This is a genomic window from Bradyrhizobium lablabi (genome assembly GCF_900141755.1).
Classification (GTDB): Bacteria; Pseudomonadota; Alphaproteobacteria; order Rhizobiales; family Xanthobacteraceae; genus Bradyrhizobium; species Bradyrhizobium lablabi_A.
On sequence record NZ_LT670844.1, the window covers coordinates 1 to 57,671 of the forward strand.

Annotated in this window: 49 protein-coding genes and 2 pseudogenes (1 of these 51 running past the window's edge); 27 read left to right on the plus strand and 24 right to left on the minus strand. The window is 59.8% G+C overall.

The features are described 5' to 3' along the window. Positions 1-591: 591 nt before the first annotated feature. On the plus strand, positions 592-972 hold the full coding sequence (locus tag B5526_RS37210; RefSeq protein ID WP_154071033.1) for a hypothetical protein: 381 nt from the start codon (positions 592-594) through the stop codon (positions 970-972). After that, positions 956-2,566: a class I SAM-dependent methyltransferase gene (locus B5526_RS00005; protein ID WP_172841929.1), complete on the plus strand. Its 1,611-nt coding sequence runs from the start codon at positions 956-958 to the stop codon at positions 2,564-2,566. The genes B5526_RS37210 and B5526_RS00005 overlap by 17 nt, the downstream gene beginning before the upstream one ends. A gap of 102 nt (positions 2,567-2,668) precedes the next feature. On the opposite strand, the gene B5526_RS37215 is transcribed toward B5526_RS00005, so the two are convergent. From B5526_RS37215 to B5526_RS00015, 4 genes and pseudogenes are all read right to left on the minus strand, one after another. Then, positions 2,669-2,842, minus strand: a complete 174-nt coding sequence (locus tag B5526_RS37215; protein ID WP_154071035.1) for a hypothetical protein — start codon at positions 2,840-2,842, stop codon at positions 2,669-2,671. Positions 2,843-2,935: 93 nt separating this feature from the next. Beyond that, positions 2,936-3,994 carry a polysaccharide deacetylase family protein gene (locus B5526_RS38715; RefSeq protein ID WP_244562428.1) on the minus strand — a complete coding sequence of 353 codons (1,059 nt, stop codon included), beginning with the start codon at positions 3,992-3,994 and terminating at the stop codon, positions 2,936-2,938. Positions 3,995-4,138: 144 nt separating this feature from the next. Continuing rightward, positions 4,139-5,128: pseudogene (locus tag B5526_RS38720) on the minus strand (glycosyltransferase family 4 protein); the annotation flags it as partial. 136 nt (positions 5,129-5,264) lie between these two features. Next, positions 5,265-6,707 (minus strand): undecaprenyl-phosphate glucose phosphotransferase, encoded by a 1,443-nt coding sequence (locus tag B5526_RS00015; RefSeq protein WP_172841930.1) that lies wholly within the window; start codon positions 6,705-6,707, stop codon positions 5,265-5,267. 832 nt (positions 6,708-7,539) lie between these two features. On the opposite strand from B5526_RS00015, the gene B5526_RS00020 reads away from it, so the two are divergent. The 5 genes from B5526_RS00020 (at position 7,540) to B5526_RS00040 (ending at position 14,149) form a co-directional block, all read left to right on the plus strand. Continuing rightward, positions 7,540-8,814, plus strand: coding sequence for a polysaccharide biosynthesis/export family protein (locus B5526_RS00020; RefSeq protein ID WP_079544572.1), 1,275 nt, complete (start codon positions 7,540-7,542; stop codon positions 8,812-8,814). Between the two features lie 143 nt (positions 8,815-8,957). Beyond that, positions 8,958-10,835 carry an AAA family ATPase gene (locus B5526_RS00025; RefSeq protein WP_079535924.1) on the plus strand — a complete coding sequence of 626 codons (1,878 nt, stop codon included), beginning with the start codon at positions 8,958-8,960 and terminating at the stop codon, positions 10,833-10,835. Positions 10,836-10,961: 126 nt separating this feature from the next. Then, a complete protein-coding gene (locus B5526_RS00030) occupies positions 10,962-12,287 on the plus strand; it encodes an O-antigen ligase family protein (protein ID WP_172841931.1) in 1,326 nt (441 codons plus the stop codon). A 253-nt stretch (positions 12,288-12,540) separates the two neighbouring features. After that, complete coding sequence (locus B5526_RS00035) at positions 12,541-13,317, plus strand: class I SAM-dependent methyltransferase (RefSeq protein WP_079535927.1); 777 nt, start codon at positions 12,541-12,543, stop codon at positions 13,315-13,317. A gap of 403 nt (positions 13,318-13,720) precedes the next feature. Beyond that, on the plus strand, positions 13,721-14,149 hold the full coding sequence (locus B5526_RS00040; RefSeq protein WP_079535928.1) for a hypothetical protein: 429 nt from the start codon (positions 13,721-13,723) through the stop codon (positions 14,147-14,149). A gap of 171 nt (positions 14,150-14,320) precedes the next feature. Here B5526_RS00040 and B5526_RS00045 read toward each other — a convergent pair. Next, positions 14,321-14,722, minus strand: a pseudogene (locus B5526_RS00045) (UDP binding domain-containing protein); the annotation flags it as partial. A gap of 194 nt (positions 14,723-14,916) precedes the next feature. Here B5526_RS00045 and B5526_RS00050 point away from each other — a divergent pair. The 6 genes from B5526_RS00050 to B5526_RS00080 all read left to right on the plus strand — a co-directional run bounded on the left by B5526_RS00050 (position 14,917) and on the right by B5526_RS00080 (position 21,453). Continuing rightward, positions 14,917-15,894 carry a Bug family tripartite tricarboxylate transporter substrate binding protein gene (locus B5526_RS00050; RefSeq protein WP_079535932.1) on the plus strand — a complete coding sequence of 326 codons (978 nt, stop codon included), beginning with the start codon at positions 14,917-14,919 and terminating at the stop codon, positions 15,892-15,894. Between the two features lie 151 nt (positions 15,895-16,045). After that, positions 16,046-17,206 carry an IS30 family transposase gene (locus B5526_RS00055; protein ID WP_079544573.1) on the plus strand — a complete coding sequence of 387 codons (1,161 nt, stop codon included), beginning with the start codon at positions 16,046-16,048 and terminating at the stop codon, positions 17,204-17,206. Between the two features lie 412 nt (positions 17,207-17,618). Beyond that, positions 17,619-18,161, plus strand: a complete 543-nt coding sequence (locus B5526_RS00060) for a phosphate-starvation-inducible PsiE family protein (protein ID WP_197688401.1) — start codon at positions 17,619-17,621, stop codon at positions 18,159-18,161. 967 nt (positions 18,162-19,128) lie between these two features. Then, entirely contained in the window at positions 19,129-19,734 is a 606-nt protein-coding gene (locus B5526_RS00070; protein WP_154071036.1) for a hypothetical protein, read from the plus strand. 377 nt (positions 19,735-20,111) lie between these two features. Further along, positions 20,112-20,726, plus strand: coding sequence for a tetratricopeptide repeat protein (locus B5526_RS00075; protein WP_079535937.1), 615 nt, complete (start codon positions 20,112-20,114; stop codon positions 20,724-20,726). 466 nt (positions 20,727-21,192) lie between these two features. Beyond that, the gene (locus tag B5526_RS00080; RefSeq protein WP_172841932.1) at positions 21,193-21,453 is read left to right on the plus strand and encodes a helix-turn-helix domain-containing protein; all 261 of its coding nucleotides are present in this window, start codon (positions 21,193-21,195) and stop codon (positions 21,451-21,453) included. 78 nt (positions 21,454-21,531) lie between these two features. On the opposite strand, the gene B5526_RS00085 is transcribed toward B5526_RS00080, so the two are convergent. After that, complete coding sequence (locus B5526_RS00085) at positions 21,532-21,858, minus strand: septal ring lytic transglycosylase RlpA family protein (protein ID WP_079535940.1); 327 nt, start codon at positions 21,856-21,858, stop codon at positions 21,532-21,534. Between the two features lie 110 nt (positions 21,859-21,968). After that, positions 21,969-22,163 (minus strand): hypothetical protein, encoded by a 195-nt coding sequence (locus tag B5526_RS00090; RefSeq protein WP_079535942.1) that lies wholly within the window; start codon positions 22,161-22,163, stop codon positions 21,969-21,971. 1,712 nt (positions 22,164-23,875) lie between these two features. Here B5526_RS00090 and B5526_RS00100 point away from each other — a divergent pair. Next, positions 23,876-24,928 (plus strand): AI-2E family transporter, encoded by a 1,053-nt coding sequence (locus B5526_RS00100; RefSeq protein ID WP_244562155.1) that lies wholly within the window; start codon positions 23,876-23,878, stop codon positions 24,926-24,928. Positions 24,929-25,227: 299 nt separating this feature from the next. After that, positions 25,228-26,208: an ABC transporter substrate-binding protein gene (locus tag B5526_RS00105; protein WP_079535946.1), complete on the plus strand. Its 981-nt coding sequence runs from the start codon at positions 25,228-25,230 to the stop codon at positions 26,206-26,208. 146 nt (positions 26,209-26,354) lie between these two features. Here B5526_RS00105 and B5526_RS00110 read toward each other — a convergent pair whose 3' ends face one another. The 6 genes from B5526_RS00110 to B5526_RS00135 all read right to left on the minus strand — a co-directional run bounded on the left by B5526_RS00110 (position 26,355) and on the right by B5526_RS00135 (position 33,308). Then, complete coding sequence (locus B5526_RS00110; protein WP_172841933.1) at positions 26,355-27,197, minus strand: aldo/keto reductase; 843 nt, start codon at positions 27,195-27,197, stop codon at positions 26,355-26,357. A 53-nt stretch (positions 27,198-27,250) separates the two neighbouring features. After that, positions 27,251-28,537 (minus strand): NTP/NDP exchange transporter, encoded by a 1,287-nt coding sequence (locus B5526_RS00115; RefSeq protein WP_079535950.1) that lies wholly within the window; start codon positions 28,535-28,537, stop codon positions 27,251-27,253. Beyond that, a complete protein-coding gene (locus B5526_RS00120; RefSeq protein WP_079535952.1) occupies positions 28,534-29,283 on the minus strand; it encodes an NADPH-dependent F420 reductase in 750 nt (249 codons plus the stop codon). Before B5526_RS00120 ends, B5526_RS00115 begins: the two co-directional genes overlap by 4 nt. A 755-nt stretch (positions 29,284-30,038) precedes the next feature. After that, positions 30,039-30,359 (minus strand): hypothetical protein, encoded by a 321-nt coding sequence (locus B5526_RS37220; protein ID WP_154071037.1) that lies wholly within the window; start codon positions 30,357-30,359, stop codon positions 30,039-30,041. 271 nt (positions 30,360-30,630) lie between these two features. Beyond that, complete coding sequence (locus tag B5526_RS00125; RefSeq protein WP_079535953.1) at positions 30,631-31,485, minus strand: alpha/beta fold hydrolase; 855 nt, start codon at positions 31,483-31,485, stop codon at positions 30,631-30,633. Positions 31,486-32,243: 758 nt separating this feature from the next. Further along, positions 32,244-33,308, minus strand: coding sequence for an IS110 family transposase (locus B5526_RS00135; protein WP_079544574.1), 1,065 nt, complete (start codon positions 33,306-33,308; stop codon positions 32,244-32,246). A gap of 465 nt (positions 33,309-33,773) precedes the next feature. Between B5526_RS00135 and B5526_RS00140 the strand changes: the two genes are divergently transcribed. Continuing rightward, on the plus strand, positions 33,774-34,808 hold the full coding sequence (locus B5526_RS00140; protein ID WP_079535957.1) for an SAM-dependent methyltransferase: 1,035 nt from the start codon (positions 33,774-33,776) through the stop codon (positions 34,806-34,808). A gap of 13 nt (positions 34,809-34,821) precedes the next feature. Here B5526_RS00140 and B5526_RS37225 read toward each other — a convergent pair whose 3' ends face one another. The 4 genes from B5526_RS37225 to B5526_RS00165 all read right to left on the minus strand — a co-directional run bounded on the left by B5526_RS37225 (position 34,822) and on the right by B5526_RS00165 (position 39,214). Then, positions 34,822-35,034, minus strand: coding sequence for a hypothetical protein (locus B5526_RS37225; RefSeq protein WP_154071038.1), 213 nt, complete (start codon positions 35,032-35,034; stop codon positions 34,822-34,824). 1,394 nt (positions 35,035-36,428) lie between these two features. Continuing rightward, the gene (locus B5526_RS00150) at positions 36,429-36,812 is read right to left on the minus strand and encodes an NUDIX hydrolase (RefSeq protein ID WP_079535960.1); all 384 of its coding nucleotides are present in this window, start codon (positions 36,810-36,812) and stop codon (positions 36,429-36,431) included. A 1,050-nt stretch (positions 36,813-37,862) separates the two neighbouring features. After that, positions 37,863-38,432: a hypothetical protein gene (locus B5526_RS00155; RefSeq protein WP_154071039.1), complete on the minus strand. Its 570-nt coding sequence runs from the start codon at positions 38,430-38,432 to the stop codon at positions 37,863-37,865. Positions 38,433-38,731: 299 nt separating this feature from the next. After that, positions 38,732-39,214, minus strand: a complete 483-nt coding sequence (locus B5526_RS00165; RefSeq protein WP_154071040.1) for a hypothetical protein — start codon at positions 39,212-39,214, stop codon at positions 38,732-38,734. A gap of 494 nt (positions 39,215-39,708) precedes the next feature. Between B5526_RS00165 and B5526_RS39555 the strand changes: the two genes are divergently transcribed. The 3 genes from B5526_RS39555 to B5526_RS00175 all read left to right on the plus strand — a co-directional run bounded on the left by B5526_RS39555 (position 39,709) and on the right by B5526_RS00175 (position 41,619). Beyond that, entirely contained in the window at positions 39,709-40,134 is a 426-nt protein-coding gene (locus tag B5526_RS39555) for a hypothetical protein (protein ID WP_154071041.1), read from the plus strand. A gap of 53 nt (positions 40,135-40,187) precedes the next feature. Next, positions 40,188-40,442 carry a hypothetical protein gene (locus tag B5526_RS38285; RefSeq protein ID WP_172841934.1) on the plus strand — a complete coding sequence of 85 codons (255 nt, stop codon included), beginning with the start codon at positions 40,188-40,190 and terminating at the stop codon, positions 40,440-40,442. Positions 40,443-41,427: 985 nt separating this feature from the next. After that, on the plus strand, positions 41,428-41,619 hold the full coding sequence (locus B5526_RS00175) for a hypothetical protein (RefSeq protein ID WP_079535968.1): 192 nt from the start codon (positions 41,428-41,430) through the stop codon (positions 41,617-41,619). Between the two features lie 322 nt (positions 41,620-41,941). Here B5526_RS00175 and B5526_RS00180 read toward each other — a convergent pair whose 3' ends face one another. Together B5526_RS00180 and B5526_RS39560 are read right to left on the minus strand one after the other, a co-directional pair. Then, a complete protein-coding gene (locus B5526_RS00180; RefSeq protein ID WP_079535970.1) occupies positions 41,942-42,736 on the minus strand; it encodes a hypothetical protein in 795 nt (264 codons plus the stop codon). A gap of 85 nt (positions 42,737-42,821) precedes the next feature. Next, the gene (locus B5526_RS39560) at positions 42,822-43,142 is read right to left on the minus strand and encodes a hypothetical protein (protein ID WP_349642758.1); all 321 of its coding nucleotides are present in this window, start codon (positions 43,140-43,142) and stop codon (positions 42,822-42,824) included. Between B5526_RS39560 and B5526_RS00190 the strand changes: the two genes are divergently transcribed. Beyond that, positions 43,141-43,419, plus strand: a complete 279-nt coding sequence (locus B5526_RS00190; RefSeq protein ID WP_079535971.1) for a hypothetical protein — start codon at positions 43,141-43,143, stop codon at positions 43,417-43,419. The genes B5526_RS39560 and B5526_RS00190 overlap by 2 nt on opposite strands. Positions 43,420-44,663: 1,244 nt before the next feature. Further along, positions 44,664-45,617 carry a septal ring lytic transglycosylase RlpA family protein gene (locus B5526_RS00195; protein ID WP_079535973.1) on the plus strand — a complete coding sequence of 318 codons (954 nt, stop codon included), beginning with the start codon at positions 44,664-44,666 and terminating at the stop codon, positions 45,615-45,617. Here B5526_RS00195 and B5526_RS00200 read toward each other — a convergent pair. Continuing rightward, positions 45,611-46,558, minus strand: a complete 948-nt coding sequence (locus B5526_RS00200; RefSeq protein WP_079544575.1) for an alpha/beta fold hydrolase — start codon at positions 46,556-46,558, stop codon at positions 45,611-45,613. The two genes, B5526_RS00195 and B5526_RS00200, sit on opposite strands and share 7 nt — an antisense overlap. 161 nt (positions 46,559-46,719) lie before the next feature. Between B5526_RS00200 and B5526_RS00205 the strand changes: the two genes are divergently transcribed. From B5526_RS00205 to B5526_RS00230, 6 genes are all read left to right on the plus strand, one after another. After that, positions 46,720-47,976: a D-alanyl-D-alanine carboxypeptidase family protein gene (locus B5526_RS00205; protein WP_079544576.1), complete on the plus strand. Its 1,257-nt coding sequence runs from the start codon at positions 46,720-46,722 to the stop codon at positions 47,974-47,976. A gap of 1 nt (position 47,977) precedes the next feature. Continuing rightward, entirely contained in the window at positions 47,978-48,670 is a 693-nt protein-coding gene (tmk, locus tag B5526_RS00210) for a dTMP kinase (protein ID WP_079535975.1), read from the plus strand. Continuing rightward, on the plus strand, positions 48,667-49,707 hold the full coding sequence (locus tag B5526_RS00215) for a DNA polymerase III subunit delta' (RefSeq protein ID WP_079535976.1): 1,041 nt from the start codon (positions 48,667-48,669) through the stop codon (positions 49,705-49,707). Before tmk ends, B5526_RS00215 begins: the two co-directional genes overlap by 4 nt. Before the next feature lie 66 nt (positions 49,708-49,773). Beyond that, complete coding sequence (gene metG, locus B5526_RS00220; protein ID WP_079535978.1) at positions 49,774-51,339, plus strand: methionine--tRNA ligase; 1,566 nt, start codon at positions 49,774-49,776, stop codon at positions 51,337-51,339. A gap of 14 nt (positions 51,340-51,353) precedes the next feature. Beyond that, a complete protein-coding gene (locus B5526_RS00225) occupies positions 51,354-52,133 on the plus strand; it encodes a TatD family hydrolase (RefSeq protein WP_079544577.1) in 780 nt (259 codons plus the stop codon). Further along, entirely contained in the window at positions 52,130-52,936 is an 807-nt protein-coding gene (locus B5526_RS00230) for an MBL fold metallo-hydrolase (RefSeq protein WP_079535980.1), read from the plus strand. The genes B5526_RS00225 and B5526_RS00230 overlap by 4 nt, the downstream gene beginning before the upstream one ends. A 10-nt stretch (positions 52,937-52,946) precedes the next feature. Here B5526_RS00230 and B5526_RS00235 read toward each other — a convergent pair whose 3' ends face one another. The 4 genes in view from B5526_RS00235 to B5526_RS00250 are tightly spaced (at most 41 nt apart) and all read right to left on the minus strand, a layout consistent with a single transcriptional unit that may run on beyond the window. Then, positions 52,947-53,444 (minus strand): cupin domain-containing protein, encoded by a 498-nt coding sequence (locus B5526_RS00235; protein WP_079535982.1) that lies wholly within the window; start codon positions 53,442-53,444, stop codon positions 52,947-52,949. 41 nt (positions 53,445-53,485) lie between these two features. Beyond that, positions 53,486-55,135 (minus strand): acyl-CoA synthetase, encoded by a 1,650-nt coding sequence (locus tag B5526_RS00240; RefSeq protein WP_079535983.1) that lies wholly within the window; start codon positions 55,133-55,135, stop codon positions 53,486-53,488. 25 nt (positions 55,136-55,160) lie between these two features. Then, positions 55,161-57,041: a TRAP transporter large permease gene (locus tag B5526_RS00245; protein WP_079535985.1), complete on the minus strand. Its 1,881-nt coding sequence runs from the start codon at positions 57,039-57,041 to the stop codon at positions 55,161-55,163. Positions 57,042-57,074: 33 nt separating this feature from the next. Next, a protein-coding gene (locus B5526_RS00250) for a TRAP transporter substrate-binding protein (RefSeq protein ID WP_079535987.1) crosses the window boundary here: on the minus strand, positions 57,075-57,671 show its 3' portion. The gene runs 423 nt beyond the window's last position; the window shows 597 of its 1,020 coding nt (coding positions 424-1,020); the start codon falls outside the window, past its right edge; it ends in the stop codon at positions 57,075-57,077.

The following is a 57,671-nucleotide window of genomic DNA, read 5'->3' on the forward strand; positions in this document are numbered from 1 at the left end:
TCTGGCTCACCTTAGCGACGGACGCTTCTTGACCGGAGCGCGGCTACTTCTCACGGCGCTGAGGGAAGATCCGTTCGCTACACTACGCGTGAGCACGATACGAGCCTTTGCGCGCCTCCCGGTGTCAAGCGGATTTGGCGAGCTCGCGAGAGCGAAGCTCCATAGCAGCGACGGGGGTGGAGTGCTCGGTCGCAAATTCCTTGAGATTGAACCGACTGCTTTTTGCGGACGCCCAAGAACGACCTGGAGCCGCAGGAGACTCGCTTACATCACTGAGCTCCCCGTGGAGCGCCGCGCCGCAATCCTGCGCACGACTGTCTCAGCCTAGGTCCTTTCGCAAGGGCCTCAGTGCGCATTTCGACGCGCGCTGTGCAATCGGGCAGGCAGTACCGGATCCAGGAATGGTTGCCATTCGGTACCGTGCTTCGGCGCGGCCAACTCTATTACCGGCGACCGAGCTCTCTCAACGACCGTTACGAAGGGATAGAAGTGGACTGAATCGACGGCCGACTGAAACGGCGTCGTTTTGCAGGATACGCGACCTTCACCGCCGCAGACATCCGACTCGGCGCCTTTGTAGGCGTTGAGCTGGTGCACCATGCCAGGCAGCAGTTCCTCAAGGCTGACGATCTGTTGTTCGGGCTCGTGTCCGCCGTCATCGCGGCCGCCGCCGCTCGCGTCATAGCAGCAAGGCTTTCCAGTTTCACAGGATTAGACGCTCTGCTGGCCTCGCAACGCTGCGGTCACACTTACCAGTCGTCTGACACGTTCCCGATCGGCATGAGCCGCGCATGGCCAATCTCTGGAACAATTCGCCCTCGCGCCATAAGGCACACCAGCGGTAGACTTGGTGACTTGAAGCGCTCGCGCAGAATACCGTTGATGATCCTGCATTTCGATTCTGACAGCGTAGGCGGTGGAACGCTCGATCGTTTGCTTCGTTTGGGAAGCGATGATGACATCGGTAATTGAACGGATCCGGCAGCTCCTTGCCCATGACACGAGAGACCTGATCTGGCTGGCCTACGTGGTGGGCATTGCCCCGTGGATGCATCGCGCAGCCGGACCGATGCACCTGATGTGGCGATGGCAGGTCCGTCGTCGCCGACAGCGGGATTTCGACCAGCGGATGGCGCAACTGCGCGCCCGCATCGGGCAAGGATGTCTTGCGCGGGGCGGCAACCGAGTCGCGTTGGCGCAACTATGCCCGGAATTGGACGAGACCTGCCGCGCGATAAGGCGCCCCAACGAGGAGATCACTCTCGCCAGCATCGACCAGGATGGTCTCCTCCTCGCACGATTCGAAGAGCTCTGGCCGGCGCCTCGCGTGGTGGCGGCGGACGCGTTTCTGCCGCGGAGCCGGTTCGAGCTTGTGGTCGTGGACCGGGACGGCTGGATCGGAGTGCGCAAAGACTTCCGCGGAAACAGAATCGCCTTCGTGAACGAACTGGAGGCGGCTCTCGACCTCGCGGCAGCTGGCTGCCACGTCCCGGCGATCTTGGGCGTAGATTTCGACCGGCCCTCGATCACTTTTTCTTACATCAATGGGGCTGTCGTACGCGAGGCACTGGCCCAAGCGGGAGCCCCAATGCGGGATAGGGACGTGCGGCCAGACCGCGCTGCCCTTGGCGACCGCAGGATTCAGCGAGAGCGACGAGAAGCCGGAAGGGGGCTGGTTGATAAGGTCTTGGAACCCGAGACCATCGCGCGCATCGGCCAAACCCTGCTCGCCATCCATCGTGCTGGCTACACGGTGGAGGACGTAAAGTATGGCAACGTCATCGTCGAAGTGACCAAAACGCCATACTTCGTCGACTGGGAGCGGGCGCTGCCGTTGCGTCAGTTCTCCCGCACGACTGCGATCTATCTCCGCGATCGCGACGCCGACCAGCTCAACCAGCTTTTTGGTACGGACCTACTAACAGCGAAGGTGCTGCGAAAGTTCCGGCTGCCTGCCGACACTGCTATTTACTCGCCGTTCTATGCGGGTGCCGGAATCTGGTGGGGGACAATTTGGAATCCGGATTTCGGAATTCTCCGTTGGCGCCATATCCTGGCCGACCACCTGCCGGTTCCACGAGGCGGACGAATCCTCGATCTTGGGGCGAACAACGGCTTTAACGCCTTGCAGATGCTTCGCGCAGGCGCGAATGAGGTTATTGGGGTGGAGATCGATACTGGCGCCATCGAGCAGGGCTTGTTCGTGAAGCGCGTTTTCGAGTGGGCGGACAACACCGAGTACCGTTTCTCGTACATTCACGGCTCGCACGCCGACATCGGCTCGATGAACCTCGGTCGATTCGATCTGGTTACCGCATTCTGCACGCTGTACTATTTGAACAGCGCGGCAATGAGCAAGACCGTTTCCGACTTGGCACAGCTCACCGATGTCCTGGTTCTGCAATGCAATGATGAGCGCTCAATCGAACGCAGTGATCCCGAGACCTACAGGAAGGCATCACTTTCGTTCAACGTCGAGCTGGTGCGCAACAATGGCTTCCCGAACGTCACGGTGATCGAACGGCGTGGGTCGAACCGTCCGCTGGTAATCGCGCGAACCCGATAGCGGCAGCGCGCTGCCTTGGGGTGCCACAGATGCAAAGCTCCCCTCTTGTCACTCGGGCGGTGAATTGACCTTCATTCGAGCCTCACCCGTTCAGACATCTCGTCACGGGAGGTTGTCGTGGCGTGTCGCCGCCAGTCCGCCGACCGCCGGCCCAATCACAGGGCCGCGAGGCCCGCGAAACGGCGCGGCCAAAAATGTACTGCAGGCGCCGTAAGGCCAGAGCGCAAAGAAGATCGCGCCAGCACCAACAATGCCGGACAGCACAATGAACAGCATCGGTATGCTCGGACTTAGCGTAGGTCAAATTCTACCGGCGCTTTGTGTCAGCAACGCGACTCACAGTATCGACCTACCATCAAACTCCTCTGCTTAACATTCGATTTTCAGGATACGGCGGCGGTTCCAGATCAAGAATGGAACGCCTGAGAATTGCGCGCGCAACGCCCTCGTGTTCTGGAACAATCCGTTGACGGAGGTGCGCGGCAATGCGTGCGGGTGGGCGGCGTGGTCGGGAAAGACGTGCGCCGGCCGCGAAGTTATGGCGGTCACATACCCGGCTTGACGGGCAAGGCGGAACTCGCGTGGGCCGACTGCGCTTGCATCGCCGAACGGATAGGCCAGATGGCGGACCGGTCGTCCGAGACGCCGCTCAAGCAGCTCCTTGCTCTCGGCGATCTCGCGCATGGCGGTGGTTCCGTCGCACTTCGCCAAGATTGGGTGGGAAAGGGTATGCGCACCAATCAAAACGTCTGGCTCGCGCACCAGAGTTTGAAGCTCGTCCCAACCGAGGCAGAGGTTCGCGGTCAGCCGGCGCGTGTCCACGCCCGCTTGCGCGGCGAGATCCGCCGTGATGGCCCGCAACCGCTCCTCTGGCCCGGCGCGCAGGTGCCGGTAGATGGCCTCGAAGGCGGCTCCTTTCTCGACCATCGTGCGGCTTGGCAGATCCCGCAACTCGCCGTTACCTCGGAGCACGACACGGTCGAGCCGAGCGATCGCCTGCTCGAGTTCCAGCCACCAAAGGCGGCCACGGCCATCGGCGAAGTCCGTGGTGACGAACAGCGTCCACGGTGCATTGTGCCGCCTCAACACCGGCCAAGCATGCTCGACGTTGTCACGATAGCCATCGTCAAAGGTCAATGCCGCAAACGGCCGCCCGGCGGCAGCACCTGGTCGTGCCCGGTCGAGAACGGCATCGAGGGGAATGATGTCGAAGCCCTCCTGCCGCAGCTCGGTCAGGACCACGTCCAGAAACTCAGGCGTGATTTCGAGACCTCGGTTGGGCGCGAATTCGCGCGGCCGCCAGGGCCGGACATGATGAAACATCAGGATCACGCCCCGGCCCCGGGCGAGGAAGCGAAGCCAGCGATCGGCGCCGATGGCAGCTAGGGTTCCGAAGCCGGAATTGAACGCCCTGTGTTTGAGGCTCAAAGAGCCCGGCTTGCCCTCGCGCCCATGCGCCTGAAGTGTTGAGTAGACTCTTGCGGTTTCCGCAGCCACTACATCCCAATTGTATTGCTGAAGGGCTTTGTCGCGATCTACACCATAGAGCTCATGATCTTGCGAAATCTTGCGCCGCAGATCATCTGCGTCGCCCACCCTGAAATAGTTTTCCATGCGAAAACCCAAGTCGCGGTTGGGTTCTATGTCGCTGAGCAAAATCGGGGTCCCGGCGCCAACGGCCTCTAGTGCAGCGATCGAAAGTCCTTCGTTGTAGGAAGGAAGCACAAATAACGACGCGCGTTGGAGGAGAATTTGCAGCCTGTCGTGGGATATGAACCCGGTAAACACGATCCTGTCACTTGCTTGTTGAAGGAGCCGCTTCGAATACTCGTCCCTGTGATCCGCATCGCCAACAATCAGGAGCTTGCAATCGAGATCGGCCGTCCTGAAGGCTCGGCACAAGTCGTGAAACCCTTTTTCCGGAACGAGCCGACCTATCGAGATGATGTACTTGTTCTCTTCGAGACCATACCTGGCAAGGACGTCATTGCTGCGGAACGCCGCAGATTTCGCCGTGTTGATGTGGGTCGCGCCGTTCGGAATGAAGTATATCTTGGCCGCCGCCTTCGGAAAGCGCTGCTTCAAGTCGGTCGCGAGGCATTGAGATACGGCTATCACTCTCTCTCCGAACGTGACAGCGCACAGCTCTCCAATTCGCAGGATGAACCTCGCGACGCGGTTCCATTTATGATGTTCGTAATTCTTCGAGTGATACGTGACGACAAGCCTCATGCCGAGGGCTCTTGCAACCGGTGCCATCAGGGCAGGGCCGATGCCATGAAGATGAATCAATTCTGCATGTAAGACGAATCGCGCATATAGTACGCCGAAGATTGTGTTGGTAATGGTTTCAAGGTGCTTGCCGCGGGCATGCGGCAACGAGACGATCCGCAGCCCGTGATACTCGGAGACTTCCTCGGGCAAATACCCCTTACGTCCGATGATAGTGAACGAGTCATCTGGATGTAGTCCTTTCATGAGGGGGAACAATTGCTCGCAGTGGGTTTCCACCCCGCCCATGACGTGGGGCAGGCCTCGCAGGCCCAAAACGCATATTTTCATGGCGACCTCCGATCCTCTTCGACGCCTCGGACGGCGCGAACCTTGATCGCAGTCTTGACCACAGCAGGCTCGTCCACCGCCCTCCTTGAGGCGGTTGACTCGGTCAGCTCGGTTCACCGCCCTCCATTTTTTTTCGTCAGAAGGCGTTCCGCGTTCGGCAGATCTCCAGCACCGTCCAGAAGAGAATCCGAAGGTCGAGCCAGAAGCTCCAGTTGGTCGCGTACCAGAGGTCTAGTTCGACCCGCTGCCTCATTTTGTCGACCGTCGGCGTCTCGCCACGAAATCCATTGACTTGAGCCCATCCGGTAATCCCGGGTCTGACATGATGGCGATACGGATAATTCGAGATCAGCCGGCTATACTGGACGTCGTGTGCAAGTGCATGCGGCCTGGGTCCGACGAGCGACATGTCACCACGCAGGACATTGATGAGTTGCGGCAACTCGTCCACACTGGACCGGCGCAGCCAACGGCCAATGCTTGTCAGGCGGTGATCATTTGAAGTGGCCTGGACGATCGTCGGGCCATCTTCCATCACACGCATCGTGCGGAACTTCACGATGTGGAAAGCCCGTCCATTGAAACCGCCGCGCGTTTGCCTGAAGAGAACCGGGCCCGGCGACTCGATCCACACGGCGAATGAGATCGCCAGCAGCAACGGCGCGATCGCCAGGAGACCGGCCGTCGCCGCGGCTATGTCGAACGCCCGCTTTGCCGCCCGCTCGCCTGCCGTCAAAGGCGGCCGCTGAAGCTCAAAGCTTACCACTCCGCCCAGACTTCGCTGCGGATGCTGCAGGATCTCGCGCGCTGTCGCATCGGCGATCAGGCGCACCGGAACCGGAAGGACGCGCAGCTCGGCGAGCACCTGTTTCATGTCGGACAAGCGATTCCAATCCATCGCAAGATGAACTTCGCTGACGATGTTCGCTCCGCGGGCAGCACCCACGAGGTTCGCAAGCAAGTGTCGGATGCCTTCCGAATCGGACGGGAGCACGTAGGTCCCTACAACATCATACGCGCGCAGCGTCTCGTCACTCGCAGTTGTGTCTTTCGGCTCTCGGGTGATCAGGACGATCTTGGACCGCTTGAGCCAGCCTTTTTGAAGGATGGCTAGCATCGTGCGCTTGACCAGGAGCCGCTGGCCCAGGATGAGCAATGGCGCAGTTATCGCAAGCGACAGCATCGAGCCGCGTGACAACCCCTCACTGATCTTCAGTGTGAAGCTGACGCCGAGCAGGAACAGAACAACGCTGCTCCAGACCAATATGATCGGCGAAACCTGTGAGCGAACCGACAGCAAACTGTCGGGAGTATAGAGGTTTTTGAGCTTCATCAACGCGGCAGTCAAAGCGGCCAAAATCGCGCCTACGCCGAAAAATTCCGCAACGCTTCCAACTCGACCGTAGGCAAGCAAATGGTAAGCGCTTCCCGCTGCCATGCTCGCGACAACGATTGCGCACACGTCGGAAAGCGCCGCGAGAACGCCGAAATCGTCGTAGCTCAGCGGCAAGTGGCTCGCCGCATCGGCCCCTGAAGCCGGCTGGTATCGAGCCTGGGAGCTCGCGGGCGGAGCCTTCATGGCCCGCATCCAGTGTGAACGACGCACGCTAGTCATCAGGCACTCGCGCGTTACGCGCGCCTACGGTGCCCCACCCCAGTTTTTCCGGTTTACGACCGCCACCGGCAGTCGCGATGCAAGCTCATCGTATGGCAAAATCAACGGAGCAATTCGCAATGTACGAACGAGCGTCACCTCGCTGATGGTCAACAATTGTCGGATGGAAAATCGATCGGGAGGCAATCGCGTCGTCACAAAAATCACGTCGTCACAAAACTTTAATCGTGCCGCCACAAAACTTTAACAAAACTTCAACAAAACTTCAATCGCATCGTCATAAAACCTTCGAAAGACCTGCCATTGTCTGATGGTTTTTTTTGACCGATCCACTTTTTGGCGAGATTCGGTTCGCGATTGTGGCGGTGCTTCGATGCGGTATGTCCAGTCAACCCAACAACAGCAATGCGATGGAACCGTTACGGGAACTGGCGGCGCAGTATTGGAAACGATGGGTTCCATTACGCGCCGTTATGGAAATCATAACGGGTTATTCTTCGCCGCTCTCAAATTGCGCTCGCTGGTTCCGTTTTGTTGCATGCTTAGCGCATTCTTCGTTTGTCGTCGGGAAATTGCGCAAGCACGGTGGGACAGCCTGCCTGCCAAATGTCGTTGCGTGTGGTTACGGGCTATCGCGAAGCGCAGTACGCCCGAGCAAGGTCTCTCCGAAAGTTCCAATGTCGGCTCGCCGGCTTTGGGGACGTGATTGCTGCTGGAGTCGGTTGCAGAGCATCACTCAACGTACGATACTGTCCTTGACACCCGGACACCCGGTGCTCCAGTGGGGGTCGCTGCCATGACATTGCTTCGATCGGCTCTTCTTACCAAGGGTGGTACGAGGAGTGTTTTGTTGTTTTGTGCGCTCCTCAGTTGGAGCATTCCAGCCAAGGCCGAATACCGTATCGACGCCGGAGATATACTTGAAATAGCTGTCGCAGGAATGCCGGATTGGCGACAGCGTGTCGAGGTGCAATTGGATGGCAGTATCTCGTACCCGTTGCTGGGTACTCTTGTCGTAGCCGGTCTTTCGCCCTCGGAGGTCCGGACCAAAATTCAAAGCATCCTTCCAACAAAGGTCTTTCGACAGAGCACACCGGACGGGCGCGACCACGTCGTCGTACTAGACGCCGATCAGGTCACCGCAAACCTCGTGGAATATCGACCGATATATGTCAACGGCGACGTGTCCAGGCCGGGCGTTCAAGCCTATCGTCCGCTGATGACCGTGCGTCAAGCCGTGGCGCTGTGCGGCGGATACGAGATCATGCGCTTCAGAATGAATAACCCGTTTCTCGAATCGGCCGACTTTCGAAGCGAATATGAGTCGCTCTGGACGGACTTCGCCAAGGAACAGGTGCACATTTGGCGGATAAGAACCGAGCTGGGGGAAGGGGACAATCTCGATCGAAAGGTCTTACAGGGCGTACCGCTACCTGCGTCCACAATCTCGCAGATCACACGCTTGGAGGCCGAACAACTGAAGGGACGCCAAGAGGACTATCTGCGCGAGAAGGAGTTTCTTCGACGCGTCATCAAGCAGGCTGAAGAGCACATCGGGGTCCTATCGGAATCGCTGCAGAAGGAGGAAGAGGGGGTACAAGCCGACATGCAAGATTTCCAAAGGGTAACCGATTTGTTCGGCAAGGGTGCTGTGCCCATCACGCGCATAACGGACGCCCGTCGAGCGGTGCTGTGGTCCTCAACTCTGAAATTGCAGACCACTGCGCAATGGATGTCTCAAAAGAAACAGCGGGAGGAAGTTTCAAGACAGCTGGAACGGCTCGATGACCAGCGTCGGATGGATCTGCTTCGAGAACTTCAAGATGCCGGCGTGAGGCTCAGTCAAATCAGCGCAAGGCTGCAGGGCGTCGGAGAGAAGCTTCAATACACAGCGCTGGTGAGGTCACAGCTCGTACGTGGAAGCGGCGGCAAACCGCAAATTGCCATCATTAGAAAGGGAGAGAACGGCCGGGAACGCCTTGTCGCAGAGGAAGATTTCGAGCTTCAGCCGGGTGACGTGGTCGAGGTTGCTTTGCGAGCTGAGCAAGGCGTCGTCTTGCCGCCGCAGTAAGGTGGCACTCTGGGCCGCTTTGCTCCAAACTTTTGGCCTCGGAACGGCTGCGTTCGCGGAGGGTGCGCGCCAAGCTCTGAGCAAGCTTCCGTCATAGGCTGCAGGCATTCCGAGGGTCGCGTGCTCCCTTTGGAAGGGTAGAGATGCACAAAGTCGCTTGGCAAAAAACGACCAGAGCCGGAGATCCTCAAGTGGCGGGCGCAGAGGAGCCGCTGATTGACCTGGGTGAGGCGTTTCGCGTCTTGCGGCGCAGAAGGGTTTTGGTTGCAAGCATATTGGCGCTGGCCGTTTCCGGTGCTGCAGTGTACCTGGCCATGACTCCAGGGCGGTATACCGCATCGTCGATGTTGCTCTTCGACGTCCGGAAGAATGAGCCCTTTCAACAGCAAGGATATCCGAATGCGGCTGCCGACTCGGCCTTCGTCGATAGCGAAGTGGAGGTCCTCAAGTCCGAGAACCTTGCAAGATCGGTCGTCAGAACCCTGAGCCTACAGTCTGACCCGGAATTCGCTCCTTCAGCGGGTTTCGCGGCCGCCATACAAGGATTCATAGAAGGGATCGTCGAAGCCGTTCTCGGCACTAGCCGAACTTCCACGGAATCCGATCAGTTCGGCCGCGTCGTCCGTCTGTTCCAGAAGAATCTTACAATCAAACGCACAGGTTTGACCTACGTCGTCAGCATCGATTACCGATCCCTGGACCCGAACAGGGCTGCCCGGATCAGCAATGCTGCGGCCGAGGCCTATCTAGTCGGTGAGCTCGAATCAAAATACCAGGCAGCACGTCGCGCAAACATCTGGCTTCAGGATCGCATCAATGAATTGAAGGCCCAGGCCGAGAAAACGGAACGGGCCGTTGCAGAGTACAAAGCCAAGAACAATGTTGATACGAGTGGACCTCGCCCGAACGAGCAGCAGCTCGTAGACGCTTCCAGCGAGCGTCGCATCATCCTCAAGGACCTGGAAAGCTCTGCGCAAACAAATCGCGCACTTCATGAGGCGCTGCTGCAGCGTGTGACGGAGTTCACTCAGCAACAATCGTTTCCGGCAACCGAGGCACGTGTCGTGTCCCCGGCATCACCACCGCTTGAAAAGAGCGAGCCGAAGGCCCTTATCGCGTTGGGGGTTGCGTCTATTCTCGGCCTTGTTGGTGGCTTCGGCGCGGCATTTGCGCGGGAGTATCTCGATCGAACTTTCCGCTCCTCGAAACAGGTCGAGAGAGAAGTCGGCGTTGAATGCCTCGGCATTCTGCCGGCAATAGCACCGGCGCGCTGGCGGCTGCCGAAATGGCATCGAGATGTTGCGAGTGGTGAGCGCATTATTTCGGAGCGGCACCGGTTCGTTGTCGGTGAACCCCTCTCACGTTTTGCCGAGACGATCCGAGACTTGAAAGTCGCGGCTGATACGGCCGATCTGCATCGGTCCGACAAGGTCATCGGCATAACGTCCGCTCGTCCTCACGAAGGCAAGAGCCTATTAGCCGCCAATCTGAGCGAAATGATCGCGCTCTCAGGCTGCAAGGTCCTTCTGATCGACTGCGAATTGCGCAATGGCGGCCTGACCGGGCAATTCGCTCCAAAGGCGAAGGGGGGATTGTTAGAAGTCGTCGCAGGTCGGGCGGCAGTGAATGATTTCATATGGTGCGATCCGATCACCAATTTGCACTTCTTGCCTGCGGTGAAGCTAGCCGGAGGGCGCGATCAAAACACCAAGGAGCAATTGTCGCCGGCGGCTCTATTCCAACGGACGCAACTTACTCCCATGGGACTGAAAGCACTGCTGGAGTCTGTCCAGGATAGCTACGATTACGTGATTCTGGACCTTCCGCCGATCACGCCGGTCGCAGACGTGAAGGCGATATCTCATCTCATCGATGCTTTCATTCTGGTCATTGAATTTGGCCGCACGTCACAGCAGGCAGTCATCGATGCTCTGAATGCGGCGCCAACGGTATGCGAGAAGCTGTTGGGGGCCGTGCTAAATAAGGCGGACCCGGACGAACTGCGACGACTTGCGTCCTAAAGGGCCAATACTGCTGTTGCGACCACTAAGCGGCGAAGCGGCCCTCAGGATTGACAGGATCCTCGCTTTGCCTGGCCGAGAGCTCCGGATCCGTCCGCGAGACTGTCAAGACTGGGCGGCCTCATGATGGAAGAGCAAGTCCCGTCCTTTCCGATTTACGTTACCCTGCCAGTTTGGGGCGTCGTCTTGTTGTTCGTGCTCGTTCGCGTCTGGTACTTACGAGAGTCGTGCGCGACATTCCTGCTTCTGGCAACGTGGTTTCGCTATGGCATCGCGACGTTTCACCAGTACACGTATCCACCCGTCGTACTTGGCCTCTCGGTTATCGCGCTGACATCGATCGTTGTCGTTGCGGTCGGCTGTCTCGTGGTTGGTGGTCGTAATCTGTTGCTTCGAAGGCTGATCCCGATTTACATCACAATACTCGTTGTCCTGGTAAGCGCCATCACGAATCAAAGATGGATTGAAGGAGTCAATGCTACTTTCAAGTGGCTCTATTTGATTGTATTCGCACTCGCAGCTCATCATGCAATGCGGCGGCGCGGATCAGAGCCGATTTTTCGCTCGTTGGCCGTCATATTGGCCGGGCCGGTCGTACTGCAATGGCTTTCAGTTCCATGGGAACTGAAAACAACGAGCCCCGACGGAACGACTTTTTACATCGGCGGATACCAACACCAGCAGTCTCTTTCGATTATCCTTCTGACGTTCTTGTTTATTACATGCTTTTCGCCGTCGTTGGGCTTGCTTGAGTCGTACGGGCGATTGGTGATCGTCGCGGCCGGGCTCGCACTCGCAAATTATCGAACAGCTGTGCTAGCCGCCGCCGTGCCGGCATCGACCTTGGCAGTCTCGAAGCTTGTCGAGAGAGTCGTCCCGAAGCAACGCGGCATTGTGGTGGTGTTTCTGGCCGTTGTCACTGTGTTCGTGTTCGTCGGCGTCGGTACTCTAGCAAGAGAACGGTTCGCAGATCTCGGGACTACGCTCGACAAAGGCGCGTCACTGATAAAGCCGGCCGAACATTTCACGGCCGAGGACAAGCGACTGTTCTCAGGCCGACTTTATTTATGGAGCCAGTACATCGAGGCATTTCTGGACGGGGATATAGTCAACATCCTTGTTGGCTTTGGGCCTGACGCGTGGGTGGGGCGATTCACCACTTATGCGCACAATACATTCATCTCATATTTGTACGAGTTTGGGCTGTTTGGCCTTGCCGGACTCGTGTGGATTCTGAGTTCGAATTTCCTCACGGCTTTGCGCGTGAGAGACAATAGAAGATTGGTGCTGGTCGCGTGCCACATTGGATTTATCGTGCTGAACTTGGCAACGATGGGAATCTGGACGCTTGAGGGGGCCGTACTTTACGGGTTGCTGTTGAGCCAGACTTGGTATTTGGACGCGATCCGAGCGGTCAGGAGCGACACACATCGCGGCTTCGTGCGACGGTGAACGCGTACGGAAACGCAACCGTGCTGCGGTAGCGCCAGGAAGCAGGAGGATGGTGAGTGAGACTTGCCGGAGCAAACAGATGTCAGTGAAAGCGCGTTCACTCATCGTCGGCATGGCAACGTACATCCCTGGGCTCCGAGGTCTGACGGGAAGGAGGACGGGCGGCACTGTATCTGCCAGGTACTGCTATTCTGTCTGGTTGCGCCACCTATCAATTCTGCAGCGGTGCGGTCTTCCCACGACGTTCAAAACAATGGTCGAGCTTGGTCCCGGCGACTCCCTTGGCATCGGCTTGGCGGCGCTGCTCTCGGGCGTAGAACGCTATATCGCCCTCGATGTCATCCAGTACGCCAGCGACGCGCAAAACCTGCGGATTTTCGAGGAGTTGATTGCGCTCTTTAAAGATCGCGCGCCCATCCCTGACGAGGCTGAACTCCCGCTTGTGCGGCCGCTGCTGCCATCATACGCGTTCCCTGCGGACCTGCTCACGTCGGCGCGCTTGGACGCGGCGCTTCACCCGGCTCGGTTGGAGCTGGTTCGAAGCGGCATTACTAATCCCGCGCCTCGCCCGCGCGGCCGTGGCCCTGTCTGCTACATAGCCCCTTGGAGGCCGGGCGTGATCGAAAGTGGCGCTGTCGATCTCGTGCTCTCGCAGACCGTGCTGGAGTATCCGCCGGACTTGGAGGGAATGTACTCCGAAATGTGCCGCTGGTTAGAACCTGGCGGCATCATGAGTCACGAGATCGACTTCAAGTCGATTGGAATGACCGTCGAGTGGAACGGCCACTGGTCATGCCCTGACACGATTTGGCGCTTGGCCGCGGGCAGGCGCCGGCACAGACTCAATCGCGAGCCGCATTCCACGCATGTAGCGCTCATGCAGAGGATGAATTGCCGCGTCGTTTGCGACGAACGCACGGTCCAGCCATCGGCCATCACGCGCGCTCAACTCGCCCCACGCTTTCGCCATCTGACCGACGAGGATCTGACGACAAGCAGCGCACTTATCCAAGCAGTGAAGCTCGCCTGAGCGATACTCGCGAGATCAGACTCACCGTCGCATCGGTGCGCGAAGGATCGTCGTGACGCGCGGTCAAAAGCTTGCTGTAATGGGTCTCGGATATGTCGGCCTGCCGGAATCAGGGTGCTCGATGTCCGGGGTGCCGCTCGACCCGCCAAAAGATTATGGAGACATCCCGCCGCCAGGCATTTGTTGCTTCCCCCGAGAATGCGAGGGCATCGAGGAAGCAGACAAACCGCCTCATAATGCGTTGAAAAAGCTGGTGGGCGCGACAGGGATCGAACCTCTTAGTGCGCTTGGACGCCCGGGACCATGTGCGATGCACTCTTAGAGATGGGTGGTCGGGCGGCTCTGGGCAGGTTATAATTCAATTATCCGGTATTCAAACCTGCCCAAGATCGGGATTGCGCGAATGTTCCAGCTGTTCTTGCGAGCTCGCGTTCACAATTTTCTCAGAAGTCAATCTAACAACCGCGAATTTAAGACCCGTTTGGCTGATCGCGATGCGGAAACGGATCGAGTGCGCATTGCATCCATAATGGCCGCAATCCAAACTGTGTTGGATGACGCAGAGAAGGAAAAAGCAGGACTCAGTCGGCGGGTCGATGACGCTTTAGCACTCGCAGCCGTCACTATGGGCGCTGCTACGGATGAATACTTGGAGCGCGAGTCGCTCAACGACCACCACCAAAGCCTCTTTAACTTAGAGATCAAAAATGGTGAGCGTCGTCTCAGCGAGCTCGCGACCATGATCTCCCATTTGAAATTTATCAAGGCAGCAATGTTGACACGGTTTCCGGACTCCAAGCTGCCGATGCTAAGTAGCGTACGAGGTGAGTAGCCCCGTTTGTCTGACGCGATACAAGGTCGATATCGAAGATCTCCGCGCACCAGAGAATCGCAGACAACCGAACTTACTAGCATTTGGAGGAGAACTCCTAGATAGCCGCCGTGAAAGGCCAACAGCGGTTTGAGAGACACACTTGAGAACGGCCTCCTCGGATGCGAAGTCTCAGCCCGCGGGATTCCCAGTCGGCCCAGAGATCGGTGCCTTCTGAGAGATCCGTCCAACGTTCTCGTACCGAAAACCCTGAGATGTCACTTCTTCCGGTCGATAGATATTACGCAAATCTATGATTACGGGGTTGGCCATTGTACGCTTCAGGCGAGCTAGATCGAGCGCGCGAAACTGCTCGCATTCTGTCACAATCATCAAAGCGTCGGCTCCCTCGGCGCAGCTGTAAGGTCCATCGCAATACGTCACGTCCGATGATTCCGCGCGCGCCTGCTCCATGCCCTCCGGATCGTAGGCTTTGATCTTCGCGCCGCGATCCTGAAGGGCGGTGATCAGGGGGATGGCCGGTGACTCCCGCAGATCATCGGTGTTCGGCTTGAACGTCAGCCCGAGGACGGCGGATCGACGGCGGTTACACACATCGCGGACATGCGGGTTAGTTGAGTCCCGCGCTTAATGCCCGGACCATATACTTTGGGCTGGACCTCAGGGCTTAATCCGAGATCGACAATTTGCAGCTGCAATCTGGCGGCCTTGGTGGCTGACGGTCAGCCATCAAAGAGACGTCTTAAATAGAATCACGGGGATGAGCGATGTCCAGAAGCCAAGTTTCACGCCGCGCGCTATTGGCCGGAATGGCCGGCGCGCCGTTCGTCCGCAGCGCCAGCGCCCAGGCCGCCTGGCCGAACCGTCCGGTGCAGGTGATGGTGCCTTATCCGCCTGCCGGTGGCGCCGACACCACCGCGCGGATTCTCTACGCCAAGATCGGCACGATTTTGGGACGGCAGTTCGTCATCGAAAATCGCGGCGGGGCCGGCGGCACCATCGGTGAAGCCGTGGTCGCGAAGGCGGCCCCCGACGGCTACACCATCCTGCATGACGGCACCGCATATTCGATCAACGGCGCGCTCTATTCGAACCTTTCGTTCGACTACAACAAGGATTTCGACGCGGTGGCTTTGGTGTCGCTGGTGCCGAATATTCTGGTGGTGACGCCATCGTTGCCGGTGAACACGATGGCTGACGTCATCGCCTATGCCAAAGCCGCTCCGGATGGCATCGACATGGCTTCCTCGGGCAACGGCACGCTGCAGCATCTGTCCCTCGAAATGTTCCGCTTCATGACCGGGACCAAAGTGAACCATGTGCCCTATCGCGGCGGCGGCCCAGCGCTTAACGATGTCATGGGCGGACAGGTGAAGTTTTTCTTCTCCAACGGATCGTCGGTGGTCGGCATGATCCAGGGAGGTAAGGTCAAGGCCATCGCCCACACCGGCAAGGGCCGGCTGAAAAGCTTGCCCGACGTTCCGCCGGCGTCGGACACGCTGCCCGGCTTCGAGGCCTATGAATGGAACGGCGTGTTCGTGCCGTATGGCACGCCGCCGGCAATCGTACGCACCCTCAACGGCGCGATCAACGAAGCGATCCGCGCGCCTGAGGTCAAAGAGCGCTTCGAGCAGCTCAACATCGACAGCCGGCCGAACACGCCGGAAGAATTCCGCGCCTTCGTCAAAGACCAGATGGAGCGCTGGGGCAAGGTGGTGAAGGAAGCCAACATCAAGCTGGGTTAGGTCGTTGGCTCAGGAACCGCCGCGCATTGTTGGGCCGGTCGATGGCACCTTTGAGACATGCCGCCCCTTGCGATGAATGTCGGTTTTCGGGGGGTGGTCTCAACCGGTTGACGCAACACTTTATCTTAAAGGAGAGATGGAGTGTGGTTTGATGGCTCACAAATTTCATAGAGGGTTTACTGCGGCAGAGAAAACGGAGTTATGGGATCGCTGGAAGCGCGGGGAGTCGCTAAAGGCGATCGGACGCGCTTTTGGTAAGCAGTCATCGTCGATCTATTTTTTGGTGGCTCCGCATGGTGGGATTCGTCCTGCCGAGCGGCGTCGCTCCAGGCTGGCATTGACGCTCGCGGAACGCGAGGTGATTTCCAGAGGTGTTACGGCACATCGATCGGCCCGATCGATCGCCAAGTTGCTTGGCCGCTCACCCTCGACGGTGAGCCGGGAAATGAACCGTAATGGCGGCTATGACCGCTACCGAGCGGCACTTGCAGATGAGAATGCCTGGGCGCGAGCTCGTCGTCCAAAATGCTGTAAATTGGCGAGCAGTCCGCGGCTACGGCGAGCTGTCGCGGGGAAGCTCAGATTGGATTGGTCACCCGAGCAGATAGCCGGCTGGCTGAAGAGAACGCATCCTGAAGACGAGTGTAATCAGGTGTCACACGAGACGATCTACCGCAGCTTATTTGTACAAACCCGTGGCGTGCTCAAGAAAGAGCTGCTTAGTCATCTTCGATCGAAGCGCTCGATGCGTCGCTCCAAGCCGGTCGATCCGGATGGCGATAGACGGGGGCATATCAAGGATATCGTCTCAATCCGCCAGCGACCGGCGGCGGTTGAAGATCGAGCGGTGCCTGGCCATTGGGAAGGCGATCTGCTGTCCGGGCCGAACAACAGCTACATCGCGACCTTGGTCGAGCGTCATACGCGTTACGTGATGTTGGCCAAGGTGGCAGGTAAGGACACCCAGACGGTGGTCTCCGCGCTCATCAAGCAGGCGAAGAAGCTACCAAAGGAGCTGTATAAGTCCCTGACCTGGGATCGGGGAAAGGAACTTACGGATCATCGTCGCTTTACGTTGGCGACCAAAATCGACGTATATTTTTGCGATCCGCAAAGCCCGTGGCAGCGCGGGTCGAACGAGAACACCAATGGCCTGCTGAGACAGTACTTTCCGAAGGGCACCGACTTGTCGGTGCACTCACAAGCCTACCTGAACAAAGTGGCTCGTCAGCTAAACGAACGACCACGTGAGACCTTGCAATTTGAAACCCCAGCAGAGAGATTTAGCGCCTGTGTTGCGTCGACCGGTTGAGCCGGCAGGGGTAAAGCGGAAGTAGCGTGGACATCGCCAAACCGTCGCTTTTGACCCTGAACTGACATCGCATATTGCCATTCGCTTGCCCAATCCCTTGTGCGCGAAGCAACTCGACAAGAACCGTGACATGAGGCCGTTTCGCAATCGAGACAGGCTTGGCAATCGTCGCCTGGTTCGAATCCAAAGCCTAAACGCGAATTTAATAGCTCTCCCTTGTCTCGTTCCCACGTTCAGGTGGTTGGGCTCCGGCAGCGGCGTCGGGCCTTGCCGCGCGTTCCAGCGCGTCCCAACACGACTGCTCCAATCGAGAGGTTTTGTACTCCGTGCTGCAAAAAAGACTTTTGCGGCACTAGCGGCACCTCCGGAGTAGGCGGCATGACATCGCGCACGATTATGATGGAATAAAGGGATGGCCAGCGGACCCTCTGAAAAAGATCGTACTATCCGGCTTTCGACCGGACTGTTCCTGCGCATCGAGCTCGTCGTCTATGTAGCACTCGGCATATTGTTGTCTGTGACGGCATTGCTGACGCTCGGGAGTGCAACGCTCCTGCTGTGGGAGGGAATGCGCGACTGGAGCGGCACCAGCGCGATATTCCTTATCGTCGATCGGTTGATGTTCGTACTTATGCTGATTGAGATCCTGCATACCGTCCGAGGTTCGGTCCGTTCGGGTGCGTTGACTCCCGAGCCATTCTTGATCATAGGGCTCATCGCTTCGATCCGAAACGTGCTCGTCATCACCCTGAAGTCATCCGGAGTGACCTCGGAGGGCCTCGCCTCGATTGAAGGCGAGATGTTGTTCCGCTCCTCAATTGTAGAGCTGGGTGTCCTGGGAGCGCTGATTTTGATCTTTGTGGTTTCGATTTATCTGCTTCGACGGGGCCACGCCCTGACGGCAGCCAACGCGCCCCAAGCTGACCAGGACCGTTCACCACGAGCGGGGAACTGAGCCTCCTGGCAGACGGCAGGCCTGCACGGCTCTAATGATTCTGGCTTCCGGTTTTGGCACCTTTGAGACATGCGGACAGTCGGTGGCGAGGTCTGTTCATGGGGGTAGAGCGGAAGTCGTCGGTACACGGTCAAACCGGTGCGATTGACCCTTCTCGGAGTGCGCCAGGAAAGCTGGCAAAGAATAGGAGGTGAAAGTCCCCCATGGGGTAAGGACTAGCCATCCGCCCCGACCCCGAGTGATGCGCGGCGTCCCGCGAGGGCCGACGTGAAGCGTTCACAGGGGAGACCACGGGCCAAGTATTGAGCTGCGAAACGGGTCTAATTCCGAGGTGCCGATCTTATTCTGAGAAAGAGAAGGCAACATCGTCCCATAGCGAATGGCTTGCATGGGAAGAACCTCGCGCAGTCGGAGACCTTGTGCACGTGGAGAAGTTCTTTGCACGGAACCTGGGAGGTCTCATCCATGCCCGGACTCGTGTGCCGGGCCGGCTCGGGAAGGCGACAAGCCGCACGCCGAGCATGTACGTGGATGAGAAGTCGGATGAGGCCATAGTACCTGCGAAGCGACTGAACAAGGGGAGGCAACTCTCGGCGGAAGTCGTGGAGGGAAGGGCCTCACCCAAGGGGAACAGCCGTTAGGCGGCCGCGGTTCGGACACTGAGCCGAAATGCCGCGTCGATCCGAATGATGGCTGCGCGTCGGGCGACGAGCGTGACTAAATCGTTCATCGCACGACGCCAGAACCCGAGGGAGGAGCCCGGTGCGTTAGCAGCGCACGCCGGGATCTGTGCGGGGGGCGAGGAGAAATCCTCGTCCCTACCGCGACCATCAGCGACCTCCAAAGTTCCTTCGATCTAGCCGCGACGTCTTCAAAGTGACCAGATTAGGTCGCCACAATTGCCCGCGTTCTAATCGTTGGAGTGGGGCATACCTTGTCTGCCGAGCGCCAAAGGGAGTGAAATCAGATGCTCATGTCTCGAGCTCTTTGGGTACCGATTGCAGCCGCAACGGTTCTTGTTGGTGTGCTGCTTTCCGCGCCAGCCTTCGCGCAGGCGCATATCCGCGGCACGCTGACCGCCGCGAAGGACGGAACGATCAGCGTTCAAACCGCCAAGGGCGAAACTGTATCGATCAAACTCGCCAACGACGCTGGCCTTTTTCTGGTGACGAAGGCCGACATGAGCGCCATCCAGTCTGGCAAGTTCGTCGGCATCACGTCTTTCGAGCAGGACGGCAAGCGCGTCGCACGCGAGGTTCATGTGTTTGATGAGTCTTTGCGCGGTCTGGCCGAGGGGCACTATCCATGGGATCTTGAATCCAAGCCGAACATGATGACCAACGCCAATATCTCTAAGGTCGAGGAGGTCGGAACGGACCGCGTGCTCATGCTTAACTATAAAGGCGGAGAACAGACGATCACGATCCCAACGAGCGCGACGGTTGTCGCCTTTGACAAGGCACCGGCCGACCAGCTCGCAGTTGGGCGCAAGGTCTTCATCGTTATGAAGAAGGACGGCTCGGAAGCCGCCGCGGTCGTGATCGGCGCTGAGGGCGTGAAGCCGCCGATGTGACGACGCGATAGACTCGGCGAGGCGATCGGCCCCACGGCCGATTGATCTATCGGCACACGGCGCTGGTCCACGCGACTTACTCGATCAATGTCGTGTTTCTGGCGATCACGAAAGCCGCCAGTCCGTTATTGGCACGAAACGGACGTGCCGATCCTTCTGACGAAGGTCGGTTATGAGGGGTAAAGCGGAAGTGGCTCGGACATCGTCAAACCGACGCGATTTGACCCGTTGCGGACATTGACCTGCTTATAAGACAACATCGCTGTTACACTAAATCTCGTTTTTCTGAATACCTTTCCAGGAATGTTTGAAGCAAGCCGGAGTTAACACGTTCGGCTGGATTGGGAGCTCGAAGGCGTAGCATGCAGGAGGTTCCTATGACCAACTTGATGATCAGGATTGTGACGCTGGCAACGTGTTCGATTGCGCTGATCGCTGCGTTCTCGGTCACTCCGGTTGTTGCGGCCGGGGGCAGCGATCTAGGTGGCGGTGAGGCAAACTATAGCGGGATGGACCAACGCTCCGCTTATCCGCCTTCGTCATACCCGAAGCGGTCGGGCACCAAGGCCACTCACGCCCCCAAGGCCAAGAAAGCCAAGCAGTCCCTTTTCGACGACCCCGCCTTCGCTCATGGGTACCGCGCTGCCCACGCGACGATCTATGACCGCAACGATTATGCTGGCGCGATTGAGCAGCTAAAGGCGCTCGGCCATGACGACAACGCAGATGTCGCCAATCTGATCGGCTACTCCTATCGCAAGCTCGGCGACTACAAGCTTTCGCAAGTCTGGTACGAGCGCGCCCTGAAAGCAGATCCGAACCATGTGCTGACCTGGCAATATTACGGTCTGTGGCAGATCGAGCAGGGCAACCGCGATCAAGCGCAATATCATTTGAGTCGGATCGCGGCGATTTGCGGGACGGGCTGCGAGGAGTATCGGTCGTTGGCCGCCGCGCTAGAGAAACCGGCCGGCACTGGCCTGATTTATTAGGACGCTTTGCAGCGGCGGTCGGCGCTAACGCGATGGTTGAGGCCATGTCTGTTCATGGCACGAAACGGACATGCCGATGCAGTCGCCGGATGTCCGCTGTTGAGGGATGAACGGACCTAGCTAGGACACCGCATCCCCCACGCGGTAATGGCCGCAAACGCTAATTCCGTAAATGGCCGCAGCGCAACCCTTAAGGGGTAACGTTAAACCGCTTATGCAATTGCGTCCTTTCGTTGCACTGCTATCGTCGATAGATGATCGACAGATTGCTTATGATGTGTATCGGGGGACTGCTGATCGAACCTTACGCTTGGCGACTATGCCCGGCGCCGGGCTGCCGCCTCGTTTGAAGCGCAAAGACTGGATGCTATGCCCGCGGGAAAATCTCCTGTTCATTCAGACGCGGCTCGCGACGTTGCCCTTCAAGGTTATTGCTATTTCCAACTCGTAAATGATGAATAAGGCTGTGAAACGAGCAAAACCGAAAAAGTTCGCGCCTAGAAGCTCAAGCGCTGTCGACAAATACATCGGCGCACGAATGCGCGGGAGAAGGCTCGCACTCAGCATCAGCCAAGAGCAGCTTGGCAGAAAGCTGGGTGTTTCATTTCAACAAATTCAGAAATACGAAAGTGGTAAGAACCGCGTCAGCGCGGCGCGTCTTTTCGAGATATGCAAAGCGTTGAATGTCCCGCTGTCGTCGATGTTTGAACACGACCCCCTTGACTGATGGGCCTCTGTCCAAACGATCTTGCACGCGCCTGATCAGCTTTTTTACCGTGTACGATCTTGAGGGTCGGCGTCAACCTTACTGACGCACGATGCTGACGCTTGTCGTACCACTTCCGATCATGTCGAGTTCGCGCGCCGCGGCGCGGCTCACATCAATGACGCGCCCGCGACCGTATGGCCCTCGGTCGATGATGCGAACCACGACGGTCCGGCCGTTGCGCATGTTTGTAACAAGGACCTTCGTCCCAAAAGGCAAGGTGCGATGAGCCGCAGTTAGCCCATTCGGACCAGACACTTCGCCGCTTGCGGTGCGACCCCCGCCATAGAAGGCCGCTATGCCTGTTTCAGCGTGAGCAACGCAAAGCGACAACACAAAAATCAGGACTGACAGCAAAGCTCTCATCGCCCATGAACGTCGGGCGGTCCGAATGGTTCCGTGCTGCCCGCCACTTTAGGCCCGGACTTGAGCGCCGAACGGGCGAGCGCTGGGGATGAAGCGCCACCTCGCAGTTGTCAGGTGCAGAGACACCTCCGGCGGAGGATAGAGAGGCTGTTCAACAACATCTTCATGTCGGCCATGTTGCGCGTCGGCTGACGGACATCGGGTAGCTGCTCTAGCGCGATCAACGCGGTGGCGAGAGCTTCGGCGATGATGAACTCATCACGGCCCGTCACCGATGCCAAACTGGTATTCCCTGAATTACTCATGGCACGCTCCCCTTGGCGTTCGCTCGGGAAGTCAAAATTCCCGGCTTGAAAACTGCAAGCCCAAAAAGACTAGCGGCTTGCGGCGTTTCAAAGACTTCGGGAGCACCAACTGACGCGCGAGGAAGGTATTCTACCTTTGCACATGCTACCGAACGGCGCGCGACGGCGTGACGCTCATGGAGCGACCCGGCATTTTGCCTCAATCGCGTAAGTACCAGACACCAATGTCCGCTAGCAGGGGCAACCCGGAAAACATATGCTCGTATTGAGTTCTTCTCAGTTTGACCCAATTCGGACTCAGCAAGCAGGCGCATACCACGCAAAATAGACGAAGCCGCCAAGGCTCACATGGAAGAGCACGGCAAGAAGTAGTCGAGCTAAGGTTTGGTTTGGAGGCCACACTTGCGGCTTGTTCAAGGGAGGGAAAGCTCAACCGCGCGCCGATATTCCGCTCGATTAAGTTTCGGGAAGTGAGCAATATTGACCAGCGATTCCGGAACTCGGAAGAGCATTCTGGTTCCATCACCGCCCGCCCTCGGCTGTTACCGGTGACCGAGAGTTTTGCGCTCCCGCCCAACAATGGGGAAGCGTTATGTCAAAGTATCAATTCACGCCTAGCCCGCAACTCACGCCGATTGAGCGCCCGCGCTGTCCGCACTGCACGTCGCGCATGATGCTCGCGAGCATCAGTCCGGGTCCCATCGGCTTTGAGCATCGCCTGTTCGAATGCCCTAGCTGCGACTCCGCAAAAAACGAAGTCGTTGCGAGCGACCCCATGAAATCGGCCTCCGCTGGATGGCTTACCGGGGAACTCAGGGCTCCGAACTAAGGGGAGCAACACATGCTCGACAAACAAAACCAAGGTCCACAATGCTGGGCTTGCGGTTCTCCAATGAAACTCACTGCAATTGAGCCAAGCAACACGGGTCAAGATTTGCGGACCTACGGGTGCCCTCAATGCGACAGGAGCGAACGGCACATCATCGACAGTGCCGTGACTGAGGCTTGGCTAGCGCCAAAGAAGTAAGACCGCCTGCAATACGAGCGGAGCGATGGAGCAATCGTATTTTAGAGAACAGGCCGACAGATGCCGCCGCCTCGCGCGCGACAGCACCGATCCTGTTTTGAAGGTGAGCCCATGCAGGCAAGCCGACGAATACCAATTGCGCGCGGACGAAATTGAGAATGACGAGATTTCGGCCAGCGCAGGCCGGTAGTGCAGGCGCGCGGCGGCTTTTGCTTGTGGCGCGGAACGTTTGGGCCGCTCGCCAGTTTATGATGGCGGCGGCGGAACTGGGAAACCGGCAGTCGCGTACGAAGCCGCACGGAGTCATGCCCGGGCGGCTTTTTGCGCGCCTGGCGGCTCCGGACCTTCAACGACCCGAACCAGTCATGATTTCGCCGTCGGCTAGTCCGAGCTCCGCGCATTTGCGCGCGACATCATCGACGCTGACCTCCCCAACTTGTTGTGCCCGAACCATCCCGCGCCCTAACAAGGCCAATGGACCCGTGTACTCATCTTCGGGACGAGCCCGGATCGGCTAAAGCGGGTATGATCGTCACACCCGAAGGGACGACACGATCCCATTCGGAGGGAAAACCCAATGGTTGCCGCGGCACCCCCACCGGAGCGTCCCTCTTTGGCGCCCGTCTCGGACGATCACCCGACAGAGGCACATGCTGCGGCGACGGAGGCCGCCGACGAGACGGAGATGCCGCTGCCGTCCGATCCGCGGACGTTCTTTCTCGGTGGTTTATTCGCGTTGGGTGCCTTGGCGGCGCTCTACGTTGCAAGCTCGGTCATCCTTCCCGTCGTGCTCGCTTTGGTGTTGAATCTCCTTCTTCAACCCGCTGTCCGTCTGTTGGGGGGTGTGCGTGTGCCTCGCGCTGTCGGAGCGCTCTTGACCGTCTTCCTGGTCATTGGAGCACTTGTAGGTCTCGTGGCGGCATTATCGGTACCGGCCGCGACCTGGGCTGAGCGGCTGCCCGAGGGCATCCCGCGCCTGGAGGCGCACCTCGATGTTATAAAAGGGCCAATCCAAGCTTTGCAAAAGATAATCCAACAGGCCGAGCAGGCTGCAGACGCTCCCCCTGGCCGTGGTTCTATCGTTTCGGTTCGCCGCGATCTTGGCATAACGGGCGCACTTTTCGCAGGGACACGCTCCGTACTCGATGGCCTGTTTACGACTGTCTTGGTGCTCTACTTTCTTTTGGTGGCCGGCAACATATTCCTTCGACGCATCGTTGAAATCCTGCCGACGTTCAGCAACAAGCGGCAAGCCGTCGATATCTCTCAGCAGATCCAAGAGGACATATCCGCCTATCTGGTGACGATTACGGCCATGAATGCCGCGGTGGGTGTCACAACGGCGGCTGCGATGTACTTTTGCGGCCTGGGAGACCCCTTGTTGTGGGGCGTCACAGCTTTCCTGCTCAACTACATTCCAATTATAGGGCCGTTATTCGGGGTCTGCATCTTCGTGCTCGTCGGAATGCTGAGCTTCGAAAGCTTATGGTTGGCCTTGCTGCCGCCGGCCATTTACCTTGGAATTCACCTGGTGGAGGGCGAAACACTGACGCCCATGTTGCTTGCGCGGCGCTTCACGCTAAATCCGGTGTTGATCATCCTGTCGCTGGTGTTCTGGTTCTGGATGTGGGGCGTGCTTGGGGCGATCTTGGCCGTTCCCATGCTGGCCATCCTGAAGATCATTTCTGATAGGTTGCGCCCGTTAAAGGCCCTGGGACACTTCCTCGAAGGGGAATAGACCTCCTGTCTGCTGCGCCGCATGAGTCTGCTCATGGCAGATAGTGTTGCAAAAGCCTTTTTCCTTTGGCGGAAAATCAGCCGCAGGGCTTTCTGGGACTTTTGCAACACTATCGGCACTTTTGAGACGTGCCGACGCACGCTCAGAATGTCTGCTTATCGGGGTCGACCGGAAGTGACCGGCACATGGTCAGAACGACGCTCTTGACCCACACCGGACATCGTGCCTGACCATAAGTTGGGCCAATTTCTCACTCGTTACCCCTCGCAAAGTGCTAGGCTTCAAGGACCAAGGGGAAGATGAAACGACGCGCGTTCATTGCGCTTCTTGGGATCGCCGCTGCATCGCCGCGCGCCGCACGAGCGCAGCAACCGACATTACCAGTGGTCGGTTTGCTCGGCGCGGGGTCGCCGCAGTCCGATGCTTTTCGTGTGGCCGCAGTTCGACAGGGCCTTGCCGAAGCCGGTTACATGGAAGGACGGAACGTCGCGTTCGAGTATCGCTGGGCAGAGAATCATAACGAGCGGCTGCCGGCGCTCGCGGCCGAGCTGGTTCGTCGCGAGGTCGCCCTGATCCTCGCGATAGGCGGCGTCACTTCGGCCGTGGCCGCCAAGTCGGCAACCTCAACCATCCCGATCGTCTTTGAAATGGGTGGCGATCCGATCAAGTTGGGACTTGTCTCCAGTCTCAACCGGCCTGGCGGCAACCTCACTGGCGTGACCTTCTTGATTAGTACGTTGGTTCCGAAACAGTTTGAGATCCTGCACGAGATGGTTCCGAAGGCAGCGTTGATCGGCTTCCTCGTGAACCCGACCATTGCGGATGCCGAAACCAACACGAAAAATGCGTTCGTAGCGGCGGAGTCTGTTGGGCAGAAACTACTAGTCGTAGAGGCCGGCACAGACAGCGAGCTGGAGGCAGCCTTTGCCACGCTGGTTCAACAGCGTGCGGACGCACTCGTGGTCCTCGTTGAACCTTTCTTCATCAGCCGGCGCGCCAAGCTTGTTGAACTGGCAGCACGTCAAAAATTGCCAGCGATCTATACCCTTCGCGAGTTTGCGATTGCCGGCGGCTTGATGAGCTATGGCACTAGCGTCACTGAAGCGCTTCGCCTAGGTGGCCGCTATGCGGGTCGGATTCTCAACGGCGAAAAACCTGCCGATCTGCCGGTCCAGCAGTCCACGAAAGTCGAGCTGATTCTCAATCTTAAGACCGCCAAGACGCTCGGCCTTACCGTTCCGTTGCCGTTGCTTGGACGCGCTGACGAGGTGATCGAGTGAACGTAAGAATGTCGCCTGTTGGCACCAAACGGACTTACGGCTGTAGTCCCCGCATGTCCGCTATTAGGGGAACGGACCTAACTCAGACCGTCCCGAGGTCCGAGTTTGGTAGAGTCATACGTTAATGCCGGCAAATCGATCATCGATCAAAGCGTTTCGACGAACTCGATCATTCGACGACGTTGATCAGGATCGGGCAACGGGCCGCGCATCGCGCCGGCATTGTCCGCCATGTGGCCGGCATCGGCGGTTCCCGGGATCACTGCCGTCACCCGCGGGTCAGCCAATAGATATTTTAGGAAAAACTGTCCCCAGCTGTTCGCGAACCCCCGCGCCCAGTCCGGCAGTTCCTTGCCGCGCACGGCGCGGAATAATCGGCCGTTGCCGTAAGGCACCGCGGTCAGCACGCCGGCCCGGACTTCGGCGGCCAATGGCAGGATGCTTTTCTCGGCGCCGCGGTTATCCAGTGAATAGTCGATTTGGACGAAATCAGGCTTCTCGCGTTTGAGCACAGCCTCGACCGCGGGATAGTCGCCACGGAATGTTGAAGTGATGCCGATATAGCGGCACACGCCTCGTTGCTTCCAGTCCCTGAAGCGCTCGAGCGATTGCTGTTTCTTGCTGACGTTGTGGAGTTGCAGCAGATCAAGCTTTTCGGTCTTCAGTCGAGTCAATGATCGCTTAAGCTCTTCAGTATCGGGCGACTCGAGCTTGGTGGCGATGAAAACCTTGTCGCGCAAGCCGGCAGTTGCCATGACCTTGCCCAATACACTTTCGGCATCGCCATAAGTCGATGCGGTATCGATCAGCCGTCCGCCATTTTTGACCAAAGCCTGTACGACGGCATCGGCCTTGCGCCGGGTCGTTTCGTCATCCTCGTCGAAAACAGCGGCAGTGCCCAGGCCGACCACGGGAATACGCTCGCCGCTGCCGGGAATTGCACGGGTGAGGAGCGGTGTCTCGGTTTGAGCAGTGGCTTTGGACGACACCAGAAATCCGCCGGCGAGTGCGGCAGCGAAGTCTCGGCGAGTTATCCGGATTGTCATCTGGGGGCTCCTTCGTCGACCGTTTTCGTTGTGAGACGCTCCTGCGTTCGCCCCAGCGCGGTTGAGAGAATAAGCCAGCCCGCCGCGACGGGGAGCGCGCAAAGCGCGATCGCGCCAAGCTTCAACCCCAGCGCCTGCAGGCTGTCGTAGACCCAGCCATACAACGCATCCGAGCCGCGATAGATCACCACGTCGATCAAATTCTTGGCTTTATATTTTTCCTCGCGCGCGACCACGGTAAAGAATACCTGGCGTGCCGGATTTGCGATGGCGAAGTTCATCCAGCGTTGCGCGACCTGCAGCGTCACCACCACGGACAGGACCGGTGCGATCGCCACCGCTGCGAAGCCGACGACGTAAACGGTGGGCAGAGCCGCCGCTGCGATGCCGGTGCCGAAGCGCTTGAGAAACTTGCCGGTGGCAAAAACCTGTGTCGCCAGACTGAGCAGACCCACCGCGAGGTCGATACCCGCAAACAGGCGCGTTTGGTTCGCTGCGCCGTGGATCGACGCTGAGACGATGTTGGCCTGCGCGAAATAGGCAATGGTCGCGCCGAACGAGAGCAGGCTGACCCAGGCGGCCACGCCCAGCAGATAGGGCGATCGGATCAATTCGGGCAGTGCCGCGAAGGCGCCGCCTCCAACGCGCTGGCCTCGAGGATCCACCTCCGTCCGCGCGTCCGCCGCGCGTTCAATGCGATGGACACAAAACACGGCTGCTTCGAGGAAGACGGCGGCCGTGATCAACAAATTGACCGGGCCGAGCGGCGCCGACAGCCAGATCGTGAGGACAGGACCGAGCAGGGCTCCAGCGGTGCCGCCGGCGCCAATGAACCCGAACAGTCGCTTGCCTTGCTCGGCAGTAAACAGATCGGCCATGAATGACCAGAACACCGCCACCGCGAACAGGTTGAACACGCTGACCCAGACAAAAAATACCCGTGCGACGATCACCTTTTCTACGTCGAAAATCAGCAGCACCCAGAACAGAACCAGGTTGGCGACGAAGAAATGGTAGACGATGGGAACAAACCTGACCCGCGGCAATCTCGCCACCAGCGCACCGTAGAGCGGCTGCGCGACGAGCAGGCTGAGAAACGTGGCCGTGAACAGCCACGGCAGGTTTTTCACGCCACCGGCGATGCCCATCTGGTCGCGCATCGGCCGCAACACATAGTAGCCGGCAAGCAGCGTGAAGAAATAAGCGAAGGACCACAGCGCAGCCGAACGTTCTTGCGCCGTAGCAGGCACCGTGCGCTGCAACCAGCCCACGAGAAAAGTCATGGCGCCAGCGACAGCTTCTGCTTGAGCTCAGCCGCGCTCACATTCTGGCCATATCCCGGCGCGCCGCGCTGGAAGCGTCGCGCATCGGCGAGCTTGCCGACCTCCACCGGATCGAAGCCGGCGTCGCGCACCAGTCCCGCCGCAACTTGCACGGATTCCTGATCGTCGCCGGCAATCGGTACCGCGAGCCTGGGGACGGGACGGTTCGCTTCGCGCGCAAAGATCATGTAGGAGAGCGTGTTGAAGGCGCGCACCAGCCGGGTGCCCGGCAGATATTTCTGCGACGTAACTCCGATGCCGTCGCGCTCGGCCTCGTCGGCGATGGCGCCGTCGCGGCTCGCCACGGCATTGTCGGCGTCGAGCACGATCTTGCCCGCAAGCGACTTGCCGTAGTCTTTCCCGATCTGCGGCAGCGCGCCGTAAGGCACCGCGAGGAAGACAACGTCGCCGAACGCAATCGCCTGATCGACCGTGCCGGACTGGGCGAGAGGGCCAAGCCGCGCAACGAGATCTTTCAATTCCTCTGGATGACGCGAGGAGAAGAAGACCGGATGGCCTGCCTTGACCCAGAGCTCGCCGATGGTGCCGCCGATATGGCCCGCGCCGATAATGCCGATTTTCATCTTGGAGCCAGAGGACGTCTGAGCCAATGCGGTCGTCGGTTGGAGCACCCCTTGGAGGATGAGCGCTCCTGCGGCGCCCAATAGCGCGCGGCGACCGCGATCAACAGTGACATGCTCGAACATCAGCGCACACCAATTGCGAATTGCAGGACGAAATCTTGTCGCGCCTTTCCAGCTTAGAGTCGTTCACCTCATCGCGAGCAGTATCATAACGCGAAAAGTGTCATAAATAGCCGCCCCGGAATTGGCGCTCGCACAGAGTTGATCGCCTTGCTCCTAATTTCAGGCGCTTGCCAAGTCCGGGATATGGCGGATCAGGAGGCGGAGCCCATGGGCCTCAATGCGGAAATTCCATTTGTGGATCATCTGTGCGGTCGATGACACCACTCGGCGCTTTGCGCGCGGCGACTTCACCCTCGTTGCCGGTGCCCAAATGGCGGCTCTTGGCACTTCTGCGGAATGTGCGACAGGCGTCTGCCGCTCGGGCTATGTTTGCCGCCGGATGCGCTGCGGCTGCGGTCCTCTGGGCACGAGTTGGGGTCTGATGCTTTATCGTGCCGCCGGTGCTCGGCGGAGTCGCGTTATTTGCCCGGGTTACAAATGCTCCAAACGAACTATAGCTCGATATGGGCTGCTGAGCCGATGGCGGCCCCCGGCAGGGTGACTTCCGGCTTGTATTCGCAGCATCGGTTTGACTTGGCTGCATTTCGCCGCGCTACGCCGCGCGAGATCGATTCGGGTCAGAATCTGACTTCTCAGGAAGGGGGCGCAAAGCGTTGGCTGACGCAGTGAAAGCATTCCTAGTAACACGCAACCAAGCGCCAGATAGGCATGGTGCTCACACATGAGCTGCTACTGTCCTCTAGCGGCCAGCTGATTTATTTGGGTGCGGCCGACGGAGCGGCGTTCGTCTTCGTTTCCGAAGGAATAGCCGGTACGTCATCTGCCACGCTACACTGTTCCACATAAGAATCTTCAGTCATACCGTGTTTCATCATTGCTTCTTGATCAGCTCTCCATTCATCGTCGCAATCCTTCGCAGTTTTCTCCGAGCTTTGTCCGTTTGTTTTGAGTGGTGCGGAGATGGCAGCAGGGGCGGCGGCGGTCGAGTTTGGCTTGGCAGTCTCCGCAAATGCGGTGAAATGCAGGATTGTTATCCCAGCAAGCGCGCAACAAACCAAACAAAGGTGCTTTTTCATCGTTCGGCTCCTGTTGGCATAGCTTGTATCGCGAAAAGCTTTTCTAGACGCGTGGCGGTGCCTGCAAACCATTCCATTCGTGACCCCGCACAAACCAATGCGAACCTTTCGCGCCTGCTTCTCAGTTGGACCCATCTCGGACTTTTCGCCGGATCCAAGTCTGAGGTCGACCAGTGCGATTGCCCAACGTCTAGTGCGCGCACCATACACACGCCAATACTTCTCACGGCAGGTGCGATTGCTTCGATCGAAGCGTGTAATGCCTCGGCGGTCAGTTCTTGACCGGCGCGTAGAGCGCAACCGGCCCCGGCTCGGTCATCGCCGGCGGTGTTTTTGTCTCAACCGGCTTGAGCGGACTGTCGTCTTCGAGGAACTTATCGAGCATGCCCTGGATCGTCGATTTGACGTCGTCGGGACCGCGATCGCTCATGTCGGTGTGCTGGTAGTCGGTTTGTACGACCGTAATGCCAGACTTCTCACGGACCTGTTCAGGAGGAATGACGCCGGGATCGGTCTTGAACCGCGGATCCTTCGAACGGAAAGACAGGATCTTGAATCTGCCGTCAGTCATAAACGGCACGCGCAGATTGTCGAGCGTGACGACCTTCTTGATCTGGTCGGGGTACATCCTGGCGAAGTACACCGAGATGTCGCCGCCATTGGAGTGTCCCACAATGGTGAGATGGTCATAATCCGCGTTCGGTTGGACCTTCTTCATTTCCTCGACGGCAAAGCGGATGTTGGCAATGCCGCGCTGGTACTGCGGCAGACGGCCGACATAGAGCTCGCCGACCTTCGTCACCATCGGCGCATCGGTCGGCAGATCATGCTGGATGCTGACCGCCAGATAGCCGCGGGCGGCGAAGACGTTCGCCAGAAAAGAGTACCCAGAGAATTTGACGGTGTTGCCGTGGTTGAGGATCGCCACCGGCAGCGTGATCATGCCGGCATTCGCCTGCATTTCCTTGTCGCGCCGCACGGCGACGTCGACCGCGACCGAACGGTTGTCGCGCGCCGGGTCATTGAACGTCAGCGTTTCGTGGCGGATCGCCCATTTGCTCACGGTGAAATACGCGACAGTCACCAGCGCGGAAAGCGAAACCAGAACGGTAATTCCACGTTTCATATTCGTCCTCGGCGACCGACCTCGGGGGACCAGATGCCAAGCTTCGAGACTCTGCGGTCCCTTATTCTTAGATATGTCACAGCGACAGGAAGACTAAATGTTGTGAATTGACCGCCTGACCATTGTGCGGCGCACTCTTGTGCCGATGCACAATGAAGTGATACGGGCGGTTCGTCCTCACGGCACAAATCAAGCCTTGGTTCAGGTCTTGGGTAAAGGCTTGGTAAGAACGGTCTGCTGGGCAGTTCGTTCCGCCGGGCGCTGGTCAGGCGCGGTTTGGCCGCGCGGCAGCGGCCGCGCTCGACCTCCTTGCGCGCCGTCACTACGCTCCCAATTCCGAAATTGGCACGTTTGAGACATGCCGGCGGACCTAAGAGTATGTCTGTTTACGGGGGGTAGAGCGGAAGTGACCGGCCGACGGTCAAAGCGGCGCTTTTGACCCGAATGTATGGTCCGGCCGTGCGTTGCAACTGGATTTCACCGCGATGGCGGTGAGCGGTCTTGCATCAATGTATCCGGCCTTTGATTGGAGCGTTGTGCTCATGGCCATCATGGATATCAGCGCGCGTGCGATCTCATTACCGGACAGGCCTCAACGGGCCATTCGGGTCACCAGTGTTCGCAGGCGCCGGGAAGACCGAACCTCCATCTCGTCTCATGCTCTCGCAGACCTCGGCAGGTAAGGTGTTCGATCTGGCTACGTCATCGCGGGCTCCTCATTTTGCGCGGTCCCTGTTGCCGTCGGCGTGGAATAGGAATCAGGCAGATTGGTTCGCTGCCTCATCCATCTTCCGCACCTCGAAAGCCCGGCCACGAGCCAGAACGCTCCAGGCGATACGGGCCAGCTTGTTGGCCAGTGCGATCGCCAGCACGTTGTGATGCAGCCGCTTCTTGGCCGCCTCGATCCAGGGCTTGAGCCCATAGCGCTCCCAGATCTTCGGCTTGATCAACACGACCCAAGCCGCCTGCACGAACAGAACGCGCAGGTAACGATTGCCCCGCCTGGATATCTTGCCGAGGATGGTGCGGTCGCCGGTCGATAGCTGTTTCGGCACCAGTCCAAGCCAGGCGCCGAAGTCGCGGCCTTTGGAGAATACGTCTCCAGTACCGATCGCGGCTACCATCGCGCTCGAGATAATCGGCCCGATGCCGGGTACGCTCATCAGCCGCTCGCAACCGGCGTCCTGGCGCGCAACGGTCTCGATCTCGCTCGACAGGCCATCGATGCGCTGATCCAACCGGCGCCAGTCGCCTGCCAACTCCTCGATGACACGCAACATGCGTGGCGACAGGGCATCGGTGCGCGTCGCAAGGATGGTGGGCAGTTCCGTGCGCAGGAAGCCGATACCCTGGCGCACGGCGATCCCGCGTTCCAGCATGAAGGAGCGAATCTGGTTGATGATGCCGGTGCGTTGCGACACCAGCCGCTCGCGCACCCGATGCAGCGCCTGCAGATCCAGTTGCTCCACGGTCTTGGTCGCCACGAACTTCATCGTCGGGCGCTGCACGGCTTCGGCAATCGCTTCGGCATCATTGAAGTCGTTCTTCTGTCCCTTGCTATAGGGGCGGACATATTTGGCCGGCATCAACCTGGCATCGTGACCAAGCGATGCAAGTTTGCGGCTCAGGTGATGTGCGCCGACGCAGGCTTCCATGCCGATCAGGCAAGGCGGTATATTGGCGAGCCGCGCTTCCACTTGGCCACGCGACCACTTTTGCCGCAGCACGATGGCGCCGCGCGCATCGTGGCCCACGACGTGGAACGAGTTCTTGCCGATATCGATGCCGATCACGGCCATCGCGGTATTGGGTGTCTGAGACATGGCGTGCTCCTTGTCTGTGGCGCCCCTTGCCAGCTTCGCTTGCTGGCGGGGCAGGAGCACGGCCGGACCATCCCATAGCGGAAATTCCTGCGTCTCGTCTGCGCCTAGAGCCTCTCTCTCTAAGAAAATCGCCATCTGAGCGCTAGGATGGCAGCCTCTCTGCGAGCCACAGCAAAGACGTCAATGATGATCATAGCCTGGGGCTATACAAAGCAGGAGAGTCCGCTCGGAGCGCTAATGTGCTGGCCGTCGTGTTTGTTTGCTGGAGACAAACGATCCGATCAATCGTCGTTCCGGCGGAACAACTGGAGCCTTCTTGCATCATCCACAAGAGCCACCTTTATTGGGCTCCCCAAGAAGAGCATAAAATCGCATAATGACGCACGGTACTGCTTGGCAGTGACTCCTCATCGACGCGAGGATCTCCATCGCTTTCAGAGCGTTTCAGCGGCCACAGGAGCAACCTTGGACATTGTTTTGACGTTTCAGTTGGTCGTGGCGATCGTCATCGCGTTGTTCGTAGCATACAACGTTTTTCATTACGTCCTTTTTCTCCTGGTGACTCAACCCAAGGACGCGAGCAAGATCGGCCACGAGTTGAATCAATTTGAGCAGCGCCAACTGATCGAGTGGACACCGCAGCCGAGCGACTTTCTCCAGCATGACGACGAGAAGCGTACATATGATGACGTGTTCGGCACGTATCGCGACGAGCAAGCGAACTACAGCACGTGCGTATTCCCCCGCGTCGCATTTTCGCGTACCTACGAAGCTGAATACGTTCTTCTGAAGCCGAAGGACGGGATGCGGCTGTTGGATCTCGGGTGCGGATCTGGCGCGGCGGCCTACTACCTCGCCAGCCGGCGAGATATCGAAATTGTGTGCGTCACCAATTCATCCGTGCAAGCGGACATCTGCCGGCGGAAATTTGCAGAACTGCGTGGACGTGGACAGGTGATCATCACCGACTTCGACAGCCTCGATCTCCCGAATGAAAGTTTTGACGCCATCTATGCGCTCGAATCGATCGGCTACACCAAAAACCTGGACGCTTGGCTGGAGCGCTGCTGGCGGATGCTCAAGCCGGGAGGAAGCCTGTTAATCCGCTCACCGGGGTCGTTGGATCATTGTCGGCGTAAAGAGGATTACCTCAGTGTCACCGTCTTCTTCGACAACTGGCGCTACAATTTTGTCGGCGCCAATCTTCTCGTCTACAAGATGCGCCGACTCGGCTTCAACCCGATCCGTTATCGACGACTGCCGTTCTGGGCCTGGGGCCTCACGTGGAACTTCATTCAACACTTGGTATTGTGGAAGTATCGGCTAAAGATGCGCACATTCGTGGAATTGGAACGGATCATTTGGCGCACTTCGAAGGTATTTGTCTTCGGCAACCCGTACAACACGGTGCTGGCTACCAAGCCCAAGGCAGCATCTTGCTCCCGGCAGACTGTTGCATCCTCGGAAGGATTGGGTGGCGTCGCCGAGACTGATCGCTAAATCGACCCTCGGTTCATTCCGGCCGATGGCCGACATCACCTAAAATCCTCGAGATGCGTGGTGCTTGATGGATTGGAAAACCTGCGCGACAGATGTTTCTCCAATCGTTCAGCCATTTCAGGTTTGGCAGCATTTGGGAAAATCTGATCTCGGCCAGCGACGATTGCGCCCACGCGTCCAGGAAGCCGAAGCGTTTTTCTCTCGCCGCCCATGTCCATGCGACCATGGCGGGCACCACACTGGAACAGAAGGCCCGCTTTTGGCACCTTTGAGACATGCCGACGGGCGCTGAGAATGTCCGGAGTTGGGGGCAGACCGGAAGTGACAGGCACGCAGCCAGAACGACGCGATTGACCGTGCGCCCCGAGGGCGCGAACTATCAGTGAGGGAGGGTCTCACCCGGATAATTGTCGATTGGTCCGGAAGCTGGCAGGCGGCACGGCCGGGTAACTGGTTGGGTCGGAGCCCTGCGACGAAGGCGGCCTTGGGCTGCTGAGCGATCCGATGGGCCGTAACAAAGTGAAGCCCGAGCAGGCCTCGAAAGTTCTAATGCGGATGCCGACCCTCCGGTCATTTGGGGAAGGCCGCACGCGTGGGGAAGTAATCGACACGCGCACCCACGCGATCCGCCGGGGTAGTGGGCACGGCACGTCGGTAGGGTGGTTCGTAGTTACAGGGGGAGACCCGTCGCGGACGAGGGTAGCGGCCTCAGCATCGCATCAGGCGGTGGTCACGGCGGGAGTCGGACGGGGCAATAGGAGCGTTGATGCTGGGTAATGCCGGCGGAGCAAAGGGCCCCGACTTCTGGTGCGCTTTTCAAGATGGAGAGGTGAAGGTGATTGGTGATGAGCCTGACAACGCCTGATAAAAATCCGGAACCTTCAGAGAAAGCTCTACTGCTTGACGAAGACCGTCCCGTGCCGAGGTGTCGTCGCCCGACACCAGCAATGAGCGGCCGGCCGTCGCGTGTCTCGCGGTGAAGCCAGTCGGAAAGCCGGATGCCGGAAATCGGCTCGTCCGGTTTGATGAGCGGGGATGGGAGACGGGGCGTTGGCCAAAGGGCCCCAAGCTACCGCGCCCATCCTCGACTCTCTACCGGAACGGAGATGAGGCCCGCGGGACTGTTTTGCTGCCTGCCAAGTTCAGGAAGTGTTCTAGATTTACGATCTGTTCCTATCGGAGTGGCGGGCGCTGGCCTAGTTTAAACCCTAGTGGCCTAATTTGATTTTCGCAGTGGCCTGTTTTGAATTAACGAAGCCCTAATTTTGCCGCCGTGTGTTCTAAGTAGAACTTACGTATTCCTTGGGAATTTAGGGGTATGCTAAAGGTTATAACGTTTGTGGGTTTATCCCCTTTGGGAGTCGCCATGGACAGCGCACAACGCTGCCGGGATCAGGCGGCAGAATGTCTTCGCCTGATGAAATCAACTCAGAGTAAGGCTGAAGCTGAGGTTCTGAGAAATCTCTCTACTAGTTGGTCAAGACTTGCTGGCCAAATCGACCGATATAGCGCGCTCGTGCGTGACGAGGGCCGCGTAGCCCGGAAGTAAGGCCGCCTCAGTTGGCGGCCTCTTTTATGCATACCGACAGCAATTGCAACGGGCAAGGCCGTCACGCTGGCCTAACTCGATTTAGGAAAGAGTTTATCCCTGATGTAGCGCGACGTTGGCGTGAGACGAATGCCACGCGGCTTACGCCAGATTGCCTTATCGATTTCCTTTTTGTCGCCGATTTTCAGGCGACCGGCGGCTTTCGCTGCGACGAAGATCGCGTCACTCATTTTCCGGCCTGAACGACGGTTCTTGGCTTCAACTTCCTTCCAAAGCCTAACGCGTCCAAGTTTGAGTTTCGGGAGTTCTTCTTTGATCTCCCTGCGCAGGCAATCCTTAGCACTTTCTCGCGCGCGCTTGCGGCCACCGGGAAACATCCAAAGACCGTCGCGCTTTCGTCGTACGAGCAGCACCCGTCCGCGTTTCGCAGCCACCAGTTTCGAGGATTTTGCCATTCCAATAAAGCACCATCTGTCGAATCAATCCCCTTTTCCTAATCCTAAATCCTGTCGAAAATTATAACGTAGGTCGCCTCAGTTGGCGGCCTCTTTCATTTCGGTCGCCGGACCATGCCGCAAACTCCCGCCAAGGCTTAGCGGCCTGCTGAGAGCCGTTTGATCCGCCCGCCATCAAACACTCTCGATCAATACGCCGCCGCCTTGGCGACCGGTCGCGGCCCCGGCGATTGGCAAATCCGGCAGTGTCTTAGTTTCATTTTTTGTCGGCGACCGAACAGACAATCTTTTGAAGGCCGAGATATGCTTGCGCGAGCGAATAAGCGTCGAACAAAGTTAAGGTCACGGCGCGTCTCAATAAATGGCTGACATCACCCGGCCAGCAACCAAGTCAGGGTGAGCCATGGACCGCAAAGCAGCGTGTATAGCTCAAGCCTCAGTGTGTCGTGAAAAGGCGCGGACTGAGCCCGGGCGCCAAGAATACTGGATCGATGAATCGATTAGGTGGCTGGAGCGCACCATAGAGCGATCGGGCGACATCGCAGTTTCTTACGACGTGAAAGACGGACGCCTTGTCGCAACGGATGAGCAGCAAAAGGGATGACGTAAGGCCGCGCGCGGATCGCATCCGGTATTAAACCATCGCATTGCGCGCCTGTTCAGAATCCCGACAACTTCTGCTTTTGGCACGAAACCGACATGCCGCCGCGGTCGCTAAATGTCCGGTGTTGAGGTGGATGAGCGGACTTGCCGCCAACGCTGCTTGAGGACAGCTCTTGACCCTGGCTGTGTGAAAAATCGAAAGACGACGAGAATAATTTTCCGAAATCAATCGACGCCAAACAAGCCCGCGAAGTTTCGACGACCAGAAACGACACTTGGTGGAATTCTCATTCTGCGCCATCGCCGCGCCGCTGCGTTTTTACACAGCCAAGACCCGAAGCAGACGTCGCACCTTTCAAAACCCGTCGCTCTCGTGTCGCGAAACGGCGGTTGTGCGAAATGGCTCTGTTGTCCCATTCCTTACAAATTGGGCGTGTGGTTATCCCACTATCGAGATGTTTCGGTTGAGTTGGATTTTTGACGCCATTGCAGAAACTGTTGAAGCAACTGCTCGGACTGCTCGTGCGTCGCATTCTGGCCAGCCGGGGGCGACGCGAGGAGAGCTTGAAACTCAGCAAGCGCGGGCTTCGATCCTTCGTCTCCTTGCCTGGATTGAGGCAGAGCGGTTCTCGTCGATCGTATGATTTCAGAAGAGGTTGAACCGGCGGCCGATTGCCGTGAAGCAGGCCCCATGATGACGAAGAGCAGCGCCACGACCGCCGAAATGCCGACGGCTGCGGCGAAGCTGATCAGCGCTGCGCGCCGGTTAAATTCACGCGCGAGCCCAGCAGGTTCGTGAATGACCTCGGGGCCGAGCGGGTGCCGCAAGGCATCGGAAACCACGTTCTCAAGCTGGGTATCGAGCGAGGCGGGAAGGGAGATTGGGGACCTGATGGGCTCCAATCTTGCTCCTTGCGAAAGGGATAGTCGTGACTTCGATCTTTCGCGCAACCGGGGTGGCGCATAGTACTCAGGATCATTGGGATTGAGATGCTCGTGCTCACTGACGCTACTCATAACGCTACTCCTCATAACATCGCGCGCCGGGTGATGCACGCGAGAACCCGCTCGTTGACCCGCGGGCGGGTTCTCTTCCCCCAAGGACAACACGCGCGCGGCGGGAGGAGCACCGCGCCGAAGGAGAGTAGCGCGGAAGCTAAATTTCGTCTGTCCGGCTCCCGACTCGGCCCGGCCGAGGCCCAAAGCAACGCCTGGGCGCCGCGGCCGGCGTTGAGCATTGTAGCGGCGTCGGCCTGAGAAATGGACCTTCCCTCAATTGCGGGAAGGTCGTTGCGCTCGCCTTGACGCATGCGGTGCTAGCGCACGGGCTGCCGCGGCGCCGATGGCAACTGCGGTTCGACCTGCGGCTGCGGTGTGTCTTGCGGCTGAGCTCTGGCTTGGGGCGACGGGCGTATCGGCACCGGCTTGCGCGTCGGGGTGGCAGTCGGCCGTGGCGGAGGCGCTGATATCTTGGGCCGCAGGCTCTGCTCGGAAGCGTTGGCAATATCGCGGGCCATTTGTTCTTGGCTCGCCTTGAACTGCTCGGCGGCCCTCGCATTGTCGCGGGTCATTTGTTCCTGGTTGATCTTGAGCTGCTCGATACTGGCCTTGAGCTGCTCGATCTCGTGCCCCGCGGTTGCGAGATCGCGCGCCATCGACTGGAGCAACTGCGCCGATTCCGGAGCTGCGGTCGGCGCGACGCCTTCCGCTGCAGTCTGCGCCAGAGGTGCCGGTTGCGGAGGTGCTGCCGTCGCCGCGGACGTCGGAGCGATACGACCATTCCAGTCGGCTATCGCCACTTTTTATCGCCAAATTATTTTCGCAGACCTCAACCGGGTAGAGCGGCCTGCACAAGGCACCCGCCCAGTAAGCCCCCCCATTCTCGCCGCCTGGACCAATCTTTGGACCAATCTCGCGGTGAAGAGGCTGCTATTGAAGTGATATCACTTGCCACGAGGCTGTGGGGCAGGGCCGTCTAACCTACTGAAAAATGTACGAAAAAGGGGCGCGATGCCGTGACATGACATGCGCCCCTTTCGTATTTCAAGACCGGTGCCTTAAACCGCTCGGCCACCCTTCCAAACCAATAATTTCAAACGCCTAGCGTAGCGATCGGCCGAACGCAATGCGAACATGGACCCAATCCACTTTAGGACCCCAGGAAGCCGGCGGCCAGGGCGCCGATTACGGCAGATACCGATGCGTCCATAGTCGGCTTATCGCCGCACTGGCTGCCGCGTAAGAAAGGCCGTCCGAAACCTGAAGCCGCCGGGCACGCTCGGCGGCTTTTGCTTTGTCCGGCTTGGTCAAATTGAAAAATCCGCCCCATCTGGAGTCAGTGGTTGAGGCTAACCGCGATGAGGCGGAAGTATGGGATCGTCGACGCCATAGCGTCGACGAAAGCAAAATGCGATTGCGATTCGGGCAGATTAGGGGCGATGGCTCCGACCTGGTTTCATCGGTCGCGCGCCAGCTTGCGCTTTCCCCAATGGTGATCTTTGCGCGACATGAACACACGCTCGACGTTTCGGTTCAATGCCTTCATGACACCGATGCGCGCCATCATCGTCGGACCGCCGCGCGTCGCCACCAGGATCAAAGCTTCCATCGCCGCTTGCCATTCCGCGGCTTCGTGCTCGACCTTCGGGAGCTTGGTAATATAGTGGCCGGCCTCTTCGAGGGTGACGAGCTGGCGGCCGCGCGGGGCTCAGCTACCTAATCTTAGCCAAGCACTCCTTCAGGCGCTCAAGCTCCAAACGAACTTGCGACTCCATGGCGTCTTGTAATGCGAGCGTGCATGCTGTGAAGGGAAGAGCTGAAGTTACCCGATTTAAGGGGCGTTTTTCCGAATTAATTGTTGCTCTGATCAAGCTAGCTGCACTTCAAGTGCGGCTTGGAACCATCGCAACCGAAGCGGCGTGGACCTTCCACAGCAAGGTCATTCAGTCAATTGGCGCTGGGGATAGGCCGATGCAATCGGCAATCACCGAAGAGAAATCGATGCGGCTGCGCGTGCCATTGAGTTGAAACTAATCGCAGGCCACGAATTGGGCTTTCAATGCCTGCTCCGTTCGAATTTTCCGAGTGACGTTATTCGAGATATGGCAAGAGCTGCTTTTGGAGGCGGCGCGCACTGCATAGAACAAGCCGCCCGGGCGATCACCGGACGGCTCATTCCGCAACTGCCGGCACGGCGCCGGTTCCATCGCACATTGCTTATTTCGGCGGGGCCGTCGCCCTGGGGCAGAGCGGCGGTCCCTTATCGCACGGTACGCATGGCCGGGGTTGATGCGGCGTCGGCAAAATCCGCACGACTATCGATACTAAAACTTAAAATGCGACTGGCAATTGCAATTTCGAATTAACCATTAAGGCTATGGCGGTATCGGAGCCTTTCGGCATCGGCCCTGAGCAGGGCGAAGTTCATCGAAACGTCGGATTATTGATAGTTCGTCAACCTCGTGTTTACCAAGCATCGTTTTCGAGCAGGCGGTGGTCGGCGCGTCCCTCGACGCCTTCGGACTGCTGATCTACAGGCCGCAGCTCGGGCTGCTGATCCCGGCTGCGTTGCTTGCGGGGCGGCATTGGCGCGCCTCCGAGGGTGTCGCGGTCTCCTTAGGTGAACGCGATGTCGCTCATTGGCACTTTTCGGACATGGCGCGACGCCCGACGCGAGTCCGAAATGCGCGCCAAACCGGACATCATCGGCGCCGGACCTTCGGCTTTAATCCCAGCTCTTCGCATTTGCGCGCGACATCGTCGACGCTATCGGCGCGGCATAGGCGTTCGTAAAAATGTCTGTTGCCTAGCGCCGGATACTAAATCCGCGCGGGGCACGATACGGGCTCATCGGGCGGAAAAATGTCGCAGGAACGACCGCCCGAAAATCCGCGTTATTAGATCGGGCCGTTTGCTGTACAGGCGGCCTGCACGGTCCTCGCCGCCCCAAAAGCCCCTTAGTACCCCTAGGCGGGGACCGTGCCCGCGAGGCAGGAACATCGGGAGGTGGCCCATGCCAGCCGAGCCGAAAACCAGCGCCAAAGTCGATGGCAACGCCAAGCGCGCAGCCATAGCCGCCATCTGGGAAACACTCGACCGGATTCGCGAGCGCGACGGCGTAAAAATTTTCAAGAAAGCCGCCGATCGGTTGCTCGACACTATGGAAATCGCGCGGAAAAAAATGAGACGATCGCGGCCGACGTAACCGGCGAGGTGATCGACCGAAGCCCAACGCCTGATCGCGTCATCGCGCGCCGGGTGATGCACACGAAAAACCCGCCCGTGAAGGAATCAACGAGCGGGTTCTCTTCCCCAATGCAGCACGGTGCGCGGAGGAGTACCGCGCCGACGGAGAGTAGCGCGGAATCTAAATTTCGTCCGTCCGGCTCCCGACTCGGCCCGGCCGAGGCCCAAAGCAACGCCTGGGCGCCGCGGCCGGCGTTGAGCATTGTAGCGGCGTCGGCCTGAGAAATGGACCTTCCCTCAATTGCGGGAAGGTCGTTGCGCTCGCCTTGACGCATGCGGTGCTAGCGCACGGGCTGCCGCGGCGCCGATGGCAACTGCGGTTCGGCCTGCGGCTGCGGTGTGTCTTGCGGCTGAGCTCTGGCTTGGGGCGACGGGCGTATCGGCACCGGCTTGCGCGTCGGGGTGGCAGTCGGCCGTGGCGGAGGCGCTGATATCTTGGGCCGCAGGTTCTGCTCGGAAGCTTTTGCAATGACTTGGGCCATTTGTTCCTGACTCGCGTTGAGCTGCTCGGCGGCCCTCGCATTGTCGCGGGTCATTTGTTCCTGGTTGATCTTGAGCTGCTCGATGCTGGCCTTGAGCTGTTCGATCTCGTGCCCCACATCGCGCGCCATCGGCTGGAGCAACTGCGCCGATTCCGGAGCTGCGGTCGGCGCGACGCCTTCCGCTGCAGTCGGCGCCAGAGTTGCCGGTTGCGGAGGTGCTGCCGTCGCCGCGGACGCCTGAACGACAGGTGGGCTCTGTTGCGCGGGGGGCACCGGGTTTTCCAGCGGCAGCGATGAAGACAGGACGAACCGCGGCGCCCATCTCGCGATAATCGGTTTGGCCGCATCGCCGTAGGACTGCCAAGCGACGGCGGCGACACCGATGCACGCTGCCAACAGCAAGCCAACGAAGCCACGTACCGCCGGCCTGCCAAACCACGGCCGGTCGCCGGGGACTTGGATATTGTTGGCAGCAGGAGGATGGCGCGCGGCATCGTCCGCCGGGGTGCGCGCCATCTGTTCATCCTCGCGCGCGATCTGTTCAAAATAGCGCACGATCACTCCGGTTGGTTTCGGGTTCAGCGTGGAATCCATTGGCGCTCCGTACTCAGTCCAACGTCACCCGCCTAAGGATGGCCGGGCGGATTTACGTTAGGTCGACGACGTCCTGCCCCATGCTTCACTCCGGTTTGACCAAAGCAAGGCGGTACGATGGAGAGTATTTGGCCTGGCCCATGCCACACGCTAGCCTTGATCGAGCCGGCGTTGCGCGCTTGGCTTCTTCTTCCCAATGGAAATTCGGGCGCACGTCGGCCCCTCGCTGGCCGCAGGCCTGGCAGATGAACCGGGGTTCCAGATCGGACAGCCGGACATCATCCGGCCATCGATCACCGCTGATTGCTGTCCAGTGGCTGCAGCGATAGTCCCCACAATAGATCAAGAGACCGCGAACGCCGGCAGCGCGCATCTCGGCAAAGGTGATCTTCTGGGGTTCGGCCATGGCCGGCATGAAAGCGCGGCCGGAACGGGGGAGTCGAATCGCTCTATGGGTTGGGCTGAGGGCGCGGCGGTCGGTGACCGCCAAGACGTCCGACGCCACCGATCAAGCTATCGCCCGCGATGCATGGGGCAATCACCAACTCTGCGCCGTTGGGATTGTCAGATACAAAGACGGCAATGGGGTCGCTCGCGACACCGGATTTTTTCGAGTTCTCGACGACGATGGCGGGAGCTTCGTTCTCTCCCCGCATGACGCGAAGATGGAATACCAAGACTAGCCGGAACCGCTCGCGGAGCGATAGCGGTGGCGGATAAGCCGGACATCAGTCTTCATCCCGGTTCCGAAAAGCCCGGCGATCTTGGCCCCACGTTAGGCCCCAAACAACAGCCGACAGCGTCAACCCGCACACAACACGGGCCTATGGATAACCAGCTAAGTATCTGAAAAACCAGATGGGGAGCCACATCGCCGCATGGGCCGCGATGTGGCTATTCGTCTTTCAAGACCGGTGCCTTAAACCACTCGGCCACCCTTCCGTCCTTGGCACATCAATCATCTGGCCGTCGGAAGATCAAGAACGGGGTTGGCGCGGGATCCAATTTGGTCCGACCGCTTTCGTGTGTTCAGCTTGGCCCGAACCTCAAATTGTTTCTCGGCCCCCGTCGTCGACGTAGTTGCCCGGTGATTGCGAGCATTGACGGAGCGGCCTTGAGGGAGGCGCTGTTCCGGTTGTGTCAGGGGTTCGGATTTCCCCTCATCCGGACCCGGCCGCGGCCTGACGCGGTTCATTGATATGGGCGCTGCGTGCCGCTCGACGGTGATTTTGAAGGTTCCCGATCGCGGCGCGGACATTCCGAATGCCGCCTCGATCCCGAGGCAGACGTCGCCGGGGGTGGAACTAGCTGAACGCGATCGCAAGCAAGCTCGAGCACAAAACCACGAAACCGGCCGCGGTTAGCGCGAGGAAGCCGTCCGATACGACATCGTGGGTCACGAGATCATGGGTTCGCATCATACACCTGCCACTCTCAATGCTGGTCCGACTTCATTGAAGTTTTCGGAATCGCTTCTTTAAAGAGGTAGCTCCGTGGCTTCGCGGAACTCAGGCCCTTGAACGAAAGCCATCAAACGCGTGGGCAATGAAGATGCCGGCGCTCATCAGGCCCAAAACAGCAGTAACCGTCTCGATCATCGCAAACTTCCTTTGCGCCCCGGGTCGGACAGAACGACTGCCACGTTGCACAGTCAAAAGGATTCCATCGCTAAAACGAGAATCGAATCTGACTGATGATTTCGGGCAACAGATTCGTGCCAGAACCGAACAATTCCGACGCGGCGGCGCCGTAAACCGACGGGCCGCCATCGCAACCATTGATTCACTACGCCTGCGCTCTCCCCATTTCCGCCGTGTTCGCGCCGCGGTATGTTAATACGTTGATGCGGAAGTGGGCGCATCGGGGGCGTATGGCGGCCGAGCACCTCGAAGTAGGCGTGCGGCCGGCGGAATGGTATTTGGGGCGTATGGGGATTCGACGGCCAGATCAGATTCTGCTGATGGCGCGAAGCGCGGTCGCCGTGGCGGCATGCCTTGCGCTCGCCAATTGCGCCTCGTCGGGTAAATTCGCGAGCCGCGTCGATCCCAGATACGGCGTTTCCTCCAGTCCCCGGGTGGTCGCGTTTGGTGAACCGGTGCCGAAGGGTGGCGGCGTCTACCGCATCGGCAAGCCCTATACCGTTGCAGGCCGGGTCTACGTGCCGGAAGAAGATGTCAATTATCGCGAGGAGGGGCTTGCCTCCTGGTACGGCGATGATTTCCACGGCCGGCTTACCGCCAATGGCGAAGTGTTCGACATGGCGTCACTGACGGCGGCTCACCCAACCCTGCCGATGCCGTGCTATGCGCGGGTGACCAACCTCAGCAATGGCAAGTCGCTGGTCGTTCGTGTCAATGACCGCGGACCCTACCACGGCAACCGGCTCATCGATGTCTCGAATAAAGCCGCTGAACTCCTTGAATTCAAAGGAAATGGCGTGGCGCGCGTGCGGGTCGAATATGTCGGCCGCGCACCGCTCGAAGGCTCCGACGACCGTCAGCTGATAGCAACCTTGCGGACCGGCGCGCCGGCGCCGTCGCCCTCGATGGTGCGGGTGGCGTCCGCCCGTCCGTTTGTTCCGGAGATTCCGTCGAACGGCCGCCCGATCCGGGGCGAAGTGCCGCTGCCGGAGGGCCGGCCCTACAGCCTCGGCAACAGCTCGGCCGACCTTGCCTCGATCAACGCGACATCGGAGATGTCGGCTTCGGCGCGTGGCCGTTCGAGCGGCCGCATGCGCGAAAATCAGCGCGCAGTGTCCTATGAAAATGACGATCGGTATACGGCGGATGCCTCCGATGCCGATGCCAGGTCCGTCAGCGCTTATGCCCCGGTCGATCCGCGCGGCCCGAGCGAATTGCTGGCCGGACGCGGGCTCTATTGAGCCGCTCTTAGGAACGCGATCAGCGCCGCGTTGACCTCCGCGGCGCGTTCCTGCTGCACCCAGTGTCCGGCCCCCTCGATGATGAGCTTGCGTTTGAGGTTGGGCAGCACCCGTTCCATGTCGGCAATACGCTTGCCGCCGATCAGGCCGGTAACGACGGAGTCCTTGGATCCCGCAATGAACAGCGACGGCTGATGGATTTGCGCGCCCTGCCACGGCGCGGTCAGTTCCCAATTGCGGTCGAGGTTGCGGTACCAGTTGAGGCCGCCCCGGAACCCGGACTTTTGGTAGGCTTCGGTGAAATAACTAAGGTCGGCTTCGCCGAGCCAATCCGGCCGCGGGCGATCGGCGCACGGGTTGCCGAGAAATCCCTTGCCATCCTCGACAAACAGGGAAGCCGCCGCATCGGAGAAGCCGCGCCCGAGCAGGGTTCGCATGGTCAAGCCGACGTCGCGCTCGAGTTCGGCTTCAGCGACGCCGGGCGCCTGAAAATATTGCCAATAGAAATTGGTGATGCCACCGTCGCGCAAGGTCTTGAGCGGCCGGCCCCGCCCGCGGGAAGGCGGGGGAACGCTCAGGCCCGCTACCGCTGAGAAAACATCGGGGCGGAACAGCGCCGCGTGCCAGGCAACCGGCGCGCCCCAGTCATGGCCGACAATGGCGGCGCGCTTTTCCCCAAGCGCTGCAACCAGCGCGACCATGTCGCCCACGGTATCGAACAGGCTGTACGCCAGGATATCGGCCGGCGCGCTGGTTCGTCCAAACCCCCGCATGTCCGGCGCGACAACACGAAAGCCTGCCGCTGCGATCGCCGGAATCTGATGCCGCCAGGAATAGGAAAGTTCCGGCCAGCCATGGCACAGCAGCACCAGCGGGCCTTCGCCCTGTTCGAGCAGGAAGATCTCGATATCGTTGGCGGAAATGGTGCGTGAGGTGAGCATCGCGTTTCCGCCCTGTTTGAAGGATTTTGTTGCGACATCCATTGTGCAACACTCTAAGGTTGTTTGGCCGCCGCCGCAATCGGCCGCCGCGATGGTCGGGCAAAACCTGTGTTGTTGGCAGTACTTCCAACTGTTAGAACGCCGGCTTCAAGGCAGTGATGATGGCAACCGAAGTTTCACCGCAGCGCACATTTTGGCCGGCGACGGGACGCCGCCGGCATGGCCTGATCGCGGCCCTGGTCGTTGCGGCCGTGGCGTGGGGTGGGGTGGTCTACGCCGCCAACCAGAGCGTCCAGGGCGCCAAGAAGGAGGAGGGCGGTTTCGACGGCGATGCGCCGACCGCGATCCTGATTGAAGCCAGCAGCGGCAGCGTGCTCTGGGAGAAGAACGCCGATGAGATGCGGGCGCCGTCGAGCATGATGAAGCTGATGACGGCCGAGGTGGTGTTCCACGCCATCAAGCAGGGCGACATCAAACTGACCGACGAATATCACGTCAGCGAAAACGCCTGGCGGAAAGGCGGGGCGCCTTCGGGCACGTCGACCATGTTTGCCGCCATCCACAGCAAGATCGCCGTCGACGATCTGCTGCATGGCGCCATCATTCCAAGCGGCAACGATGCCTGCATCGTGCTGGCGGAGGGGATCGCCGGCGATGAGCGCGCCTTCGCGGATAGCATGACCAAGCGCGCGCGCGAACTCGGCATGACGCAATCGACCTTTGGTAATTCCAACGGACTGCCCGACCCCGCCAACAAGATGACCGTGCGCGACCTGGCAAAGCTCGCGCGCTACGTCATCCTGACCTATCCCGAATTCTACAAATTGTTCGGCGAGAAGGAATTCACCTGGAACAAGATCCGACAGCAGAACCGCAATCCGCTGTTGAATTCGCTCGAGGGCGCCGATGGGCTGAAGACCGGATACACCAAGGAGGGCGGCTACGGCATGGTCGGCTCCGCCGTGCAAAACGGCATCCGGCTGATCGTCGTCGTCAACGGCCTCGAAGATCCCGACGACCGCGCCACCGAGGCCAAGAAAATGCTGGAATGGGGATTCCGCAGTTTCGAGGCGCGGACATTGTTCGCAGCCGAGCAGCCGGTCGGCTATGCCAAGGTGTTTGGCGGCGACAGCCGCTCGGTGAAGCTTTCAAGCCCCGAACCGATCAAGGTGATGGTACCGAAGAACGGCAGCGAAAAGCTGATCGCGCGCGTGGTCTATAATGGTCCGGTGAAGGCGCCGATCGAGCCCGGCCAGCCGGTCGGCGTCGTCAGGGTGTGGCGGGGCACGAACCTCGCGGTGGAGGCGCCGGTCTATGCGGCAGAAGCGGTGGGCAGGGGATCGACGATGCGGCGGGCGATCGACGGCGCGAGCGAACTCGTGATTGGAATGTTTCGCGCCGGCGCCGAGAAACTCTGAGATGGCCGAAGCAGCGGTCAAACGAACTCCTGGGCGCGGACGATTTATCACCTTTGAGGGTGGCGAGGGCTCCGGCAAATCGACCCAGATCAAAACGCTGGCGGAGCGCCTGAATGCCGCCAAGCTGCGCGCCATCGTCACCCGCGAACCCGGCGGATCGCCGGGGGCTGAGGTGATCCGGCATCTCGTGCTGTCCGGCATGGGCAAGTTATTGGGCCCTGATGCGGAAACATTGTTGTTTGCGGCCGCGCGCGACGACCATGTCCGCACCGTGATCAAGCCGGCACTCAGCCAGGGAATCTGGGTGCTGTGCGACCGCTTTTCGGATTCGACGCGGGCCTATCAGGGCAGCATGGGGAAGGTCGCGCCTGAGGTTCTGAATGCGATGGAGCGGGTCACCATCGGTGATCTCAAGCCGGATTTGACCATCATTCTCGATATCCCGGTCGAAATCGGCATCGAGCGCGCGGCCGCGCGCCGCGGCGCTGGCGCACCCGACAGATTCGAAGCGGAAAATCTCAAATTTCACCAGGATTTGCGCGAGGCCTACCGGCAGATCGCAGCCCGCGAGCCGGAGCGCTGCGTGCTGATCGATGCCAATGCTGACGCCGCCACGGTAGCCGCCCACGTCTGGACCGCCTTGCGGGACCGTTTCTTCACGAGCAGCACTGAAAATGTGGCCAGTTCGGCATGAGCGCCCGTCAGGTCGAGCCGCAGATCTCCGCCGTGCATCCGCGCGAAACCACCGCGCTGTTCGGGCACGGCGAGGCCGAGGCGGCGTTATTGAATGCCTACCGCAGCGGACGCATTCCGCATGCCTGGCTGATTGGCGGCGCGGCTGGCATCGGCAAAGCGACGCTCGCCTATCGTATGGCGCGCTTCGTGCTCACCCATCGCAATCCGCTAGCACCTGACGTGCAGCGCGCCGAGACGCTTTGGGTCGATCCGTCCGATCCGGTCGCGCGCCATGTCTCCGCCGGCGCCCATGGCGGGCTGCTCACGCTGCAGCGGACCCACAACGACAAGGGCGTGCTGCGAACCGTGATTACCGTCGACGAGACGCGCGAGACGATTTCGTTCTTCGGCTCGACCGCGGCGGTCGATGGCTGGCGGGTGTGCATCGTCGACACTGTCGATGAGCTCAATCCCAACGCCGCCAACGCGCTTCTGAAAATTCTCGAGGAGCCGCCGCGGCAATCGCTGTTTCTGCTCGTCAGCCATCAGCCGGCGCGGGTGCTGCCGACCATCCTGTCACGCTGCCGAAAACTGCCGCTGCGGCCGCTCGCGACCGGCGATGTGATGCGCGCGGCGGCCGAGGCCGCACGCCTCGAGGCCGATGATCCCGCGCTGGCGGAGGCAGCGGAAGCCGCCGAGGGCAGTGTCGCCCGCGCGCTGACGCTGATGGGCGGCGATGCCCTAAAACTTCAGCAGCGGACCGCGGCGCTGCTGGCGAGCTTGCCGCGGGTCGATCCGCGTGAACTTCATGCGTTGGGCGACGCGCTCGGCGGCAGCGACCGGGTAGCGCTGGCGGCGTTCATCGACAGCGTCGATCGCTGGGTGGCCGAGCGCCTGCGCGGCAGCGACCCCAATGCGAACCTTGCCCGCCTTGCACGGCTGGCGGAGGTGTGGGAAAAGATCAACGGCGCCGCGCGCGACACCGCAGACTATAATCTGGAGCGAAAGCCGCTGGTTTTCTCGGTGTTCGGGCTGCTTGCGGAGGCGACCGGCTGACAGGCCGGTTTAGCCAGACCGTATCACCACACGTCGTTTGAAGAGCGATGAAAGGCCTTCGCAATTATGGCGAATGCGACCAATTTGCCCCGTGAGACCTTCTACATCACGACCGCGATCGCGTATCCCAATGGCGTGCCGCATATTGGCCACGCCTACGAGGCGATCGCGACCGATGCGTTGGCGCGCTTTGCGCGGCTCGACGGCAAGGATGTTTTCTTCCTCACCGGCACCGACGAACACGGGCTGAAGATGGCCCAGACCGCGGAGGCCGAAAATCTACCGACGATGCAGGTCGCAACCCGCAATGCGCAGCGCTTCAAGGACATGGACGAGCGGCTGAACGTCTCGTTCGACCGCTTCATCCGCACCACCGAACCGGCGCATCATCGCTCGGTTCAGGTGGTCTGGAATCGCATGCAGCAGGCCGGCGACATCTACATCGACACTTACGCCGGCTGGTATTCGGTGCGCGATGAGGCCTATTACGCCGAAGAGGAAACCGTTGTCGGCGACGACAAGGTGCGCCGTGGCCCACAGGGCACTCCGGTCGAATGGGTCGAGGAGAAGAGTTATTTCTTTAAATTGTCCGCTTATCAGGACAAGCTTCTGGCACTTTACGAGAGCCAGCCGGATTTCATCGGACCGGATTCGCGGCGTAACGAGGTCATCAGTTTCGTCAAGGGCGGATTGCGGGATTTGTCGATTTCGCGCACGACGTTCGACTGGGGCGTCAAGGTGCCGAACGATCCCGAGCACGTGATGTATGTCTGGGTCGACGCGCTGACCAACTACATCACCGGCGTCGGCTTTCCCGACGAGGGCGATAGCAACTGGCGTCATTGGCCGGCCGACGTTCACATCATCGGCAAGGACATCATCCGTTTTCACGCGGTGTACTGGCCGGCCTTCCTGATGTCGGCGCGCATTGCCGTGCCGAAGCGGGTTTATGCGCACGGCTTCCTGTTCAGCCGCGGTGAAAAAATGTCGAAGTCGCTCGGCAATGTCGTCGACCCCTTCAACCTGGCCGACCAGTATGGCGTCGATCAGGTGCGCTATTTCTTCTTGCGCGAGGTGCCGTTCGGCCAGGACGGCAACTATAATCACGAGGCGATTGTCGCGCGCATCAATGCCGATCTCGCCAACGATCTCGGCAACCTGGCGCAACGTTCGCTGTCCATGATTGCAAAACAGTATCAGGGCGTGTTGCCCGAGCCCGGCGCCTTCACCGACAACGACAAGGCGATCCTGGCGCAGGCCGACGGCATGATCGCGCTCGCCCGGACCGCGATGGCGACGCAGCAGATTCATCAGGCGCTCAATGCCGTGTGGGCGGTGGTTGCCGAAGCCAACCGCTACTTCGCGGGCGAGGCACCCTGGGCGCTGGCGAAGACCGATCCGGCGCGTCAGGCAACGGTGCTTTATGTCACCGCTGAAGTCGTGCGCCAGATCGCTATTTTGGCGCAACCCGTAATGCCGGAATCATCAGCGAAATTACTGGACAGTCTCGGCATCCCGCAAGGCGCGCGCGATTTTGCGGCCCTCGGCGGTGCGACCCGCATCAAGCCCGGGACCGTGCTGCCGGCGCCCGTGCCGGTATTTCCACGCTACGTCGAACCGACGGCGGCTTGAACGGAACAAGCCAGATGCTCGTCGACAGCCACTGCCATCTCGATTTTCCCGACTTCGCCGATGACCTCGACGGCATCGTGGCGCGGGCAGATGCCGCCGGCATCGGGCGCATCCTCACCATTTCGACGCGGGTGCGGCGGCTCGGCGAGCTATTGAACATCGCCGGGCGGTATCCAAACGTCTATTGCTCGGTCGGTACCCATCCGCATCATGCGGATGAGGAAGACGGCATCCCCAGTGACGAACTGATCGAGCTGACGCGGCATCCCAAGGTGGTGGCTTTGGGCGAAGCTGGGCTCGATAATTTCTACGACAACGGCTCGCCCGAAGCGCAGGAGCGCGGATTTCGCGCTCATATCGCAGCCGCCCGTGCGACTGGCCTGCCGCTGGTCATTCACACCCGCGAGGCCGACGAGGGGTGCGGCCGCATTCTCGAAGACGAAATGCAAAAGGGATCGTTTCGCGCCGTGCTGCATTGTTACACAGGCGGGCGAGAGCTGGCGATGAAGGCGATTTCCTTGGGGCTCTCGATCTCGTTCACGGGCATTTTGACATTCAAGAAATCGCAGGCCTTGCGCGATCTCGCGGCCGAACTTCCGGCCGACCGCATCATGGTCGAGACCGACGCGCCGTATCTGGCGCCCGGCAAATTCCGCGGCAAGCGCAACGAGCCGTCTTACGTGGTCGAGATCGCAAGAGTCCTGGCGGAAACCCGCGGCGTCTCGCTCGAAGAGATTTCGCGCCAGACCACGGAGAATTTCTTTCGCCTATTTTCAAAAGTGCCGGCTGCATGACGCTGACGCTGACCATTTTGGGCTGCGGATCCTCGGCCGGCGTCCCGCGACCCGCGCTCGGCTGGGGCAAATGCGATCCCAATAATCCCAAAAACCGCCGCCGCCGCTGTTCGTTATTGGTCGAACGAACTTCCGACCATGGGCTGACGCGGATCGTGATCGATACCTCGCCCGATCTGCGCGAGCAGCTGATCGACGCCGAGGTCGATCACATCGACGCGGTGTTTCTGACCCATGAGCATGCCGACCAGACCCATGGCATCGACGATCTGCGGTCGGTCGTGCTGCATCAGCGCCGGCGTATTCCGGTCTATCTGAACCAATCGACCGCAAAAGACATCATGCACCGGTTTTCCTATTGCTTTGTGTCGCCGCCGGGCAGCGATTATCCGCCGATCCTGACCCAGCATTCGATCGAGACCGGCGAAAGCCGCAGCATCGAAGGGAAGGGCGGTCCGGTCACGCTTTCCGCCTTCATCATGCAGCACGGCAATATTCCCGCGCTCGGTTATCGCGTTGGGGACGCCGCCTATACGCCCGATGTCAGCGACATCCCGGCCGAGAGCTGGCCGCATCTCAGGGATCTCGATCTCTGGATCATCGACGGGTTGCGCTATGCGCCGCATCCCAGCCACTTCAGCGTCAGCGACGCGCTGTCCTGGATCGATCGCTTCAAGCCGCGCCGGGCCGTCATCACGAACATGCATTCCGACCTGGATTACGAGGAACTGCGCGCGAGCCTGCCGCCGGGCGTGGTCCCCGGCTATGACGGCATGCGGTTGGAGTTGGCTCGCGATCGCTAGAACTGAGCTCTCATGAGAGCCTTACTCCGAAACGCTCTATCAGAATCGGGATGCTGCTGGGGTCCATCTCAAGACCATATCGGCTGCAAAGCTCACTTAGCGCCTGCGGCCCCGCTTTGGCTGCTCCGCCGAGGTCAACGAGTTCGCGGAAATAATTCTCAAAGCCGGCCGGCGAAATGATCTCCAGGATCCGCGCGGGTTCATCTCCCGCGTTCCAGAACGTGTGCCATTGGTTGCGGGGCTTGAAGATAAGATCGCCGGGATTGCCAATCACGACAGTGTCTCCAAGCAGCGCACCCATCTTGCCTTCGAGAACATAGGAATACTCGTCCTCCCGAGAATGCTTGTGCATCGGCGCGGCCAGCGCGCGTGCCGGCATGGGATGTTCCACAAGCGCGAAGCGGTCTCCGGCCTCTTGGCCATCGATCATGAACCGCACCCCGATGCTTCCGAGGAAACCCGACTTGCCATCATGTGGTCCAAGGACTTTTGGCGCTGACGCTGCCATTTTTCCCTCCGTGACGATGGATGATAAAGAAAGCGGGCCGCTCAGGCCGAAATCGCCTTTGCCGAATTCACTTGATTACGCAGCATGAATTTTTGGATTTTGCCGGTCGAAGTCTTCGGAATAGGCCCGAACACTACGGCCTTCGGCGTCTTGAAGCCCGACATGTGGCTGCGGCAGAACGCGATGATCTCGGCTTCGGTGACCCGCGCATTGTCCTTCAGCTCGAGGAAGGCGCAGGGCACTTCGCCCCATTTTGCATCGGGCTTTGCGACCACCGCCGCGAACAGTACCGCGGGATGCTTGTAGAGCACGTCCTCGACCTCGACGGAGGAGATGTTTTCGCCGCCGGAAATGATGATGTCCTTGGAACGGTCCTTGATGATGACATAGCCGTGCTCGTCGAGCACGCCGAGGTCGCCGGTGTGGAACCAGCCGCCGGCAAAGGCCTCTTGCGTCGCTTTCTCGTTCCTGAGGTAACCCTTCATCACGATATTGCCGCGGAACATCACCTCGCCGATGGTCTCGCCGTCGCGCGGCACTTCGCGCATGGTTTCGGGGTCGATCACGGTGACGGCTTCCTGCAGCGGGTAGGGCACGCCCTGCCGGCGCTTCATTTGCGCGCGCTGCTCGGCGGGCAGATCATCCCAGCCCGGTTGCTCGGCGCAGACTGAGGCCGGACCATAGACTTCGGTCAGTCCATAGACATGCGTCAGCCTGATGCCGATGCTTTCGGCGCCTTCCAGCACCGCGACTGGAGGTGCCGCGCCCGCGATCAATCCGACCACGGGCCGCGCGGCTTTGCCTTTCGGCGCGTCGGAGGCGTTGATCAGGGTATTGTAGACGATCGGCGCGCCGCACATGTGGGTGACGCCGTGCTTTTTGATCAGCTCGAAAATCTTGGTCGGGTCGACCTTGCGCAGGCAGACATTGATGCCCGCCGCCGCCGCGATGGTCCAGGGAAAGCACCAGCCGTTGCAATGGAACATCGGCAGCGTCCAGAGATAGACCGGATGCTGGCCGAGTTGGCCTGCGAGGATATTGCTCACCGCATTGAGGTAGGCGCCGCGGTGATGCGTCACCACCCCCTTGGGATTGCCTGTGGTGCCCGAAGTATAACTGAGCGCAATCGCGTCCCATTCGTCAACGGGCAGCTTTGCGACGAAGCTTTCGTCGCCTTGCGACAGCGCCGCCTCGTATTCGATCTCGCCAATGCGCTTTCCGCCGGCGAAAGCTTGATCATCGACATCGATGATCAACGGTTTTGGGCCCTTCATCAGGCTCAAAGCCTCGCCGATGACGTCGGTAAATTCCGGATCGACCAGAATGATCCTCGCGCCGCCATGATCGAGCTGGAAGGCGATGGAGGGGGCATCGAGGCGGATATTGAGCGCGTTCAAGACCGCACCCGCCATCGGCACGGCGAAATGCAGCTCGTTCATCGCAGGGATATTCGGCAGCATCGCCGCCACCGTATCGCCGCAGCCGATGCCTCGGCTTGTGAGGAACGCGGCAAAGCGCCGGCAGCGGGCATAGGTCTGCGCCCAGGTGAACGAACGGCCCTCATAAACCGCGCTGATATGATCAGGGTAGACGGCGGCGGTGCGCGCCAAAAAACTCAGCGGCGTCAGCGGCACGAAATTGGCGGGCGACTTGTCCAGACCGAGATCGTATTGACTTTGCTTCCCACTCATCGGCCACCTCCCATTTCCTTTGCGCTTAAAGGAATCCGATCGAGATCCACGGAAAAATCGCCACCACGATCAGGCCTACCAATAGCGCCAGCATATAGCCCCAGATCGGCTTGATCCCCTCGGCGGGGTCGACACGTCCGATGGCGCAAGCCGCATAATAGCCTACTCCGAACGGAGGCGCGAACAGTCCGATGCCCATCGCCAGGATGATGATCATCGCATAATGCACTTCGTGGACGCCGACCGCGCGTGCGATCGGAAACAACAGCGGGCCGAACAGCACGATCGCCGGAATACCCTCGAGCACGCTGCCCAACACCGTGAAGGCCACGATCGATACAGCGATGAAGGAAGCGGAGCCGCCGGGCAGGCCGGTCATGGCGGCCGCCAGCGCGCGGGAGAAGCCGGATTGGGTCAATCCCCAGGCCATGCCGGTCGCGGTGCCGATGATCAGCAGGATCGCCCCCGACAGACAGGCGGTCTCCACCAGCATCGGGACGAGCCGCCGCCAGTCGAACCGGCGGTAGACCAGAAGCCCGACCACCAGCCCATAGACGATGCCGATGGTGGAGACCTCGGTCGCGGTCGCGATCCCCTCGACCACGGCGGCGCGGATCACGAAAGGCAATGCCAGCGCGGGCAGGGCGATGACAAAGGCCCTGACGATCTCGCCGGCGCCGGCCCGCTTGACGTGGCCGAGGTCCTCAGCCCGGTAGCGCCACCATACCAGCGCCGACAACGTGATCGCCAGCACCACGCCCGGCAATAGCCCGCCGGTAAACAGCGCCGAAATCGAAACCCCGGTCACCGAGCCGATCGTGATCAGGACGAGACTAGGCGGAATGGTTTCGGTCTGCGCGCCGGTCGCCGCGAGCAGCGCCACGAGATCGCCGGGCCTTGCGCCGCGCGCCTTCATTTCCGGAAACAGTACCGGCGCGACCGCTGCCATGTCGGCGGCCTTCGAGCCGGAAATGCCTGAGACCAGATACATCGCGCCGACCAGCACGTAATGCAGGCCGCCGCGGACATGGCCGAGCAGGCTCGCCAGGAATGCCACCATGGCGCGCGCCATGCCGGTCATCTCGATCAAAAGGCCCAAGAACACGAACAGGGGCACCGACAACAGGATCAAATGGCTCATGCCCTCGTCCATGCGGCCGACCAGCACCATCAAGGGCGTGCGCGTCGTCAGCGCGAGATAGCCGAAAATCGCCAGTCCAAAGCCGAAAGCGATCGGGACGCCGGCGAACACGCAGAAGCCGGCTACGCCAACAAAGAAGATCAGAAGATTGATATTGCCGAGCGGACGCAGCCACGGCGTCGCCAGCCAAAAAATCGCTATCACCAGGCCGACAGACAACACCGCGCTGAGCACGGTCTTGAAATCGCCTAATCGTGCCAGCCGCAGCAAGGCAAACAGCACCATCAGGCCGGTGCCGACCGGCAACGCGGCTGCCCGCCAGCTATTGGCGATTTGCAGCGCCGGCGTCGTGATAAAGCTCTCCTCGTAGGCGTATTCCCAGGAGGGCGCCGCGATCAGCAGGAGAAAAGCCAGCGCCGCGCAGGTTGCGACCACGTCGAGCCAGGCCCGCGTCGCCGGGCTCGTGCTCGCGACCACCGCGGTCATTCGCATATGCTCGGAACGGCGGAACGCCACCGCGGCCCCGAGCATCGCCAGCCACAGGAACAGGATCGAGGCCAGTTCGTCCGACCAGATCAGCGGGCTGCGCAGGCCGTAACGCGCGACCACGCCCGCGAACAGGATCACGATCTCGGCGACGACCAGAATAGCCGCCGGGATCTCGACCAGCATGCCGAGCCAAGCTTCGAGGGATGCCGCAAGCGAACGGCGGCGAGGGGACCCCGCCTCGCCGGCCGCCGCTGTTGCGCCTTCGGCGTGAGCCATGACGGTACCTGTACCACGATCCCGGCGATGGCCTTACGACAGCTTGCCGACGGATTTTTCCAACAGCGCCCACGCCTGGTCGCCGTATTTTCCTTTCCACTCGGAATAGAACCCGGCGGAGCGGAGTTTATCGCGGAATGGCGCGACGTCAGGCTGGTTGAACACCAGCCCTTTGCCCTCGAGTTCCCCACGCAAGTTCGCGTTCAACTTCGCGGTATCGCCGCGCTCTTTGATGGCGGCGGCGTTGATATTTTTGGCGACGATGGCGCGCAAATCATCCGGCACCTTCTCCCAGGCGCGGCGATTGGCGAGGAACCAGAATCCATCCCACATGTGATTGGTCAGCGAACAATATTTCTGCACTTCGTACAGTTTCGCCGTCGAGATCAGCGCGAGCGGATTTTCCTGGCCTTCGACGATCTTGGTCTGCAGCGCCGAATAGACCTCGCTAAAATTGATCGAGGCGGGCGAGGCGTCGAATGCCTTGAACATCGAGGTCCACAACGGCGAGACCGGCACCCGGATCTTGAAGCCCTTGTAATCATCGGGGCTGTTGATCGGCTTGGTCGAGGACGTGGTCTGACGAAAGCCGTTGTCCCAGATCTTGTCCATGGCCACGAGATTGGCTTT

Excerpts from the sequence above, each read along its gene's own strand:
- B5526_RS37225 (WP_154071038.1), bottom strand. The coding sequence starts at position 35,034 with ATGGTCGCATGGACATGGGCGGCGAGAGAAAAACGCTTCGGCTTCCTG.
- B5526_RS37215 (WP_154071035.1), bottom strand. The coding sequence starts at position 2,842 with ATGCTGTTCATTGTGCTGTCCGGCATTGTTGGTGCTGGCGCGATCTTC.
- B5526_RS00050 (WP_079535932.1), top strand. The coding sequence starts at position 14,917 with ATGTCCAGAAGCCAAGTTTCACGCCGCGCGCTATTGGCCGGAATGGCC.
- B5526_RS00100 (WP_244562155.1), top strand. The coding sequence starts at position 23,876 with ATGCCGCTGCCGTCCGATCCGCGGACGTTCTTTCTCGGTGGTTTATTC.
- metG (WP_079535978.1), top strand. The coding sequence starts at position 49,774 with ATGGCGAATGCGACCAATTTGCCCCGTGAGACCTTCTACATCACGACC.
- B5526_RS00020 (WP_079544572.1), top strand. The coding sequence starts at position 7,540 with ATGACATTGCTTCGATCGGCTCTTCTTACCAAGGGTGGTACGAGGAGT.
- B5526_RS00120 (WP_079535952.1), bottom strand. The coding sequence starts at position 29,283 with ATGTTCGAGCATGTCACTGTTGATCGCGGTCGCCGCGCGCTATTGGGC.
- B5526_RS00195 (WP_079535973.1), top strand. The coding sequence starts at position 44,664 with ATGGGGATTCGACGGCCAGATCAGATTCTGCTGATGGCGCGAAGCGCG.
- B5526_RS00245 (WP_079535985.1), bottom strand. The coding sequence starts at position 57,041 with ATGGCTCACGCCGAAGGCGCAACAGCGGCGGCCGGCGAGGCGGGGTCC.
- B5526_RS00235 (WP_079535982.1), bottom strand. The coding sequence starts at position 53,444 with ATGGCAGCGTCAGCGCCAAAAGTCCTTGGACCACATGATGGCAAGTCG.
- B5526_RS00215 (WP_079535976.1), top strand. The coding sequence starts at position 48,667 with ATGAGCGCCCGTCAGGTCGAGCCGCAGATCTCCGCCGTGCATCCGCGC.
- B5526_RS00230 (WP_079535980.1), top strand. The coding sequence starts at position 52,130 with ATGACGCTGACGCTGACCATTTTGGGCTGCGGATCCTCGGCCGGCGTC.
- B5526_RS00025 (WP_079535924.1), top strand. The coding sequence starts at position 8,958 with ATGCACAAAGTCGCTTGGCAAAAAACGACCAGAGCCGGAGATCCTCAA.
- B5526_RS00180 (WP_079535970.1), bottom strand. The coding sequence starts at position 42,736 with ATGGATTCCACGCTGAACCCGAAACCAACCGGAGTGATCGTGCGCTAT.
- B5526_RS38285 (WP_172841934.1), top strand. The coding sequence starts at position 40,188 with ATGGCGTCTTGTAATGCGAGCGTGCATGCTGTGAAGGGAAGAGCTGAA.
- B5526_RS00040 (WP_079535928.1), top strand. The coding sequence starts at position 13,721 with ATGTTCCAGCTGTTCTTGCGAGCTCGCGTTCACAATTTTCTCAGAAGT.
- B5526_RS00035 (WP_079535927.1), top strand. The coding sequence starts at position 12,541 with ATGGTCGAGCTTGGTCCCGGCGACTCCCTTGGCATCGGCTTGGCGGCG.
- tmk (WP_079535975.1), top strand. The coding sequence starts at position 47,978 with ATGGCCGAAGCAGCGGTCAAACGAACTCCTGGGCGCGGACGATTTATC.
- B5526_RS00055 (WP_079544573.1), top strand. The coding sequence starts at position 16,046 with ATGGCTCACAAATTTCATAGAGGGTTTACTGCGGCAGAGAAAACGGAG.
- B5526_RS00150 (WP_079535960.1), bottom strand. The coding sequence starts at position 36,812 with ATGGCAAAATCCTCGAAACTGGTGGCTGCGAAACGCGGACGGGTGCTG.
- B5526_RS00225 (WP_079544577.1), top strand. The coding sequence starts at position 51,354 with ATGCTCGTCGACAGCCACTGCCATCTCGATTTTCCCGACTTCGCCGAT.
- B5526_RS00200 (WP_079544575.1), bottom strand. The coding sequence starts at position 46,558 with ATGCTCACCTCACGCACCATTTCCGCCAACGATATCGAGATCTTCCTG.
- B5526_RS00115 (WP_079535950.1), bottom strand. The coding sequence starts at position 28,537 with ATGACTTTTCTCGTGGGCTGGTTGCAGCGCACGGTGCCTGCTACGGCG.
- B5526_RS39560 (WP_349642758.1), bottom strand. The coding sequence starts at position 43,142 with ATGGCCGAACCCCAGAAGATCACCTTTGCCGAGATGCGCGCTGCCGGC.
- B5526_RS00090 (WP_079535942.1), bottom strand. The coding sequence starts at position 22,163 with ATGAGTAATTCAGGGAATACCAGTTTGGCATCGGTGACGGGCCGTGAT.
- B5526_RS00005 (WP_172841929.1), top strand. The coding sequence starts at position 956 with ATGACATCGGTAATTGAACGGATCCGGCAGCTCCTTGCCCATGACACG.
- B5526_RS00060 (WP_197688401.1), top strand. The coding sequence starts at position 17,619 with ATGGCCAGCGGACCCTCTGAAAAAGATCGTACTATCCGGCTTTCGACC.
- B5526_RS00190 (WP_079535971.1), top strand. The coding sequence starts at position 43,141 with ATGGCCGGCATGAAAGCGCGGCCGGAACGGGGGAGTCGAATCGCTCTA.
- B5526_RS00240 (WP_079535983.1), bottom strand. The coding sequence starts at position 55,135 with ATGAGTGGGAAGCAAAGTCAATACGATCTCGGTCTGGACAAGTCGCCC.
- B5526_RS00105 (WP_079535946.1), top strand. The coding sequence starts at position 25,228 with ATGAAACGACGCGCGTTCATTGCGCTTCTTGGGATCGCCGCTGCATCG.
- B5526_RS00085 (WP_079535940.1), bottom strand. The coding sequence starts at position 21,858 with ATGAGAGCTTTGCTGTCAGTCCTGATTTTTGTGTTGTCGCTTTGCGTT.
- B5526_RS00070 (WP_154071036.1), top strand. The coding sequence starts at position 19,129 with ATGCTCATGTCTCGAGCTCTTTGGGTACCGATTGCAGCCGCAACGGTT.
- B5526_RS37220 (WP_154071037.1), bottom strand. The coding sequence starts at position 30,359 with ATGAAAAAGCACCTTTGTTTGGTTTGTTGCGCGCTTGCTGGGATAACA.
- B5526_RS00030 (WP_172841931.1), top strand. The coding sequence starts at position 10,962 with ATGGAAGAGCAAGTCCCGTCCTTTCCGATTTACGTTACCCTGCCAGTT.
- B5526_RS00135 (WP_079544574.1), bottom strand. The coding sequence starts at position 33,308 with ATGTCTCAGACACCCAATACCGCGATGGCCGTGATCGGCATCGATATC.
- B5526_RS00155 (WP_154071039.1), bottom strand. The coding sequence starts at position 38,432 with ATGAGTAGCGTCAGTGAGCACGAGCATCTCAATCCCAATGATCCTGAG.
- B5526_RS00175 (WP_079535968.1), top strand. The coding sequence starts at position 41,428 with ATGCCAGCCGAGCCGAAAACCAGCGCCAAAGTCGATGGCAACGCCAAG.
- B5526_RS00125 (WP_079535953.1), bottom strand. The coding sequence starts at position 31,485 with ATGAAACGTGGAATTACCGTTCTGGTTTCGCTTTCCGCGCTGGTGACT.
- B5526_RS00015 (WP_172841930.1), bottom strand. The coding sequence starts at position 6,707 with ATGAAGGCTCCGCCCGCGAGCTCCCAGGCTCGATACCAGCCGGCTTCA.
- B5526_RS00075 (WP_079535937.1), top strand. The coding sequence starts at position 20,112 with ATGACCAACTTGATGATCAGGATTGTGACGCTGGCAACGTGTTCGATT.
- B5526_RS00205 (WP_079544576.1), top strand. The coding sequence starts at position 46,720 with ATGGCAACCGAAGTTTCACCGCAGCGCACATTTTGGCCGGCGACGGGA.